Origin of the sequence: Acinetobacter sp. TG2027 (genome assembly GCF_000302435.1) — a bacterium.
In the GTDB taxonomy this organism is placed as follows: domain Bacteria; phylum Pseudomonadota; class Gammaproteobacteria; order Pseudomonadales; family Moraxellaceae; genus Acinetobacter; species Acinetobacter pittii.
Window position 1 is genome coordinate 1 of sequence record NZ_AMJN01000024.1, and the last position, 57671, is coordinate 57671.

The 57671-nt window shown below is 39.4% G+C and carries 57 protein-coding genes (1 of these 57 running past the window's edge); 28 read left to right on the top strand and 29 right to left on the bottom strand.

What is annotated here, in order from left to right:
- Window positions 1-133 precede the first annotated feature (133 nt).
- Window positions 134-1132: a cysteine synthase A gene (cysK, locus tag B806_RS0105700; RefSeq protein ID WP_017385836.1), complete on the top strand. Its 999-nt coding sequence runs from the start codon at window positions 134-136 to the stop codon at window positions 1130-1132.
- A gap of 56 nt (window positions 1133-1188) precedes the next feature.
- Here cysK and B806_RS0105705 read toward each other — a convergent pair whose 3' ends face one another.
- The 4 genes from B806_RS0105705 to B806_RS0105720 all read right to left on the bottom strand — a co-directional run bounded on the left by B806_RS0105705 (window position 1189) and on the right by B806_RS0105720 (window position 3386).
- Window positions 1189-1797 (bottom strand): transglycosylase SLT domain-containing protein, encoded by a 609-nt coding sequence (locus tag B806_RS0105705; RefSeq protein WP_079381008.1) that lies wholly within the window; start codon window positions 1795-1797, stop codon window positions 1189-1191.
- A gap of 280 nt (window positions 1798-2077) precedes the next feature.
- The gene (locus tag B806_RS0105710; RefSeq protein ID WP_005065652.1) at window positions 2078-2311 is read right to left on the bottom strand and encodes a DUF2798 domain-containing protein; all 234 of its coding nucleotides are present in this window, start codon (window positions 2309-2311) and stop codon (window positions 2078-2080) included.
- A gap of 4 nt (window positions 2312-2315) precedes the next feature.
- Window positions 2316-2882 (bottom strand): NAD(P)H-dependent oxidoreductase, encoded by a 567-nt coding sequence (locus B806_RS0105715; RefSeq protein ID WP_017385839.1) that lies wholly within the window; start codon window positions 2880-2882, stop codon window positions 2316-2318.
- Window positions 2883-2900: 18 nt separating this feature from the next.
- Window positions 2901-3386 (bottom strand): DUF2938 domain-containing protein, encoded by a 486-nt coding sequence (locus tag B806_RS0105720; RefSeq protein ID WP_017402753.1) that lies wholly within the window; start codon window positions 3384-3386, stop codon window positions 2901-2903.
- Window positions 3387-3467: 81 nt separating this feature from the next.
- Here B806_RS0105720 and B806_RS0105725 point away from each other — a divergent pair, with 81 nt between their 5' ends.
- The 4 genes from B806_RS0105725 to B806_RS0105740 all read left to right on the top strand — a co-directional run bounded on the left by B806_RS0105725 (window position 3468) and on the right by B806_RS0105740 (window position 8686).
- Window positions 3468-3872 (top strand): helix-turn-helix domain-containing protein, encoded by a 405-nt coding sequence (locus B806_RS0105725; RefSeq protein WP_014208141.1) that lies wholly within the window; start codon window positions 3468-3470, stop codon window positions 3870-3872.
- 147 nt (window positions 3873-4019) lie between these two features.
- Window positions 4020-5279, top strand: a complete 1260-nt coding sequence (locus B806_RS0105730; RefSeq protein ID WP_017385841.1) for an esterase-like activity of phytase family protein — start codon at window positions 4020-4022, stop codon at window positions 5277-5279.
- 212 nt (window positions 5280-5491) lie between these two features.
- The gene (locus B806_RS0105735) at window positions 5492-7870 is read left to right on the top strand and encodes a YgiQ family radical SAM protein (protein ID WP_017385842.1); all 2379 of its coding nucleotides are present in this window, start codon (window positions 5492-5494) and stop codon (window positions 7868-7870) included.
- Window positions 7871-8185: 315 nt separating this feature from the next.
- The gene (locus B806_RS0105740) at window positions 8186-8686 is read left to right on the top strand and encodes a DUF2726 domain-containing protein (RefSeq protein WP_017385843.1); all 501 of its coding nucleotides are present in this window, start codon (window positions 8186-8188) and stop codon (window positions 8684-8686) included.
- Window positions 8687-8833: 147 nt separating this feature from the next.
- On the opposite strand, the gene B806_RS0105745 is transcribed toward B806_RS0105740, so the two are convergent.
- The 5 genes from B806_RS0105745 to creB form a co-directional block, all read right to left on the bottom strand.
- Window positions 8834-9187 carry a RidA family protein gene (locus tag B806_RS0105745; protein WP_017385844.1) on the bottom strand — a complete coding sequence of 118 codons (354 nt, stop codon included), beginning with the start codon at window positions 9185-9187 and terminating at the stop codon, window positions 8834-8836.
- A 75-nt stretch (window positions 9188-9262) separates the two neighbouring features.
- Window positions 9263-9466, bottom strand: coding sequence for a hypothetical protein (locus B806_RS0105750; protein ID WP_014208145.1), 204 nt, complete (start codon window positions 9464-9466; stop codon window positions 9263-9265).
- Window positions 9467-9513: 47 nt separating this feature from the next.
- Entirely contained in the window at window positions 9514-10917 is a 1404-nt protein-coding gene (gene creD, locus B806_RS0105755; protein ID WP_017385845.1) for a cell envelope integrity protein CreD, read from the bottom strand.
- 75 nt (window positions 10918-10992) lie between these two features.
- Window positions 10993-12459: a two-component system sensor histidine kinase CreC gene (creC, locus tag B806_RS0105760; protein WP_017385846.1), complete on the bottom strand. Its 1467-nt coding sequence runs from the start codon at window positions 12457-12459 to the stop codon at window positions 10993-10995.
- Window positions 12460-12462: 3 nt separating this feature from the next.
- Entirely contained in the window at window positions 12463-13185 is a 723-nt protein-coding gene (gene creB / locus B806_RS0105765; RefSeq protein ID WP_002009395.1) for a two-component system response regulator CreB, read from the bottom strand.
- Window positions 13186-13362: 177 nt separating this feature from the next.
- On the opposite strand from creB, the gene B806_RS19275 reads away from it, so the two are divergent.
- Window positions 13363-13479: a hypothetical protein gene (locus tag B806_RS19275; RefSeq protein ID WP_079381007.1), complete on the top strand. Its 117-nt coding sequence runs from the start codon at window positions 13363-13365 to the stop codon at window positions 13477-13479.
- A 4-nt stretch (window positions 13480-13483) separates the two neighbouring features.
- On the opposite strand, the gene dinB is transcribed toward B806_RS19275, so the two are convergent.
- The 4 genes from dinB to B806_RS0105785 all read right to left on the bottom strand — a co-directional run bounded on the left by dinB (window position 13484) and on the right by B806_RS0105785 (window position 17562).
- Window positions 13484-14539 (bottom strand): DNA polymerase IV, encoded by a 1056-nt coding sequence (dinB, locus tag B806_RS0105770; protein WP_017385847.1) that lies wholly within the window; start codon window positions 14537-14539, stop codon window positions 13484-13486.
- Window position 14540: 1 nt separating this feature from the next.
- Entirely contained in the window at window positions 14541-15299 is a 759-nt protein-coding gene (locus tag B806_RS0105775) for a GH25 family lysozyme (protein ID WP_017385848.1), read from the bottom strand.
- Between the two features lie 76 nt (window positions 15300-15375).
- Window positions 15376-16767, bottom strand: coding sequence for a multidrug transporter subunit MdtD (gene mdtD, locus B806_RS0105780; RefSeq protein ID WP_017385849.1), 1392 nt, complete (start codon window positions 16765-16767; stop codon window positions 15376-15378).
- A gap of 171 nt (window positions 16768-16938) precedes the next feature.
- Window positions 16939-17562 carry a TIGR00730 family Rossman fold protein gene (locus B806_RS0105785; RefSeq protein ID WP_002062375.1) on the bottom strand — a complete coding sequence of 208 codons (624 nt, stop codon included), beginning with the start codon at window positions 17560-17562 and terminating at the stop codon, window positions 16939-16941.
- A gap of 326 nt (window positions 17563-17888) precedes the next feature.
- Between B806_RS0105785 and B806_RS0105790 the strand changes: the two genes are divergently transcribed.
- The 6 genes from B806_RS0105790 to B806_RS0105815 all read left to right on the top strand — a co-directional run bounded on the left by B806_RS0105790 (window position 17889) and on the right by B806_RS0105815 (window position 26460).
- Window positions 17889-19478 (top strand): TerC family protein, encoded by a 1590-nt coding sequence (locus B806_RS0105790; RefSeq protein ID WP_017385850.1) that lies wholly within the window; start codon window positions 17889-17891, stop codon window positions 19476-19478.
- A gap of 73 nt (window positions 19479-19551) precedes the next feature.
- A complete protein-coding gene (locus tag B806_RS0105795; RefSeq protein ID WP_017385851.1) occupies window positions 19552-20019 on the top strand; it encodes a YchJ family protein in 468 nt (155 codons plus the stop codon).
- A gap of 45 nt (window positions 20020-20064) precedes the next feature.
- Window positions 20065-20709, top strand: coding sequence for a trimeric intracellular cation channel family protein (locus tag B806_RS0105800; protein ID WP_002121256.1), 645 nt, complete (start codon window positions 20065-20067; stop codon window positions 20707-20709).
- An 82-nt stretch (window positions 20710-20791) separates the two neighbouring features.
- A complete protein-coding gene (locus B806_RS0105805) occupies window positions 20792-22111 on the top strand; it encodes an MFS transporter (RefSeq protein ID WP_005804015.1) in 1320 nt (439 codons plus the stop codon).
- A 152-nt stretch (window positions 22112-22263) separates the two neighbouring features.
- Complete coding sequence (parC, locus tag B806_RS0105810) at window positions 22264-24483, top strand: DNA topoisomerase IV subunit A (RefSeq protein WP_017385852.1); 2220 nt, start codon at window positions 22264-22266, stop codon at window positions 24481-24483.
- Between the two features lie 297 nt (window positions 24484-24780).
- Window positions 24781-26460 carry a long-chain-fatty-acid--CoA ligase gene (locus tag B806_RS0105815; RefSeq protein ID WP_002121274.1) on the top strand — a complete coding sequence of 560 codons (1680 nt, stop codon included), beginning with the start codon at window positions 24781-24783 and terminating at the stop codon, window positions 26458-26460.
- Window positions 26461-26501: 41 nt separating this feature from the next.
- Here B806_RS0105815 and B806_RS0105820 read toward each other — a convergent pair whose 3' ends face one another.
- Entirely contained in the window at window positions 26502-26894 is a 393-nt protein-coding gene (locus B806_RS0105820; protein WP_014208156.1) for a hypothetical protein, read from the bottom strand.
- Between the two features lie 106 nt (window positions 26895-27000).
- Here B806_RS0105820 and B806_RS0105825 point away from each other — a divergent pair, with 106 nt between their 5' ends.
- Both B806_RS0105825 and ppa read left to right on the top strand, forming a co-directional pair.
- Entirely contained in the window at window positions 27001-27399 is a 399-nt protein-coding gene (locus tag B806_RS0105825) for an MAPEG family protein (protein ID WP_002121258.1), read from the top strand.
- 127 nt (window positions 27400-27526) lie between these two features.
- Entirely contained in the window at window positions 27527-28051 is a 525-nt protein-coding gene (gene ppa, locus B806_RS0105830) for an inorganic diphosphatase (protein WP_002121243.1), read from the top strand.
- 106 nt (window positions 28052-28157) lie between these two features.
- On the opposite strand, the gene B806_RS0105835 is transcribed toward ppa, so the two are convergent.
- On the bottom strand, window positions 28158-29447 hold the full coding sequence (locus B806_RS0105835) for an OprD family outer membrane porin (protein ID WP_017385853.1): 1290 nt from the start codon (window positions 29445-29447) through the stop codon (window positions 28158-28160).
- A 736-nt stretch (window positions 29448-30183) separates the two neighbouring features.
- On the opposite strand from B806_RS0105835, the gene B806_RS0105840 reads away from it, so the two are divergent.
- Together B806_RS0105840 and B806_RS0105845 are read left to right on the top strand one after the other, a co-directional pair.
- The gene (locus B806_RS0105840) at window positions 30184-30372 is read left to right on the top strand and encodes a hypothetical protein (protein WP_017385854.1); all 189 of its coding nucleotides are present in this window, start codon (window positions 30184-30186) and stop codon (window positions 30370-30372) included.
- Between the two features lie 38 nt (window positions 30373-30410).
- On the top strand, window positions 30411-31223 hold the full coding sequence (locus B806_RS0105845; protein WP_017385855.1) for a TorF family putative porin: 813 nt from the start codon (window positions 30411-30413) through the stop codon (window positions 31221-31223).
- A gap of 41 nt (window positions 31224-31264) precedes the next feature.
- On the opposite strand, the gene B806_RS0105850 is transcribed toward B806_RS0105845, so the two are convergent.
- Together B806_RS0105850 and B806_RS0105855 are read right to left on the bottom strand one after the other, a co-directional pair.
- A complete protein-coding gene (locus tag B806_RS0105850; protein WP_017385856.1) occupies window positions 31265-32143 on the bottom strand; it encodes a dihydrodipicolinate synthase family protein in 879 nt (292 codons plus the stop codon).
- A gap of 15 nt (window positions 32144-32158) precedes the next feature.
- Complete coding sequence (locus B806_RS0105855) at window positions 32159-32935, bottom strand: aldolase (protein WP_017385857.1); 777 nt, start codon at window positions 32933-32935, stop codon at window positions 32159-32161.
- A gap of 111 nt (window positions 32936-33046) precedes the next feature.
- On the opposite strand from B806_RS0105855, the gene B806_RS0105860 reads away from it, so the two are divergent.
- The gene (locus B806_RS0105860; RefSeq protein ID WP_017385858.1) at window positions 33047-34480 is read left to right on the top strand and encodes a PLP-dependent aminotransferase family protein; all 1434 of its coding nucleotides are present in this window, start codon (window positions 33047-33049) and stop codon (window positions 34478-34480) included.
- A gap of 24 nt (window positions 34481-34504) precedes the next feature.
- Here B806_RS0105860 and B806_RS0105865 read toward each other — a convergent pair whose 3' ends face one another.
- The 3 genes from B806_RS0105865 to B806_RS0105875 form a co-directional block, all read right to left on the bottom strand.
- Window positions 34505-35050 (bottom strand): NADPH-dependent FMN reductase, encoded by a 546-nt coding sequence (locus B806_RS0105865; protein WP_017385859.1) that lies wholly within the window; start codon window positions 35048-35050, stop codon window positions 34505-34507.
- Between the two features lie 103 nt (window positions 35051-35153).
- On the bottom strand, window positions 35154-36641 hold the full coding sequence (locus B806_RS0105870) for a YifB family Mg chelatase-like AAA ATPase (RefSeq protein WP_017385860.1): 1488 nt from the start codon (window positions 36639-36641) through the stop codon (window positions 35154-35156).
- A 65-nt stretch (window positions 36642-36706) separates the two neighbouring features.
- Window positions 36707-36934 carry an accessory factor UbiK family protein gene (locus B806_RS0105875; protein WP_002121136.1) on the bottom strand — a complete coding sequence of 76 codons (228 nt, stop codon included), beginning with the start codon at window positions 36932-36934 and terminating at the stop codon, window positions 36707-36709.
- Between the two features lie 278 nt (window positions 36935-37212).
- Between B806_RS0105875 and glnK the strand changes: the two genes are divergently transcribed.
- The 6 genes from glnK (at window position 37213) to B806_RS0105905 (ending at window position 42681) form a co-directional block, all read left to right on the top strand.
- Window positions 37213-37551, top strand: a complete 339-nt coding sequence (gene glnK / locus B806_RS0105880) for a P-II family nitrogen regulator (RefSeq protein ID WP_000780326.1) — start codon at window positions 37213-37215, stop codon at window positions 37549-37551.
- Window positions 37552-37608: 57 nt separating this feature from the next.
- Window positions 37609-39006, top strand: coding sequence for an ammonium transporter (locus B806_RS0105885; RefSeq protein ID WP_017385861.1), 1398 nt, complete (start codon window positions 37609-37611; stop codon window positions 39004-39006).
- 123 nt (window positions 39007-39129) lie between these two features.
- Window positions 39130-39588: a transcriptional regulator NrdR gene (gene nrdR, locus B806_RS0105890; protein WP_000543541.1), complete on the top strand. Its 459-nt coding sequence runs from the start codon at window positions 39130-39132 to the stop codon at window positions 39586-39588.
- A gap of 15 nt (window positions 39589-39603) precedes the next feature.
- Window positions 39604-40689: a bifunctional diaminohydroxyphosphoribosylaminopyrimidine deaminase/5-amino-6-(5-phosphoribosylamino)uracil reductase RibD gene (gene ribD / locus B806_RS0105895; protein WP_017385862.1), complete on the top strand. Its 1086-nt coding sequence runs from the start codon at window positions 39604-39606 to the stop codon at window positions 40687-40689.
- On the top strand, window positions 40686-41978 hold the full coding sequence (locus tag B806_RS0105900; RefSeq protein ID WP_002121221.1) for a DNA adenine methylase: 1293 nt from the start codon (window positions 40686-40688) through the stop codon (window positions 41976-41978). Before ribD ends, B806_RS0105900 begins: the two co-directional genes overlap by 4 nt.
- Before the next feature lie 43 nt (window positions 41979-42021).
- Window positions 42022-42681 (top strand): riboflavin synthase, encoded by a 660-nt coding sequence (locus B806_RS0105905; RefSeq protein WP_017385863.1) that lies wholly within the window; start codon window positions 42022-42024, stop codon window positions 42679-42681.
- Between the two features lie 60 nt (window positions 42682-42741).
- Here the strand turns inward: B806_RS0105905 and B806_RS0105910 are convergent, their stop codons facing one another.
- The 4 genes from B806_RS0105910 to B806_RS0105925 all read right to left on the bottom strand — a co-directional run bounded on the left by B806_RS0105910 (window position 42742) and on the right by B806_RS0105925 (window position 45617).
- Window positions 42742-42960 carry a hypothetical protein gene (locus B806_RS0105910; protein WP_002121224.1) on the bottom strand — a complete coding sequence of 73 codons (219 nt, stop codon included), beginning with the start codon at window positions 42958-42960 and terminating at the stop codon, window positions 42742-42744.
- Window positions 42961-43091: 131 nt separating this feature from the next.
- Entirely contained in the window at window positions 43092-43730 is a 639-nt protein-coding gene (locus B806_RS0105915) for a hypothetical protein (protein ID WP_002121184.1), read from the bottom strand.
- A 38-nt stretch (window positions 43731-43768) separates the two neighbouring features.
- Window positions 43769-44176, bottom strand: a complete 408-nt coding sequence (locus B806_RS0105920) for a DNA polymerase III subunit chi (RefSeq protein ID WP_017385864.1) — start codon at window positions 44174-44176, stop codon at window positions 43769-43771.
- Entirely contained in the window at window positions 44169-45617 is a 1449-nt protein-coding gene (locus tag B806_RS0105925; RefSeq protein ID WP_005079478.1) for a leucyl aminopeptidase, read from the bottom strand. The genes B806_RS0105920 and B806_RS0105925 overlap by 8 nt, the downstream gene beginning before the upstream one ends.
- A gap of 143 nt (window positions 45618-45760) precedes the next feature.
- On the opposite strand from B806_RS0105925, the gene lptF reads away from it, so the two are divergent.
- From lptF to B806_RS0105945, 4 genes are all read left to right on the top strand, one after another.
- Window positions 45761-46861, top strand: a complete 1101-nt coding sequence (lptF, locus tag B806_RS0105930; RefSeq protein WP_017402754.1) for an LPS export ABC transporter permease LptF — start codon at window positions 45761-45763, stop codon at window positions 46859-46861.
- Window positions 46861-47931, top strand: a complete 1071-nt coding sequence (gene lptG, locus B806_RS0105935; protein WP_002121203.1) for an LPS export ABC transporter permease LptG — start codon at window positions 46861-46863, stop codon at window positions 47929-47931. Before lptF ends, lptG begins: the two co-directional genes overlap by 1 nt.
- Window positions 47932-48057: 126 nt before the next feature.
- Window positions 48058-49605 (top strand): 2,3-bisphosphoglycerate-independent phosphoglycerate mutase, encoded by a 1548-nt coding sequence (gene gpmI, locus B806_RS0105940; protein WP_017385866.1) that lies wholly within the window; start codon window positions 48058-48060, stop codon window positions 49603-49605.
- 15 nt (window positions 49606-49620) lie between these two features.
- Window positions 49621-50805: a S41 family peptidase gene (locus B806_RS0105945; RefSeq protein WP_014208171.1), complete on the top strand. Its 1185-nt coding sequence runs from the start codon at window positions 49621-49623 to the stop codon at window positions 50803-50805.
- Window positions 50806-50808: 3 nt separating this feature from the next.
- On the opposite strand, the gene B806_RS0105950 is transcribed toward B806_RS0105945, so the two are convergent.
- The 3 genes from B806_RS0105950 to B806_RS0105960 are packed head-to-tail and all read right to left on the bottom strand — an operon-like array spanning window position 50809 to window position 54459.
- On the bottom strand, window positions 50809-52221 hold the full coding sequence (locus B806_RS0105950) for a sigma-54 dependent transcriptional regulator (RefSeq protein WP_017385867.1): 1413 nt from the start codon (window positions 52219-52221) through the stop codon (window positions 50809-50811).
- A 23-nt stretch (window positions 52222-52244) separates the two neighbouring features.
- On the bottom strand, window positions 52245-53813 hold the full coding sequence (locus B806_RS0105955; RefSeq protein ID WP_017385868.1) for a PAS domain-containing sensor histidine kinase: 1569 nt from the start codon (window positions 53811-53813) through the stop codon (window positions 52245-52247).
- Window positions 53814-53823: 10 nt separating this feature from the next.
- Window positions 53824-54459 carry a response regulator gene (locus B806_RS0105960; RefSeq protein ID WP_002121174.1) on the bottom strand — a complete coding sequence of 212 codons (636 nt, stop codon included), beginning with the start codon at window positions 54457-54459 and terminating at the stop codon, window positions 53824-53826.
- Window positions 54460-54671: 212 nt separating this feature from the next.
- Here B806_RS0105960 and pbpG point away from each other — a divergent pair, with 212 nt between their 5' ends.
- Window positions 54672-55718: a D-alanyl-D-alanine endopeptidase PBP7/8 gene (gene pbpG, locus B806_RS0105965; RefSeq protein WP_005065720.1), complete on the top strand. Its 1047-nt coding sequence runs from the start codon at window positions 54672-54674 to the stop codon at window positions 55716-55718.
- Between the two features lie 104 nt (window positions 55719-55822).
- Here pbpG and thrC read toward each other — a convergent pair whose 3' ends face one another.
- Window positions 55823-56962, bottom strand: coding sequence for a threonine synthase (thrC, locus tag B806_RS0105970; protein ID WP_002048893.1), 1140 nt, complete (start codon window positions 56960-56962; stop codon window positions 55823-55825).
- A gap of 54 nt (window positions 56963-57016) precedes the next feature.
- On the bottom strand, window positions 57017-57671 hold the 3' portion of the coding sequence (locus tag B806_RS0105975; RefSeq protein ID WP_002121263.1) for a homoserine dehydrogenase. 647 nt of this gene lie beyond the right edge of the window; only the last 655 of its 1302 coding nucleotides appear in the window; its start codon lies off the right edge, out of view — the gene reads right to left on this strand; it ends in the stop codon at window positions 57017-57019.

Here is a 57671-nt window from a genome sequence, read left to right on the forward strand (position 1 = left end):
ATCGCCAGCTCATTATTCTAAACACCCCCGTTCTAATGAATGGGGGTGTTTTTTATTGCGTGGAATTTGTATCCTCAATTCTTTATATGATTATAATGGAAGAAATTCATATCAAGTCTAATAAGGATATAACATGTCTACTGATCAACAATTCCCAACACCCAATAATTTAGGTATCGCAGTTTATTCAAATAATGCAGAAGCTATTGGTAATACTCCTTTAGTTCGTATCAACCGTTTAATTAAAACTGGTGCAACTGTATTAGCGAAAGTGGAAAGTCGTAATCCTGCCTTTTCTGTGAAATGCCGTATTGGGGCTGCACTTATTGCAGATGCAGAAAAAAGAGGTGTGTTGAAAGAAGGCATGCATATAGTTGAACCAACTAGTGGTAATACAGGGATTGCATTGGCTTTTGTTGCGGCGGCGAAGGGTTATCCAATTACTTTGACTATGCCAGCCAGTATGAGTCTTGAACGCAGAAAAGTATTAAAAGCTTTAGGTGCTAATTTAGTTCTAACTGAACCGGCGAAAGGGATGAAAGGTGCGGTTGATGAAGCGGTACGATTAGCAACTGAGCAGCCAGATGTTTATTTTTTACCTCAACAATTCGAAAACCCAGCCAATCCACAAATTCATGTGGACACAACTGGCCCAGAAATTTGGCAAGCAACAGGTGGGCAGGTTGATATTTTAGTTGCTGGCGTAGGTACTGGAGGTACGATAACGGGTATTTCTCGTTATTTTGAACAGGTCCAAAATAAGCCATTGTACTCAGTAGTAGTTGAACCTGCTGAGTCTCCAATTATTACTCAAATTAAAAATGGTGAAAGTATTACGCCTGCACCTCATAAAATTCAGGGAATTGGTGCAAACTTTATTCCAAAAAATCTTGATTTGGATTTGGTTGATGAAGTCTTACCAGTGAGTAGTGAAGAAGCAATTCAATGGGCGAGAAACTGTGCAACTCAAGAAGGTATTTTGGTAGGTATCTCAAGTGGAGCTGCCTTGGCTGCTGCAGCTAAAATTGCAGAGCGTCCTGAAAATGCTGGTAAAACAATAGTTGTTATTCTTCCTGATAGCGGAGAACGTTATTTATCTTCTGTTTTATTTGAAGGTTTATTTGACGAATAAAATTAACTATGTAAAAAAGCCCATTAATAGATGGGCTTTTTTTATTTGATCTGAATTTATAATGCACTTTTTAAAGTTTTCTGATGACGTTTCACAGATCGAGCATATTTTTTTGCTTTGTGTCGTGTCCAGAAGCTTCGCTCATATCCAGTTGGTCCCACATTATAATAAGCTGTTGCCTTGAACCAACTATCAGCTGACTGATAATAGTGATTTAAGATATAAGCACCACATTGAATATTAGTGGTTTCATCATATAAATTCCCCGCACAAGTTTGTTGCCAATAACTTGGAATAATTTGAGTTAAACCGACGGCGCCAGTAGGAGAGCGAGCATTACTATTGTAACTAGACTCTTGCCTGATGACTGCTGCGAGTAAAAGAGGGGGGACATTATATTGGTCAGCACTTTGAATAATCATTGGCGATAGCCGATTGGCTGTGCTCGCTGGAACAGAATACGCTTTTTGTAAGCCAGACGAGAGTTTATTTGAGCGCCAAGAAAATGAACCACTGTTAGGTCCTAAGCTTGTACACCCTGTCATTATTGTCATCAATGCAATAATAAAAAATTTGAGGCTAAGGCGGTGTAATTGTGATGGTTCAAAATGATCTTGAGCTAAAGATGAGGTAAGCAAAATACAAAACCAATAATCAAATTTCAAATGAAATGATGGTATTCAGCCGTACTTATCGGATCAATATAAGTTCTGTTGCTCAGCACATCTATAAAGTAAGAATTTTGTATAATTAAAATGAAAAAACCCCGACATCCTGTCGAGGTTTCTTCGTATTCAGCTTTATGTAGTTAACTCCTGTCAATTACCGCTTCCTGCGTTCTTATTCTTCTTCAATGAGACATCCTGTCTCTCTATGATTTATATACTAAGAAAAAATACTAAAGCTGAATATCCGCAAATCACCGCAAGTTTTGTACGTTTTAACTTACAGTCGTTTTTTTTCAACTTTCTTAGATATGATGTCGACTAATTTCTGGGCTATAGGAGCACAAATCAATACACTTGGGAAAGCTAATATCCATGCAATGATCCAAGCCGATAACCATAATGAAACGAAGTGATGATTTAGCCCTACAGCCTTGAAAGTTGAAATACCTGAAACTATAAAAGACATCATTCCTGATAAAATTAAGAGGAATAAAAGTTTCTGTGCTTTCATGGCCTTATATTCCTTGATAAGCATTTAAGGTCAATGCAAAATTTTCTCCAAATTGTTGAGCAGTTTTAATATCTCCTTCATCAAAACCATCTGCATTACTGCCATGTTCAGTCTGAGCCATTAAGCCTGACCATGAACCGAGACGATTGGCTGCTTGCGTATAAGGAATGCCTTGGTGCTGTTCAGGCATGATTGGATTACCGACCCATAACATGCCGTGTTGCATACAAAAGGTGAAAATCGAAATTAGCGTGGATTGTTTATCACCAGCAGGAAGAGATGAAACGGTAAATCCAGCCGCTAATTTTCCTTTAAAACTTTGTTTTTTCCATAATGGACCAGTTGCGTCCATGAGTTGTTTTAACTTGGAAGACACACCACCTAAATAAGTGGGGGATCCCCAAATTAAGCCGTTATATTGGATGAGAATTTCTGGGCTGTTGATAATATCTTCAGTATTGAGTAAATCTCCTTTCATATTTTTATGGCTCAAAATACCAGTTTGAATTTGCTGAGCAATAAATTGGGTGTGACCTTGGCGGCTATGGTAAATGATGGCAACAGTCTTCATGAGCAGTCTCCTTTTTCTTTAAATTTGAAATAGTTTTGCAGTGAGATATAAGCCACAACCAAAAACACTATGGTTCATCAAACTTTTTAGACAGTTCAAAAAAGGATGCGGTGTTTTTGATGAAGCAAAGCCACTACCCATCGCAGGTTGCATAATAAAAAATGGAATGAGAACGGTGACTACACCAAACATTAGAGCTGAGTAAAACTGAGGATGGCTAAGCCAAGTTGAACCAATAATGAAAAGAAAACTCAATGCAAAGATAATCCCAACACTATAGTGAGCAATCCAACCCAATAAATATTCACCCTTAATTTGAGGGCTTTTTGCAATAGATTGATGGATAAGTTTCCCTTGAAATATCCAACCAACCCAGCGGCCGAGGAAGGCAAAATTTAAGGTCGGAATTTTGAATATCTTTAATATGAACAGCCAGATATCCATAAATATAGTTGCACCAATACCAAGACATAAAGCTTGAAAGAACAACGTGGAGGTATTCATTTTTACACCTTGCTTTTATACGTATGAAATGTGATAAATTTATTGTGCAAGTTCAAGTTCACTTGAAGTCAAGAGGTTATTATGGATATTGGTGAAGTTGCTAAAAAGGCAAAAGTCACAACGGCTACACTACGTTTTTATGAAGAGAAGGGATTAATTAAATCGATAGGGCGGCAAGGTTTACGTCGACAATATGGTAAGCAGATCATTGATCAATTGGCATTAATCTCTTTGGGTCGTGCTGCGGGTTTTTCTTTAAATGAGATTGCTGCAATGTTTGGACAAGATGGTAAGCCTGAACTTGATCGGCAAAAATTAAAAGATAAAGCTGAACAGTTGGAGCAAATGGCAAAACGATTGCATTTTATCAGCCAAGGATTAGAACATGCTGCTGTATGTCCTGCCGAAAATCATATGGAATGTCCAACTTTCCAAAAATTTTTAAAAGCAGCAATTGCTGGAGAATATCAGCCAACGAAACTTTAATTCGTTTTGATGAAGTTATTTAGTTTGTGTTTGTATTGCACAGTTGGGTTTGTCATATTTTCGCCATAAAGATTTCATCTTTTTGAAGTAAAAACTTCATATAAGCTTGATTAAATTTGCTTAATTTTTTACCAACTGTATAAAACTATGAGCAAAAAAAAATTAGCGGCATTATTATGCTGCGCAAGTTTAGGATTGACGGCATGTAATGATGATAACGATCAAGAACAAACTTCACCTACTGAAAAAGTTACTGAACCAACTTTAATTTCTTTTGCCAAATTACCTGTAGAAACTTATGCTGCTGGTCCAAAATCTGGTGCCTATGTAAAAGGTGCAAATGGAATTTATCCTCCATTTAAAGGTCAACCTGTACAGGGGTTTTCTGCTGCATTAAAAAATGAAGATGGCAGTTATATGGCAATGGCCGATAATGGTTTTGGCACTCAAGATAATTCATCAGACTTTTTACTTCGTATTTATAAAATAAAGCCTGATTTCAAAACTAAAACTAAAGGCACCGGTCAAGTTACTGTACAAAGTTTTATCCAATTGCGTGATCCGAATAAATTAATTCCATTTAATATCATCAATGGTAATACACCTGAGCGTTTATTAACGGGCGCTGATTTTGATCCAGAGTCAATGCAACGCACTAGCGATGGAACCTATTGGATTGGAGATGAGTTTGGGCCTTATTTACTTCATTTTTCAGCAGATGGTGTGTTATTAGATGCACCGATTGCTCTGCCAAATCCGTTACATCCGACTCAAGAATTACGTTCACCACAAAATCAGTTTAATAAAGCACAAATTAATTTTGTAGAACCTCTAGTTCAACAAAGTGGTGGTTTTGAAGGAATGGCGATTTCGCCAGATGGGCAGTATCTTTACCCTCTTATAGAAAAGCCAATTAAATCAATTCGAGAAACGGAAAGACAGTTGCTGATTTCTCAATTCGACATTAAGAAGAAAGCGTATACAGGGAAATATTATTGGTTTCAATTAGACAGCAAGGCAACCAATATTGGTGACTTCCAACTCTTTAATGATAAAGAAGGAATTATTATTGAACGTGATGCGACTCAGAACAATTTAGGTGGATATAAAAAATTAATCCGTATTAAATTGAATGAGTCAGGTCAGCTAGTCAGCCGTGAAGATTTAGTCGATTTAATTAAAATTGCTAACCCGAATTTGTTGTATGGCACAGCTAGAGCAGGGGATATTGGTACGGGGGAGGTTTTTGCTTTTCCATTTGAAACCATTGAAGATGTAATTATTGAAAATGGCACAACGCTGACGGTTTTCAATGATAATAATTTCCCTGGTTCGACAGGACGTAACGCAAAACTGGCTGACGATAACGAGATTATTCAAATTCGTTTGCCAAAAGCTTTGTTCTAAGCTCTATAAATAAAAATTAAAACTGCGGCGGATTTTGGTCCGCCGTATTTATTACAAGAATAAAATATTGAGTAAAGTTTAATCAAATTAATTTCTATATCGTTGTTTTCGCATGTTTTATAAACAGGGAAAATGAATGAAATTCATGTTAAAATGATCGGCTTTCATCTTTAGATGTCTCTCCTTCATCTGCTAGCCGAGATTCGCAAGCCATGTCTACCGCTTATACCATGCAAACTGCGCCAAAAGCGCTGTTTGATTACGACAAATATTGGGCGTCGTGTTTTGAACCAGCGCCATTTTTGCCGATGTCACGAGAAGAAATGGACCAACTCGGCTGGGATGCGTGTGACTTTATTTTAGTCTGTGGTGATGCTTATATTGACCACCCATCATTTGTATCAGGTGTGATTGGACGTGTGCTTGAGGCACAAGGTTTCCGTGTCGGAATTATTGCGCAGCCAGACTGGACCAATGTTGAAAGCTTCCGAGTTTTAGGTAAGCCAACAATTGCTTGGGGTGTAACCGCAGGTAATATGGATTCGATGATTAACCGTTATACGGCAGATCGTAAAATCCGTTCGGATGATGCATATTCTCCAAATAATGAACCAAATAAACGTCCAGACCGCGCAGCAACAGTTTATTGCCAACGTTGTCGAGAAGCATTCCCTGATGTACCTGTGTTATTAGGTGGTATTGAAGGCAGTTTACGCCGTATCGCACACTACGATTATTGGTCAGATAAAGTCCGTCGTTCGATTTTGATGGACTCAAAAGCCGATTTGCTGATGTATGGTAATGGTGAGCGTGCCATTATTGATGTGATGCATCGTTTGGCTAAAGGTGAGAAAATCCACGAGATTACAGATGTTCGTGGTACGGCATTTATTATTAATAAACATAATAAAGCATCAAAAGCAAAGTTTGTTGAAGTTGCGAGTAATGATGTAGATACGGTTGGGCGTGTTGATCCAATTATTAACCCATATGTCATGACAGAAGATATTGATGGCTGTGAGGTTGAAAAAGAAAAGGGTAACTCTTTAGCTCAGTATCAAAATTTCCAAAAAGAGATTGTTGCAAATCCGATTGTGCGTGAAGGCGACAAACTTGATGACGACACTCAAATCGTTCAATTAAAGCCGGCACCGTCAAAAGCGATTAAACACAAATTGCCACCACGAGAGTTGGCGGTTATTCGCTTGCCTTCTTTTGAAGAAGTGGCAAATGATCAAGTGCTTTACGCACATGCAAACCGTATTTTACACCTTGAAACTAATCCAGGTAATGCTCGTGCGTTGGTGCAACGCCATGGTGAACGTGATGTGTGGATTAACCCGCCTCCAATTCCTCTAACTACAGAGGAAATGGATTATGTGTTTGATTTACCTTATGCACGTTTGCCACATCCTACTTATGGTGATGCTCGTTTCCCTGCATTTGATATGATCAAATTCTCGGTCAACATTATGCGTGGCTGTTTTGGCGGCTGTACATTCTGTTCAATTACAGAACATGAAGGGCGTATTATTCAAAACCGTTCGGAAGATTCGATCTTACGTGAGATTGAAAAAATCCGTGATACTGCACCAAACTTCACTGGTATTATTTCAGATTTAGGTGGCCCAACAGCAAACATGTACCGTTTGCACTGTAAAGACCCAGAAATTGAGAAGAACTGTCGTAAACCTTCTTGTGTTTATCCGGGTGTTTGTCAAAACTTACATACCGATCACGCGCCATTAGTGCAGCTTTATCGTAAAGCGCGCGCTATTAAAGGTGTGAAGAAAATTCTGATTGGTTCAGGTCTGCGCTATGACCTTGCTGTACTCAACCCTGAATATGTCAAAGAGCTGGTACAGCACCACGTAGGTGGTTATTTAAAAATTGCTCCTGAACATACCGAGCAAGGCCCGTTATCTAAGATGATGAAACCGGGTATTGGTACGTATGATCGTTTCAAACAAATGTTTGACCGTTTTAGTAAAGAAGCAGGAAAAGAGCAATATTTAATTCCTTACTTTATTGCTGCGCATCCGGGTACTTCAGATTATGATATGATGCATCTTGCAATTTGGTTGAAAAAGAATGGTTTCCGTGCCGATCAGGTACAGACTTTCTATCCATCGCCAATGGCAACTGCAACAACCATGTATTATTCGGGTAAAAACCCACTTGCTAAAGTAGCTCGCTATACTGAAAAAGTTGATATTGTAAAAGGTGAAAAACGCCGTCGTCTGCATAAAGCATTCTTGCGTTATCATGATCCAAACAACTGGCCATTACTTCGTGAAGCCTTAAAAGAGATGGGTCGTGCAGATTTAATTGGTAATTCGAAGCAGCATTTAATTCCGACTTATCAGCCAAAAGGTACAGAAGGGGAATATAAGTCTGCTCGTAAGAAAAATTCGTCTACAGCAGGTGATTCGGTTAAACGAAATAACCAGCAAACGAATCATCATTCGAATCAAAAGCGTCCACAAAAAGGACAGGTTCTAACGCAACATAATGGTTTACCTCCCCGTGAAACAGGAGAAAAAAGACCGTTTGGCGGGAAAAGTAAACCTAAATCTAAAGTTCGTGGATAATGATAAAACAGGCTCTTAAATAGAGCCTGTTTTGTTTTTTATGACTCTATTTAAATCGTATAATGAGATTTTTGAGGATTTAAAGTACAAAAAACGTAACGAATAATGATAAATAGCCAAAATCTGACGAGCTGCACTTGATTGTTATTGATTCTATGATTATAAATAATGTTGAGGGTGGCTAAATTTAAGCCAAGCTTGATAACTACAAGTGAAATTACTAAGTGAACCTTTTAAAAAACGGCTGTGTCGTTATCAATTAAAACAAAGTGTGATCTAGCAAAATCATTATAAAAAACTTAAAGGATTAGGCCCATGTATTATTTAATCACGATCTTATTATTATTTTTGGTTGTTGTTATGGCAGTGAAAAGTCTGTCACGAAGGCATCAACATGATAGTGCTTTAAAGCGCCGTGCAGTGTTAACTAGCCATGAGCAAATGACCTTAACCAGACTACAAACTGTTTTGCCCAAATTTACAGTATTAGCGCATGTATCTTTTGATGCACTTTTAACTACAAAATACGCGCATACACGTCGTAAATATCAAAATATGTCAGCTGATTTTGTTGTGCTTGATCAAAATTATCAGGTAGTTGTAGTTGTTGTTCTAGGGGAAAACGGTTTACGCCGAGCGCATCAACAATACGAGCGTCGCCTATTACAATTGGCTGGCTATCGTGTTCTTCATTATAGCAGTGTGCCTGATTATCATGACTTAAGAAGAGACTTATTGAGTCCTGAATCAGAATTAGCAACTTTACATGCGACACCTCAGCTAGAAAGAATGTCAAATGCTTTTGTGAAGCCTTAAAAATTCGACATTAGCAGAATTGATCTGAGAGCTCATTTAAGAAGATCTTAATAAAATGTTGAAATTCAAAATTTTAAAATTACTAAAAAACTGAGCAATATCACCCAAGATATTGCTCAATTTTACATGGATTTATAATTATAAAAATTATGGAAGTACCGCAACAACCGTCATTTCTACAAGTACATCTGGCGCATAGAGTTTTGATTCTACACATGTACGTGCTGGTGGGTTCCCTTCGCTAATCCATGCATCCCAAACAGCATTCATTGCTGCATAATCTTTTTCGATATCTTTTAGGAAAATCATGACAGAAAGAATATGGGTTTTATCTGTTCCAGCTTCTGCCAATAGACGGTCAATATTATCTAAAGTTTGTTGAGTCTGCCCTGTGACATCTGCGCTTGTATCATCTGCGAGTTGCCCAGCTAGGTGTACCAAATTACCTGAAATCGCAACTTCGCAGTAGCGTGAAGTAACGTGTAAACGCTGCACAGACATAAGTTTTACCTGATATAAAAACGATAGAAAAGATTGTACTTGATACAATTCTAATGCAGTGTAAATTTCTTTAAATTAGGCTGAAAAAGTTTCTATTTCCATTAATTTACGCTGTTTGAAAATAAGAATAGAGCGGTATTGTGGGCAAACAATAATATTACCTAAATTTAAAAATTGGATTTTGGCGCGCCGAAGCTGATTCAAGCAAGCTGCAACGGAGCTTTGATTTGGACACAATTGTTTGAGTTGATTTAAAGCTGATTTGGTCGTTTGATACATGGTAAGATCCTAATTTTAATATAAAAATTTAACTTCGTCCGATAGATTTAGATGCGCTGTTGTTCGGACTGATACCAATTAACATGGCGTGTGATGTACATGACACATGCAATTAGTATGAACGAAAGAATAGAGCCAAAAAGGAAGGTCTTGCCGCTGGATTGTAGTAATAGATACATCATGCCGTATAAAGCACTGAGCAAAACACCGAAGAGTATGGCGGCTTTAAAACCTTGAACGACAAAGTATAAATACCAAGTAATCAAACCAATACATGCAACTGCCGCAACGAGGTAGGCTAGGCCAAAAGCATAATATTCACTTATAGATAAAAGCAAAACAAAGAATACACCTTGTGCCATAGCCACCAGAGCGTACTGAATAGGATGAATTTTAAGACTTTTCAATACTTCAAATAAGAAGAAGCAACCAAAGGTAATAATGATCACCATAATGCCATATTTGATGGCACGATCAGTTTGGGTATAAATATTAACGGGTTCTAAAAACTGCGTTGAAATACCAGAAATGTTGTTTGAAGATGTATTTGAAGCAGCATAAGCAGCGTCAACATTACTGATCAGATTGCTTTGAGTATTTACAGCTTGGTAAAAACACTGACTATTTGCACAGGTTGAGAGACGATCTAAATTACGTTTACCTAAAGCAATATTTTTCCAGTCAGCTTCAAAGAATTGTTTTTTGCTCAGTTTCTTAAAAGGCAAACTTTGACCATCGTATTTGACATCTCCCCAATTGCCTTTAGCTTGATAGGTCATCTCGTAACTGGTTGGAACAAAGGCAAATTCGCTTAAACCTTCTAAATCAAATTGCAGACTAAAGCTAAAACCTTTTTGCAATTTTAGGATCAGTTCAGGATATTGCTTGCTGGTGAGATGAAGAAGATCAAAGCCATGTTGACCTTGGCTTTGCGCAGAAAAGTCAAATTTATAATTTTTTCCATCAATATTAAATGTTGGCTTGGCGCTTAGACCGCGAGCATCTTGGATAGGAAAAATGATTTCAGCTTGATCCCAAAGATAGTTGCGTTGTGATTCAAGCATTGTGCCTTTAAATACACCTTTACCTAACATGTGATTTTGATAGCTAATTGCTTTATACATATTGCGTTTGTAAGTGTTATCAGAAACTTTAAACTGAGCTTTCCAGTCCGTTGATTCTGCCCCTAGGGTGACAAATAATGTTTGGATACAAGCGTAAGTTTTCTTTTGCTCATCGGTACATATGGTTTGAACTTGATAAGGGATTTTTAAATATGGTGCGATCACTTGTTGGGGGCGAATTTGTTCTTTTGCAATGTCTTGAATTACTTGTTGTTGATAGCTTTGGCGTTCATCTACCAAGTTTGAAATAAAAAAGAGGCCAATATAAAAAATCAAAATTAGGAATAAAACCGCTCCTATTTTAAGATTGATAAAGTTTCTACGCATAGTGGATTCCATTGTCATTCTGATATGACCAGTGTCTCGAATCGATATGCGTTTTAAATGAGTTGCAGTTGAAGCTTATGTGAAGTTTTGATGAAGTAAAATTTTTACCAATACTCCCGATTTGTGTTGCTTTAAAAAATCCAAATAATTTTCAGGGATATTTTGAATAGTGATATGACCTTGATGCTGTTGGATAATCTGCTGCACGATACTTAGTCCGATACCTGTACTTCTTTGCTGGTTATGCGGACGTGGTAATGAAAAATAGGTTTCAAAGACACGATTTAAGGCATATTCAGGAATGGCTTCACCTTCATTGAATAACAGAATTTCAATGCCATCAGTGACAGTATTTTTCCTGACTTGAATGGTGAGAAGACCTTGTTCAGAGCAAAAGTCTCTTGCATTATCTAATAGATTATTGATGGCTTGTTTAAGCCAAAAGGGATCAGCATAAATTGTACAATCTTCAGGAAGATTCAGCTTTATTTGAATTTGTTTAATTTGAAAAATACTGTGTTGTTGAGTCAAACAATCTCGAATTAGTTTTAATAAATCAACATTTTGGAATTCTAAAACATGCTGATTCTTCTCTAGGCGTGTCAGCAACAGCATTCGTTCAATGAGAGATTGCAAGCGATGACTTTGCTCAACAATATGTGCAGCAAATTGTTGTTGATCTTCTAAGGGCAGATCATCTTGTAATAGTTCTGCACTGGCTTGAATCGCCGTGAGTGGACTTTTCAATTCATGGGTCAGAGTATTTACATAATTTTCGACATAAGCACGATCTTCTAGTTTCTCTCGCATTTCACTGAGCGCTTGAGTCACTTGGTTCAGCTCTTTTGCAGAATAGAAAAATGGAGCTTGATTGACAGGTGCTAGTGCTTGAGCATAACGACGTACTTTATCAATACTGTGTCTTAACCAATATGCCACCATGCTTGCAAGTAATAAGCTGAGTGCAGCGATCCACAGCGCTTGATAAATCAGTTGACGTTCTGCACGTGTAATATAAGGTTGCACGGATTGATTTGGCTTACCAATACTGACCACACCTATTAATTGGTGTTTGTAGGTAATCGGCGCAGCGATATACATTACACTGCTGTTTCGGTCATAAGGTGTGGTTGCAGTAGAACGTGCACCGTACTTACCTTGTAGGGTTAAATAAACATCATTCCATTTTGAATAATCTTGCCCAATGGCTTGATCTTCTGAGTCATAGATTACTATGCCGTGCTGATCTGTTATATAAAGTTGTTGATTAATTTCATCTTTTTTATGCTGCCAAATTGTAGCATTCAGTTGGCGAGATAATGCTGCTTGAATTTTTTGATCAAATTTGGGCGTAATAACTTGTTTTTGTGCTACATCTTCTGCAATCAGTTGGGCAATAATATTGGCATTTTCAGCAAGTGTATCTTCGACCACTTGGCGGACATTTGGTTTGACCTGTTGGTTTAATGTATAAGCAATAAAGCTTAGGCTCAGTACCACCACTAAGCTAAAGAAAAACCAAATGCGGATAAAGATGGACATTGATTAACCTAACTTCACTAGACTGTATCCGAACCCTCGATGCGTCCGAATAGGATCATTATCAGGGGTAATTTGTTTTAGTTTTTGCCTTAAACTTTTGATATGCGTATCGACTGTGCGTTCTAAGCTATGCTCAGGATGTTCCCAAATATGATCCATTAATTGCTGACGGCTAAAGACTTGTTCAGGATGTTGAATCAACAAAAATAACAATCGATATTCATAACGCGTCAGTTGTAATGATTTTCCATGATATTGAATTTGCAAAGATTGTGGATTGCATGACCATATCGAGCATGGAGCAACTATTGCAGCCTGAGAGATTGGATTTTGACTTGAATTACTTTGTATTTGTACTTCCATTCTACGCCAAATGGCTTTAATTCTAGCCACAATTTCCCTTGCACTAAAAGGCTTTGTACAATAATCATCTGCGCCAATTTCCAAACCGACAACTCTATCAATTTCATCATCTCGTGCCGTAAGAAATAATAAAGGTGTTTGAGATTTTTGGCGTAGTTGTTTGCAGACTTCAAAGCCGTTAAGATCAGGTAAACCGATATCTAAAATAATAAAATCAAAAGCTTGTTCTGAAAGATATTGTAATGCTTGAGTCCCCGTATTTGCCCAACTGACATTCCAGCCTTCACGTTCAAGCGCATAACGTAGAGGAAGGACAATAGCAGCTTCATCTTCAATACATAAAATTTGTTTAGGGCTCATCATGGTTAACTAATTAATATGTTGTAATTTTATTGAGTTAGTTTAACGGAAGATGCGGTAGAGAAATGCTGTAATATTAATTTTTTATAATTCTTTATAAGATAAAGGGCACATTTGTGCCCTGCAATATTCGGATTTGGTCGTCACGCCAATCACAGGACGATATGCCGAAAGTAAAGGTTGCTTTGGCATGTTGCAAATACATGGGTAATGAATATGCGTGGATTAGGTTACTCTAAAGTTTTAGTAAAAGGGAGTCTATTTTGTTTAAAAGTTGCTCTTTTGAGTGGAAAGTAGTCAATTACCAGAGGTTAAGCTGGAAGTCATCAGCTTGCGTTTGTAATTGATAAACGCCTATACCAATCAAGCGAAACTGGAAATGTTCGGGTATCTGCATTTCATTTAACAATAAAAATAAAACTTGGATTAAGTCCTGTAGCGACTGGATCGGTCTTTTAAAGCTTTTACTATGTTGTAGAGTCTGAAAATTCTTGAGTTTAAGTTTGATATTCACACCACGTGCATTGAGTTTTTTTTTCTCTAGTGTTTGCCAGACTTTTTCAGCTAATCCATGCCAATAGGGCTGGCATTGAGCCAAAGTAAAATCACTGTCAAAAGTGGTCTCTTTCGAAATTTGTTGGCGAGCTCTTTCAGCTTGAACAGGTCTATGGTCAATGCCCTGAGCATATAGATAGAGTTGTTGTCCATATTTACCGAAGTGGTGAACCAAAATAGCTTCTTCAATTTTCTGTAAATCACCTAAGGTATGTAGCTGAAGCTGTTGTAATTTTTCCTGAGTGACTTTACCCACGCCTGGAATCTTTTTAAGCGGAAGGTCTTGAATAAAAGTAGCAACTTGTGAAGGTTTGATTACACATAAGCCATTAGGTTTGTTCCAATCCGAAGCAATTTTTGCCAAAAACTTATTTGGTGCTACACCTGCTGATGCGGTCAATCCGGTTAATCTAAAAATATCTTCTCGAATATGCATGGCAACTTCAGTTGCACTCGCAATCTGTTTTAGGTTTTCAGTGACATCTAAATAAGCTTCATCTAAAGATAAAGGCTCAATAAGTAGCGTATATTTCTGAAAGATCGAGTGAATTTGAGCGGAAACCGTACGGTATTTTTCAAAATTTGGTTCAATAATGACAACTTGAGGACATAGTTTTCTTGCCTGACTCATCGACATGGCAGAACGCAAACCAAATTCACGGGCAGGGTAGGAGGCAGCAGCAATCACAGCTCGCGGATGATGCGAAGAAATAACGACGGGAAGATGCTTTAGATCAGGACGCTCTCGCAATTCGACCGATGCATAGAAGGCATCCATATCGATATGAATGATTTTGCGCATATTATTGTGCTTTCACGATGCCTTGCTGCTGTAAAAAATGATGCCATTCTTTGACTGAACCCTCATAAACATTTAAGTCTACTGGTTTTGTCATGCCTTCAATTTTACCTTGATTACTATGCTGCCAAAAGAGCCATTTTCTTTTGTCTTTTAGCTCAGGTTTTCCTTCGTAATCTCTGACCCAAAGCGGTGTATCAGGGAAACTTCCTATTAATACAATGTGGTAAAAAGTTTTGGAAATATAAAAGATAGGCTGTTTGCCATAATGCTGTTTTAGGCGGTCATGCATGATGCCTATTTCTTTAAGTAATTGTTCTTTGGTGTGCGCATTAATACAGTTACCGTCATATTCTAGATCGATAACAGGAGGAAGGGCATCGGCTTTGTTGGGTACAGTCGCAATAAAGTTATCTGCTTGCGTCTTACCATCACGGCATAGACGATAAAAGTGATAAGCGCCTACATGAAACCCATGTTCACGTGCTTTGAGCCAGTTTTCCTGAAATTTTGAATCTTTGTAATCGCCGCCTTCAGTCGCTTTTAAATAGACGAATTGGAATTTTTCCGGTGATATTTTTTTCCAGTTAATATCACCTTGATGATGAGAAACATCGAACCCTTGCACTGGATAATCCTGCGCAACAGCTTTTTGTTGATAGAACAGACCAAAATAAGCTAAGACTCCCATAACACAAGCTAAGCCAATTCCGATTAGGGTATCGTGCCGTGATGTGAAAAAAGTTTTAGCCAGTTTGCTCATTCAAAACTCGTTAAAATTTGAAGTCGACATCATAGCGTGATTCGCGAGCGAGAAACCATGTTAAAAATGCAACCGCTTATACAGACGTATCCTTTGGAATTTGCCAGAAAATAAAAGCAGTAATGACATTGATACAACCGAGACAAATGAGAGTGACATGGAATGCAGTGGTTACATGAGCTGGGCCATAATAATTGGTAAATACGTTAATGAGGGTACCTGCCAGTGCAACACCAATACTCATTGATAGCATCATGATCATCGACAAGAAACTATTACCGCTACTCGCATCTTGTTGAGGCAAGTCTTTCAAGGTTAATGTATTCATGCCAACAAATTGCAGTGAATTTAATGTGCCAAACAAGAAAAAGTGCAAGGCTCTAAACCAAGTTGGAGTATCGACGGTCATGATTGCAAAAGAGGCAATACATAATCCAACGAGTGTTGTGTTGATGAGTAAAAAACGTCGGTAGCCAATTTTTTGAATAATAGGTCTGACAATTGGCTTTGAAAATAATGAGCCCAAGACCAAGGGAATCATCATTAAACCAGCAATGAAAGGTTCAAAACCAAAAGCAACTTGTAGCATGAGTGGTAAAACAAAAGGTAAAGCATTACCACCAAAGCGAGCAAAGAAATTACCTAAAATACCAATCGCATAAATTTTGTTTCTAAAGAGTCGGCTACGAAATAATGCATTTTGATGAGTATGTGAATGATAGGCATACCATAGTGTTGCTATTATTCCGACGACTAATAATGAAATGCTAAACCATTTTGAATATTCAGGTGAGGCTAGGTGTTCGATCCCTAAAGACCATCCAATCATGGCCACGACTAATAAGATAAAGCCACCCAAATCGAATGTTTTGACTGAGGGTTCTTTTACATTTGGCATGACTTTTAGTGTCATTAATATGCCAAGTATACCCATAGGAATATTGATGAGAAAAATCCAGTGCCAAGTTACAACTTCAACCAACCATCCGCCCAAAGTTGGCCCAGCCAAAGGCCCGAGTAAACCTGCAAGACTCATTAAGCTCATCGCAGCTAAGAACTGGGTTCGAGGAATAATTTTTAAAAGTGATAATCGGCCAACAGGAAGTAGTAAGGCGCCACCTATGCCTTGGATGACTCGGAAAAATAACAGCTGATTGAGACTTTGTGAAAGTCCACATCCTAAAGAAGCCAGAGTAAAAATGACGATTGCCGACAAGAAAATATTTCTGACACCAAAGCGGTCTGCCAACCAGCCACTTAGAGGAATACAGGCAGCAACCGATAATACATAGGCCACCACTACGCTGTGCATGCGTAAAGGATCTTCATTTAGATGATGAGCCATCGCAGGAATAGCAGTATTTACAATGGTTGTGTCCAAGGCCTGCATAAAAAAGCCAATAGAAACCAAAAGAACGAGTAGTCGATATTCGGGTTGCAAAGCTTGGTGTGTCGGCGTGGCATTCATAACATTTGAAAATTAACGTTTTGGTCTAGTGTAAAACAAATTGAATTTAAAAGAAGTAAGCCAATGTTGAATACCCCTTTACTAAATCTAAGTTCTTTTGAAGGCAGAGGTGAAAATAGTTAAAACAAAAAAAGCGGCAGAACCGCTTTTTTAAATAGAGTAGGTGGACAACTAGACAACAAATCTTTTTGGCATTTTTAAGTTTTTAATGACGTTATAAATTTGATCAACATCATCACATACAATTAATTTAGCTCGATGTTGAAGGGGAAGGAAACCTTCTTGAACTGCATGGTCTAATTGGGCAATAAGTGCGTTATAAAAGCCATTTACGTTATATAAAATCATGGGCTTTTGATGTTGGTTGAGTTGGCCCCAAGTGGCTATTTCCAATATTTCTTCAAATGTTCCTAAACCACCTGGTAACGCAATAAATGCACTTGCACGTTCAGCCATCATGGCTTTACGTTCATGCATGGTTTCTACGACATGTAATTCAGTTAGGCCTGCATGTGCGACTTCATAATCAAGCATAAATTCAGGGATCACACCCACAGCTTCTCCGCCGTTTGCAAGAACGCTCTCTGCGACTTGTCCCATTAAACCGATACTGGCACCGCCATAGACTAATCCAAAGCCTTGTTCAGCGATTCCATGAGCAAGTTCAATTGCTTTTTCTCGGTAGATTGGGTTATTTCCTGCACGTGAACCACAATATAATGCAATAAGAGGTTGTTTTGTTTTTACAGCTGTTATTGGTGAATCATTTACTGCCATTGTTAATACGCTATTCATTGTTTTATTTTTACCTTATCACGTTCATATTTCTTGTCTACAGTAAGCAAAAGATATGACAACTTTATAAGCAGATTTATAAGAAAGATTCATGTTTTGTATGGGTTTGGTGAATGCTGGTTATGTACAAATAAAAATGATGAATTTATGTTAAATCTTGCCTATACTAAAAAATCGTTTAACAACATATGAACAAATATGGGTAGTGGTTGTAGTCGCTCCGTTTTAATTTCTTGTCTTAAAAAAACATTTTCCCCCCTTTGTATAGGCGCGCCTGTTGTGTTGCCAAATAAAGATAAAATCCAAACAACACAGGAGCAGGATCAATGATCTTTGAATGGATGTCTGATCCCTCTGCTTGGGTGGGTTTAGCAACTTTAATCGTTCTTGAAATTGTATTGGGGATCGATAACCTCGTTTTTATCGCGATTTTGGCTGAGAAATTGCCGCCAGAGCAACGAGCTAAAGCACGTATAGTTGGTTTGGTGCTCGCGTTAGGAATGCGCCTTGTACTCTTGGCCTCGATTGCTTGGGTCGTGACGCTGACTGAACCACTCTTCCATATTTTTGATCATCCATTCTCTGGTCGTGATTTGATTTTGTTATTCGGTGGTGTGTTCTTATTATTTAAAGGCACCATGGAATTGCATGAACGGATGGAAGGAAAACAACTTCATAAAGAAGATAATCCGGTTCACGCTGCATTCTGGATGGTCATTGTCCAGATTGTTGTGCTTGATGCTGTATTCTCGTTAGACAGTGTGATTACAGCTGTAGGTATGGTGAAAGAGCTGTCAGTCATGATGGTTGCGGTTGTGATTGCTGTCGGAATCATGTTGTGGGCATCAAAACCACTCATGGACTTCGTCAATAAACATCCAACAGTTGTCATTCTGTGTCTTGGCTTCTTGATGATGATCGGTTTCTCTTTGGTGGTGGAAGGCTTTGGTTTCCATATTCCGAAGGGCTATTTATATGCTGCAATTGGCTTCTCGGTTTTGGTAGAAGTTATCAATCAGAGCATGCGTCGCAATCAGGAAAAGCTAGTTACCACTACAGACTTGCGTTATCGTACTGCCTCTGCGGTTTTACGTATGTTAGGCAGTAAAAATAATAGTTCTTCAGATACTCAATCTTCTGATAAAGAGGATGTATTAGCGACGCAAGCTTTTGCAGATGAAGTTTTTGACGAAAAAAATGGCGCTTATCACAGTGTGCTTGTACAAGGTGTACTGGGTTTATCAGAGCGCCCTGTAAAATCTGTTATGACTCCACGCCCTGAACTTGAGTGGATTGACTTAGACGATGAACCTGAAGTTTTAAAAGAACGTTTAATGTCGATGACACACTCTCGTTTGATCGTTGCACGCGGTGAACTTGATAATATTGAGGGTATTGCACTTACGCATAAAGTTTTAAACAATTTTATTGAAACAGGTGTAATTGATTTCCAAAAGCATCTACGTGAACCTGTGATTGTGCATGAAAATGCTCAAGTGCTTATGGTGATGGAGCAATTGCGTCAAGCACCTTTACAAATGGCTATCGTATTAAATGAATATGGTTCCATCGAAGGTATCGCAACACCAATTGATATCTTAGAAGCGATTGCTGGTGAATTCCCTGATGAAGATGAGTTAGACGCTGCTGCTGAAAGCTTGGCAGACGGTTCATTAATGCTTGAAGGTTCAACTGATATTCGCCATGTATCACTTTTATTAGGCCGTGATCTCGTTGACGAAAGTGAGCAGTATTCAACTTTATCGGGCTACCTGTTATTCCATTTAGGCCGTTTACCGGAAAATGGTGAAGCTGTTGAGGCAGATGGTTATCGCTTTGAAGTGATTACGATGGAAGGCCATAAAATTGAGAAAGTTCATATTGTTTCTATCGAACAAGATGAATCAAAAGATTAAATGACGTTTTAAGTCTAGAAACATCATAAAATAGCTCAACTCTGAGCTATTTTTTTTATTTGAGAAGCACTAAATGACCCAACAAACTTGTCCATGTGGAAAAGGCAGCTATACCCAATGTTGTGAGCCTTTACATTTAGGCACAGCCAAAGCACTAACGGCAGAGCAGCTTATGCGTTCACGTTATAGCGCTTTTGCATTACAGCAAATTGATTATATTGTGCAAACGACTGCTTTAGGTCAGCAAACAGCACTTGATAAAGATAGCATTGCAGAGTGGAGCAAACAAAATCAGTGGTTGGGTTTAGAGGTGGTTAACGCCAACGAAAAGTTAGATAAAACCCATGCACAGGTTGAGTTCAGGGCTCACTATCATGATCGACAAAAAGCCCAAATTCATCATGAGGTTTCACATTTTGTTTATCATCAGCAAAAATGGTTTTTCCTCGACCCAACGGTCGATATGCAGGTCACAATGAAACAACCTTGTATATGTGGTTCAGGAAAAAAATTTAAGCAATGCTGTGCACAATTTCTGTAAGTTTATCTTAAAATACGCCCACTGTTTGGCCTGAGGGAAAGGGCGATGTTACTCACCGTTATTTATATTATTGCGATTACTGCGGAAGCCATGACAGGTGCATTGTCTGCTGGTCGACGGAGTATGGACTGGTTCGGTGTCGTACTGATTGCCTGTGTGACTGCTTTAGGTGGTGGTTCGGTGCGAGATGTATTGCTTGGCCACTATCCTTTAACTTGGGTAAAACATCCGGAATACTTAGTTCTGACCTGTTGTGCTGCATTTGTCACGATTATTATTGCCAAATGGATGCGTCATTTACATAACATCTTTTTGGTGCTCGATGCATTAGGCTTGATTGGTTTTACGATCATTGGTTGTCAGATTGCCCTACAAATGGGACATGGTTTTGTCGTGTCGGCAGTAGCAGGGGTGTTGACTGGAGTATCTGGTGGTATTTTACGTGATATTTTATGTAACGATGTTCCATTCGTTTTCCGCCGTGAACTCTATGCGAGTATCTCTTTTGTGGCAGTCATCTGTTACTGGGTTTGTCAGGATTTAGGATTAAGCCTAGAGTTAACCGTTATTTCAACTTTAATTTTTGGCTTTACCTTACGTCTGATTGCAATCTATTTTGGCTTAGAAATGCCTAAATTTATTTATAAAGATGATGATGCAGAATCGGCTTCTTCAACCGATGAACATTAAACATGCAGAATTCGATGTGAGCATGATATAACAATTAAATATATTGTCTTGCTCACTTATTTTTTCCAGTAGAGTTTTTCCTATGGATCTGGTTTCACGTATACAAAATCTTCCAATTGGCAAATTTCACTACACATTACTGTGGGTGGTTGGTTTAGGTTGGATGTTTGATGCGATGGACACCGGTATCATTGCTTTTATCATGACAACGCTTGTTAAAGACTGGGCATTAACACCAGCCGAAAGCGGTTGGATTGTGAGTATCGGTTTTGTAGGAATGGCTATTGGAGCTGTTTGCTCAGGAGCTTTAGCAGACCGCTTTGGCCGAAAGACAATATTTGCTATAACCATGGCGATCTATAGCATTGCGACTGCATTATGTGCTTTTGCTCCAGATTTGAAGTGGTTATTAATTTTCCGTTTTATTGTTGGTCTTGGGCTTGGTGGTCAGTTACCCGTTGCAGTGACATTGGTGAGTGAATATATACCTGCACATGTACGTGGTCGTTTTATCGTCCTACTCGAAAGTTTTTGGGGTTTGGGTTGGTTAGTTGCTGCACTCATTTCTTATTTTATTATTCCTAAATTTGGTTGGCACATTGCATTTCTTATGGGCGGCCTCCCACTAATTTATATTTTAGTGATTTGGAAAAAACTCCCTGAATCGATACCTTACCTGATTAATCGTGGACGTGTTGAAGAAGCACACGCATTAGTTCAAAAATTAGAAGCTCAAGCAGGCGTTCAAATTGTTCATCATATTGAAGTCGTGCCTGTAGCCATGCGACAAAAAGTCTCTTTTAAACAACTTTGGAGTGGTCAATTTGCTCGCAGAAGCTTAATGCTTTGGCTCATCTGGTTTGGAATTGTGTATTCCTACTACGGAATCTTTACGTGGCTGCCAAGTTTATTAGTGAAACAGGGCTATGACATCGTTAAATCTTTTGAATATGTTTTGCTTATGATTTTGGCGCAGCTACCAGGCTACTTGGCAGCGGCATGGTTTGTAGAGCGATTGGGTAGAAAAATTACACTCGCTGCATTTATCGGTTTTTGTGCGTTGTCTGCATATTTCTTTGGACAAGCCGATAGTGTAAATAGCATTATGTTTTGGGGTTGTCTCATGTCCTTCTTTAATTTGGGTGCATGGGGAGTGTTATATACCTATACGCCAGAGCAATATCCAGCCAACATTCGGGCTTTTGGTTCGGGCTGGGCATCGGCAATGGGCCGTTTAGGTGGAATTTTGGCGCCGATAGTCGTCACTCATATGATGGTTTCCAAAAATGGGTTTAGCCATGTTTTTATGATGTTTACTATTGTTTTACTTTTGGTTGCAGCTGTAATTTTAATATTAGGTGAAGAAACCCAAGGTAAAAGACTTGAGTCGATAGGTCTCTAGTTTTGCCTAAGTTTATAGCAAGTAACTAAAAATATAGAGAGATGAGACATAATTTGACGCTCAGGTGACAGAGTCCCTCTTGTGTCTGTAACATAGCCCACTTAGCATAAGACTCACTTAAAATAACGACTGATTTGGAAGATAAGCTGACTATGACCAGCCTTGCGCATCAAGCGACAGAAAACCGCTCTGTAGCCGAATTTACTGAACAGGCTTACCTAAATTATGCCATGTACGTCATCATGGACCGTGCATTGCCACATATCAGTGACGGCTTAAAACCTGTACAGCGCCGTATTGTCTATGCCATGAGCGAGTTGGGCTTAAAAAGCAGTGGTAAGCCAAAAAAATCGGCCCGTACTGTGGGTGACGTACTAGGTAAATATCATCCGCATGGTGATTCGGCATGTTATGAAGCCATGGTGTTGATGGCTCAGCCATTTAGTTATCGTTATCCTTTAATTGAAGGTCAAGGGAACTGGGGTTCACCAGATGATCCTAAATCGTTTGCTGCGATGCGTTATACCGAGGCAAAACTTTCTGCCTACAGCGAGTTATTACTAAGTGAGTTAGGGCAAGGCACGAGTGAATGGCAAGATAACTTTGACGGTTCATTAAAAGAACCGATTACCTTGCCAGCAAGAGTTCCTAATATTCTGCTGAATGGTACAACTGGTATTGCGGTTGGTATGGCGACTGATATTCCGCCACATAATTTGCGTGAAGTGATTAAAGGAACAATTGCCTTAATTCGTAATCCGCAAACATCAGACGAGAAATTGGCTGAATATATTCCAGCGCCAGATTTACCAACCAAAGCTGAAATTATTACTCCGCCTGAAGAATTACTCAAAATCCAGACGACTGGACGTGGTAGTTACCGCATGCGAGCGGTTTATACCATCGAAAAAAATGAAATCGTGATTACCGAATTGCCGTATCAAGTATCGGGTTCTAAGGTGATCACTCAAATTGCCGACCAAATGCAGGCTAAGAAGCTACCATTAGTGGTGGATGTGCGTGACGAGTCGGATCATGAAAACCCAACACGACTCGTGATTGTACTTCGTTCTAACCGTATTGATGCTGAAGCGGTGATGAGCCACTTATTTGCGACTACCGATTTAGAATCAAGCTATCGCGTTAATTTAAACATGATTGGTGAGGATGGTCGTCCTCAGGTTAAGTCAATTCGTCGTATCTTACTTGAGTGGATTGAGATCCGTAAAAAAACGGTTACTCGCCGTTTGGAATATCATTTAAACCGAATTGAAAAACGCCTACATATTTTGGCAGGCCTTTTAATTGCTTATCTCGATATTGATACAGTTATTCGTATTATTCGTGAAGAAGATCAGCCTAAACCTGTATTGATGGATCATTTCAAAATTGATGAGATACAAGCAGAAGCAATTTTAGAACTCAAGTTACGCCATTTAGCAAAACTTGAAGAGATGGAAATCCGTCAAGAACAGGATGAACTCTCAGCAAAAGCAGCGATTATTCGTGAACAATTAGAAAACCCAGAATCTTTAAAAAACCTGATTATTGGTGAATTAAAAGAAGACGCGAAAAAGTTTGGTGACGAACGCCGTTCTCCAATTGTCGCACGTGCTGAAGCTGTTCAGATTAGAGAACAAGATTTAATGCCGGCTGAAGCAGTAACGGTGGTTTTATCTGAAGCGGGATGGATTCGTGCTGCAAAAGGTGCGGATGTTGATGCAGAGAATTTAAACTATCGTGTTGGTGACCAATATTTAAGTCATGCGGTGGGCAAAACCAATCAACGAATTTATTTCCTTGATGAGACAGGGCGTAGTTATGCCTTGCCTATTAGCAGTTTGCCATCAGCAAGAGGTTTAGGCGAGCCATTAAGTTCGAAGCTTGCTCCTGCAAGTGGAGTCGCGTTTATTCAGGTCTATTTAGATGATGAAGAGTCAGAACTTATTGCTGCTAGCTCATCAGGTTATGGTTTTAAAACTCAAGTCAAACAGTTAGATACTAATGCCAAGGCAGGAAAAAGCTTCTTGTCGGTACCTGAAAAGTCAAAAGCGCTACCGTTAATATCTGCCCAAAACATGACACATTTGGCTGTACTCAGCTCAGCAGGTCGACTCTTGATTATTGATTTATCAGAACTGCCAAATTTAAATAAGGGTAAAGGTAATAAGTTGATACAACTTGAAGCGAAAGAGCAGATTTTATCCATGACAACCCTGAACTTAGATGAAATAATTCAGGTGGTTGCAGGTCAACAACATCTAAAACTAAAAGGTGATGATCTACAGAAATACATGGGTAAACGAGCTTCAAAAGGTCACCTCTTACCACGTGGATATCAAAAAGCAAATAAACTGTTGATTCAGAGATAAAGCTAGCGTCGGGCAACATAAATACGCTATATATGGCAATAAGTTCAAGCAATGAACTGAACTTATTGGTATTGGATAACGATTAAAAGGACAGCAATTTGGAGTACGCAATTTGTACTCCATGCAAAAAATTTGGCAGGGTCAAATTGTCAAAACTTCTGTCTCATAATCTTGTTCGAAAGTGTCATGAATGTGCCAATAAGTTTTAAATATGTTCTGGCACCAAGAAGCTAAAGAATAGCTGGGGCATTGAATAACAGTTATTACTAAGGATTACGAATCGGAGATAATGGCATTATGGAAAAGATTTGGTTTGCAGAATACCAAAAAACAGGGATTCCAGAAACAGTAGCATTGCCTGCGGAAAATACCTCTCTTGTTGATATTTTTGAGAGTAATTTCCAAAAATTTGGTTCTCGTGATGCCTTTATCTTTATGGATAAAGCGATGTCATTTAACGAGTTGGAACTTGCAAGCCGTAAGTTCGCGACCTATTTGCAAAATTTGGGGTTAGCAAAGGGAACTCGTGTGGCAGTGATGATGCCAAACGTATTGCAATATCCTGTAGTTGCATTAGCTGTGTTACGTGCAGGCTTAGTATTAGTGAATGTAAACCCACTTTATACTGCGCGTGAGCTTGAGCATCAATTAAATGACTCGGGTTCAGAAGTACTCGTGATTATCGAAAACTTTGCCAGTGTTTACCAAAGCATTTTAGGTAAAACTCCTGTGAAGCATGTTGTAGTTGCGACAGTAGGAGATATGCTTGGTACGCTTAAAGGTACATTAGTAAATTTTGTATTACGTAAAGTACGTAAGCAAATTCCTGCTTGGAATATTCCAGGGTACGTTAAATTTAATACAGCATTAAATAAAGTAAGTCCGAGTAATTATAAGCGTCCAAATTTAACTTTAAGTGATACTGCCGTGCTTCAATATACGGGTGGTACTACAGGTGTTTCAAAAGGTGCGGAATTAACACATCTTAATTTGGTTGCCAATCTTTTACAGTGTGATGGTATCTTCCAAAGTAAATTTGGTGCAAATGATGGTGCTAAAGGCGACCGTATTGTTTGCGCATTACCGCTTTATCATATTTTTGCGTTCATGGTTTGCGCGATGTACGGTATGTATAAAGGTCAGGCAAATATCTTGATTCCGAACCCACGTGATTTACCAGCGGTAATTAATGAATTACGTAAATATCAGCCATCATTCTTCCCAGCAGTAAATACATTATTTAATGCTTTAGTAAACAATGAAGAATTTAAACAACTTGACCATAGCAATTTAAAAATGGCGATGGGCGGTGGTATGGCAGTTCTACCTTCTACAGCAGAAGCGTGGAAGAAGATTACTGGTACAACCATTATTGAAGGTTATGGTTTGTCTGAGACTTCTCCGGTAGCGACTGCAAACCCTCCTGCATCTACTGAATTTAGCGGCACAATTGGTATTCCATTACCTTTAACAGAAGTTGCTATTTTAGATGATGACGGTAAAGAAGTTGCCTTAGGTGAGCAAGGTGAAATCTCTATTCGTGGTCCTCAAGTCATGAAAGGCTATTGGAAGCGTCCTGATGAGACTGCGAAAGTCATGACTGCAGACGGTTTCTTCCGTACTGGTGATATCGGCGTTATGGATAGCCGTGGATATACTAAAATTGTAGACCGTAAAAAAGATATGATTTTGGTTTCTGGCTTTAACGTTTATCCAAGCGAAATCGAAGAAGTTATTGCTAAACATCCAAAAGTATTGGAAGTTGCAGCAATTGGTGTTCCTGATGAAAAATCAGGTGAAGTGCCAAAACTCTTTATCGTGAAAAAAGACCAAAGCTTAACAACTGAAGAAATTTTGAACTTTGCTAAAGAAAACTTAACAGGTTATAAACGCCCTCGTTATGTTGAGTTTATGGATGAATTACCTAAATCAAACGTAGGCAAAATCTTACGTAAAGATTTACGTAAACCAGCTTAAAGAAGTCAATAAAAAAGCGCCTTAGGGCGCTTTTTTTGTTTTTACATTTTATTGTGGCTCTTCATAAACCAGCGGTCTATGTAAGGACGACCAATTCCTACCATCCCAACAAAAACTAGCATTGTGCCCAATTGTAAACGCAGATGAGTTAAATCGAGCTGACCATAACTTAAATAATTATCTGCTAGGCAATATAGGGTAATCACAATTAACCAATGCCATAAAGGAAGTCGTTTAATACCGACTGCAATAAAAGTAATTGTTAAAATAACAAAGGTGCCCAATGTCGATTGCCAATTTAGATTTGCACAAATCACACTCAATAAAAAAGCGACAATAGGAAGTACGATTTTTAATATACGGTCTACCTGAAGTTGATTTTGTTTTTGCTTCTCTAAGACTTCAAACAATTCTTTTTGATCAGGTTGTTGCATACATGGCCCTATTAATCAGTGATGACAAGTGATTGCATAAAATTTCAGGTAAAAACGCAATGTTATGATAGCATGATCAACAGTATTTTCAGTGATGGATGGCACTATGCAGGGCATCAGCGGCATTATCTATATTATTTTAGTGGCATGTTTGCTGCCATACGCATTTACCGTAATTGCAAAATTTACAGGTGGTTTTCAGCCCGTTGATAATCAAAACCCGAGAGCTTTTTTGGCTAAAACAACAGGCCTTGCTGCTCGCGCTAATGCCGTACAACAAAATAGCTTTGAAAGCCTACCTTTATTCTTAACTGCTATTTTAATGGCTGAATATATGGTTGTTCCGGAATATTTTATTCTGAGATTAGGTTGGGCATATATTATTTTAAGAGTTATTTATGGCATTTGCTATTTAAGTAACTGGGCAACTTTACGCTCGATTGTTTGGTTCTTATCGATATTGTGTCCAATCTTTCTATTAGTGGTCACGATTAAACTGACTTGAGTGTCATTCTGTCATCATTCATATCAACTTTCGCGTGTGCCCATTGTATAATCGGCATCATTTTGATGATATCCACGCTATAATCGAGTGGATTTTACATCTGACTTCATAACGAAAGAGTATTGATATGAGTTACAGCAATATCCCAGCAGGTAAAGATGCGCCAAATGACATCTATGTCATCATTGAAATTCCTGCAAATGCAGCACCAATTAAATATGAAATCGATAAAGATTCTGATGCATTGTTTGTAGACCGTTTCATGGGTACAGCAATGTTCTATCCAGCGAACTATGGCTATGTTCCAAATACTTTGTCTGAAGATGGCGACCCATTAGACGTACTTGTTGTAACTCCACATCCTGTTGCTGCTGGTTCTGTAATTCGTTGCCGTCCAGTGGGCAAATTAAACATGGAAGATGACGGTGGTATTGATGCGAAATTAATCGCTGTTCCACACGAAAAATTATCTCCACTTTACAAAGACGTGAAGGAATATACAGATCTTCCTCCGTTATTGATTAGCCAAGTTGAGCATTTCTTCAGTCACTATAAAGATTTAGAACCAGGTAAGTGGGTAAAAATCAGTGGTTGGGAAGGTGCTGATGTTGCTAAAGCAGAAGTATTAAAAGCAATTGAAGCTGCTAAATAAGCTTTAATTTATAAGCTCAGAATTTCTGAATTGATATTTTGAGCTTAATAAAAAACCTACATCTGTTGCCAGACGTAGGTTTTTTTATACTTGATAGATTTGTGAATTAGAATAATTTCACAGGAATATCAAGGAAGATACGCCATTCATTCGTATCGCCAATATAGGCTTTCGATTGGTAAGCATCACTCGCACGGTAGTAAGAGTTACGAATACGAAGGCTTGCATCTTTAGCAAAACCACTTTGAACTGTGTATTTCACTTGGTTAAAGAACTCACGTTCTTCAGCATCATCAGTTAAGCCTTTAACTTTGATGTCCCAACCGTATACAAATGCAGTTGTCCAGTTCAGACCAGGTAATACGCCTAACTTACCAAAATCAACATTGTACTGAATTTGTGCAGATTTTTCATCGTTACCGATGAAGTCTGACATGTAAGAGTTCGGTAAATAGATACTTTGGAAGCCATCAGCATTTTGACCATAGTCATAACCGACATTACCACTGTTTTGTTGGTATGCTAACATCACACTATGTGGGCCAGTTGCATAAGTTCCTGAAATTGCCCAAATATTGTTTTTACGGTTAGATTTGTCATCAGTAGTTTCTGAATATGTAATAGCATTTTCATCAAACTTAGTATGATAACCACTGAAATCATAAGTTAATGAACTGTCATTAGCCAATGGCTGTTTAAAGTTCACATTTATATAATGACGTTCAAGTGCATTTTTGCTGTCTAAACCATAGTAAGATGCATTTAAATTATCATCAAACTTGTATTTAGCACCCCAAACAATTGCACGATCAAGACCATTACCATTTACGTCAGCATCGGTATTGATTTGATCAGACATTTGGTCTTTAGTAAATTTACCAGCAACCAATTCAAGATTTTTGATTTCATGGCTAGTTAATAAAGTACCTGTAAAGTATTCAGGAACCATACGTCCAGTATTACTTGCAAGAACAGGTAGGTCGAGTACTTGAGTACCGTAACGTACTGTTGTATTCGAGAAACGTGCTTTAACGCTACCACCACCACGAGCCCAGTGATCATAAGCGGAGCCATCATTATGTAATGGGATCATTTGGTTACCGGCATTTTTATTTTCACCGATCTTAAATGAACCATCACCCACAGCGCCAACACCGAAACCAACAATACCAGGGGTAAAGCCAGATTCAATACTTACAATTGCTGATTGAGCAAATGAGCTAGTATCTTTTGCGCCCTGTTTTTTGTCACGGTTGATGTAACCTGTACGGAAGAGAATAGAACCGTTCGCATCTTCAACAAATCCTTTTGCCTCACTTTGCTCGCTTGCCTGAGCTGAGGAAATTATTGCCGCAGAAATGAGAACTGCTAATGTAAGTTTTTGTGCTTTTAGCATATTTAAAGAACCTCATAAAAACGATAAATCCTGTGCCTTGTTATTGTTCAGGGCCTAGGATTTCCATCAATTGTATAAGTAATCTGTAAAAAAGATATATTTTTGTTCATTTTATTTTATATATGCTATGCAGGATTTGATTAATGTGGTAGGGGTTGTTTAATAAATTTATAATTCGTCTTTTATACTTAATCTATTGTTTAAAATAAAAAAAGTAATTTAATTTTTAGTGGATTTTTATCATTTATTTTGTATTTAAAGTTCAAAAAATAGTTGATTCTTGTGTTCATTTTTTACTCTTTTTTGTTGGATATGTTCACTTTTTAATCTTATTTTAAGTTTCTTTTTTCATCACTTTTATTTTTATACCCTTTAAATTGTTACTATATAACTTTATTTTAAAAATGGAATGTACAAAAATAGATCACTACAGGCAGCCAACAAAATATGTTTAGGTTGATCAAATTTAGTGCAATATATTGCTTGTATTTTGTGCACTACTCTTTTTGTTCATATTATTGCTTAAAAAAGACCCAAAATAGTACATCTACTTTAAACAAGTAATAAATAAACAAATCCAATGAGTAGAAATGCGCAATTACAGATCATTACAAGCACTGTCCTCCAGAAATTTACATACTTTTTATATCTCGCCTTTAAGATTAAATAGAAAATTTATGTGCAACAAATGAATACTTCTCACCTCGCTCATTAATTTCCGACAAGGGGTTTTCGTATGTTTAGTATTTTTTCTTGTATAAGAATTTTATTTTATCACTATGTTTTTTATAGATATATTTTTATAAAAATTACACAGCAATTTTATAATAAAGTGAGTTTGATCTCAAAATTAATGAAGAGCACTGATAGCAAATTTGTACTTGGCACAGCAATTGCTAAAGCTCAAGTAACACAATTTGTTTAATTCCTATAAATCGTGCGTTCATTGTGGGGGAGATCAAAATGATGAAATTTGCACTTAAGGCAGTAACTCTTGGTATCTTTGCAGCAGGGTCAACTATGGCTATGGCTGAAGATGCTCCATCTTTTTATGGAATCACGGCAACAGGTAGTGTGGCAGCGACCACAGACTACCGTTTCCGTGGTGTTACCCAATCGTCAAATAACCCAGCTATTCAAGGTGGGTTCACTTTTTCTCATAAGTCAGGCGCTTATGTTGCGCTTTGGGGCTCAAGCGTAGACTTTAATACACCTGGTGTTTCAACTGAAACCGATATCTCTTTAGGTTATACAAATACATTAAAATTGTCTGATACGCTTGCACCAACTTATGATGTGGGTGTAATTCATTATGGATACATTGGTTCTGACTCAAAATTTACTAACCCATACAATGGTGATACTGGCTTCGACTTCACCGAATTTTACGGAAAATTAACGTTTGCAGACTCTTTATTTAAAGGTGATGCACTTAGCGTGGGCGTAAGCTATTCAGATGATTACTGGGGCCACTCTGATGAGTTCTGGTATTTCAACGTCGGTTATTCAGCACCAATTGCAGACACAGGATTTACTGGACTTGCTTCAGTTGGTTATAACAAACTCAAAAACAAAGACTCTTTACTTGTAGTTGCGGGTGGGCCAGGTGAAGACGATAGCTATATCGATTATAAAGTTGGTGTGAATTATAACATCTTGGGTATTGTTGCTGAGCTAGATGTTGTTGGTACAGACATTAGTACTTCTGGTATGACTGATGCTGGTAAGAAACCTTATGACACGGGCTTGGTGTTTAGTTTAACTAAAACATTCTAAGTTTGAGTTTTAAAAAAGCGGGTGAGTAACCCGCTTTTTTATTAGTTTTCTATTTCAGAAAGTAGCTGTTTTAACTGGTTAAGCTCAATATCCGTAGCTTTAGATAATGGCTTGCGTGGTAAGCCCGCAGAGACACCTTTTAGTTGTAAACCAGCTTTAATCGTTTTAGGTAAACCACCATTTACAATAAAGCGTAGTAGAGGAAGTTGCTGATAAAATGAATTCTGGGCCTGTTCCAATTCACCATTTTTCACATGTTCAATAAGCTGTTGAGGTCGCTGACCTAACAGGTTCGGTGCTGCTGTACACCAACCGCTTGCTCCCGCACATAAAGCTTCTAAAGCTAGAGGGTTACACCCGTTATAAAAAGGGAGTTCTCCTTTTGATAGCTCATAAATTTTATGCATGCGCTGAATATCACCGCTACTTTCTTTCACCATCGTAATATTTGCAATGCTATTAAACATACGCACAATTAACTCTGGAGACATATCAACACCGCTAGTCGCGGGGTTGTTATAAATCATAATTGGTAGTGTGGTTTCTTGGGCAATTGATTGATAATATTCAAAAATCTCTTGGTCTGTTAGCTTCCAATAAGATATAGGAATCACCATGAGTGCATCTGCACCGTAGCTTTGAGCGATTTGGGCTTTTTTAATGGCTTGATCAGTCGTGAGTTCTGAAATTCCAATAATGACAGGCACGCGTTTATTAATACTTTCAATTGAAGTTCTTGCGACTAAGCACCATTCATCCCATTCAAGATAAGCGCTTTCGCCTGTACTGCCTAAAGGCGCAATCGCATCGCAGCCATTTGCAATCAGCAAATCCAGTATTTGTTTCAAAACAGGAAGATTAATGGTGTTGTCATCAGAAAATGGGGTAACAGGGTAGCCAATAATGCCGTTTAGTTTCATGGTCGAAATCTCTTTTTAAATACAGTCAGAATGTTTTTTCAAAGCTTTACGTGCGTAGTAGGCAAAGTTCACTTTGTTACGTTTATCGGTAGAAACCCAGTCATGAGCTTCTGTTGCTAAATCATGTGGGATCGGCTGGATTTGTCCGGCAGACATCGCTAGCAGTTGCAGTTGAGCTGCTCGTTCAATTAAAAGAGCCAAGTTGCAGGCTTCTTCAATGGTTTTTCCTGTAACCAGTTGGCCATGATGAGACAATAAAACAGCGCGGTTTTTACCCAGAGCAGAAGAAATCAAAATACCTTCTTCATTACCTACAGGGACACCTGGCCAATGACCTACAAATGAGCAGTCTTCGTAAAGTGCGCAAACGTCCATTTGGGAAACCATAAGTGGAACCTGTAGCATCGATAGAGCCGCTACATGAGTTGGATGCGTATGGATAATGCAATTCACCTCTGGGTGTTCTCTATAAATCCATGTGTGAAAACGATTGGCTGGGTTTGCCATTCCTTCTTGATTGATGGGTTCTAAATCTTGATTCACCTCAAGTAAATTTGAGGCAGTAATTTCATCAAAACCTAAACCAAAACGTTGGGTAATAAAGGAGTCTTTATTTTCACTACGGCAGGTAATTTGGCCTGCTAAACCAGCATCATGGCCATGGTCAAATAAAATACGACAAGTGAGTGCAAGCTTTTGACGATCAGTTAAATCTGAGTCGCTAATCCACTTTTGCATGTCTTGCTGTGCATGTTGCATCAGGTCTTGTTTGTTTACAGCAGCAGTCTTCATCTCTTCTCCAGTCCAGTTGACCAAATTAAGTAGGTGAAGGCAGAATAGAAAATAGCTGGATGAATCAATACATCCAGTTTTTATAAGTTGTATGGTCCAGATGGGGTGGATATGCTAAGACCTTGGCAAGTACATTTTCGTATCGATGAAAGAGAAGAAAAAACGGTTTTTCTAAAACTGACTAACTTGATTAGTCAGGAAATTTTAAGTGGGCGTTTAGTGCAGGGGACTATGCTGCCAGGGTCTCGTAGCCTGTCAAAAGAACTAGGAATTAATCGAAAAACCGTACAAGCAGTCTATGAAGAATTAGAAGCACAAGGATGGCTTGTGACCCTTCCCCGAAAAGGCACATTTGTGGCGGATGTTTTGCCAGAAAAACAGTTTCAAATAGAGCCAGTATCTGAGCGAAAAGTTAATGATAAACCAATCACTCAAGAAGTGATTCAACGCCCACATAACGATGGTGTGCCAGATCCGAGGCTTATTCCCTACGAACTATTTTCGCGGGCATACCGGCATGCACTGATTAAAATTACGCAAAACCAGTACATGGGATATGGTGACCCACGAGGGATGGTTGAGCTAAGACAGGCTTTACAACAAATGCTATCGATGGAACGTTTTATGAATGTTGCCGAAGATGAGATTTGTATTGTACGTGGTAGCCAGATGGGAATTTTTCTTGCCTCTCGAGCATTACCCAATCGGCAGGGCATTATCGTTGTTGAGGAATTATATTATCCATCTGCTTTTAAAGCATTTCAGTCAAATGGCTTTCAAGTGGTTTCTGTTAAATTAGATGAACAAGGTATTGTCATTGAAGATTTAGAACGGATTTTACAAGAGCATTCTGTAGCTGCCATTTATACAACTCCGCATCATCAATATCCTACAACTGTCACCATGACCATGTCTCGCCGTCTTCAACTCTTAGAGCTTTCAAAAAAATGGGGCTTTTATATTATTGAAGATGATTATGACCACGAATTCCACTATGACAGTCGGCCTATGCCACCCTTAGCGAGTTTGCCTCATTCTGAATTGGTTATTCATATTGGCTCATTGTCTAAGGTCTTTGCACCCGGCGTCCGATTGGGATACGTCGTGGCATCCTCAACAATCATTCAATCCATTACTGAAGATATTCTATTGATTGATCGGCAAGGCAATAACATTACGGAACTTGCTTTAGCAGATTTAATGCATCGAGGGGAAATCAAGCGGCATATCCGTAAAATGAAAAAAATATATCAACTACGCCGTGACCATGCCTTAGCTGAGTTCCATCGAGTTTTTGCTGAGACTGTTCAGATACAACCACCTGCAGGTGGAATGGCCTTATGGGCGAAATTCCAGAAAGCATTTACTCAAGATCAGCTTATAAAATTAAAAGAACTTAACATTGATACAGAGCATAAGTTTAAACAGGAAGAATGTACTAATCATTGTATCCGTTTTGGCTTTGCGGCTTTATCAGAGAAAGAAATTACTTGCTTAATTGAGACTTTAAATGGAGCTTTTAATAAAAGAACAGCGGACTCATAATCCGCTGTTTTATTTTAAGAAAGTTCACTCTAATTCATTTCTACATTTTTGAATCTCTGAGACAAAGGTAAGCAGAAAGGGAGTAATTTGTGACTTATATTTTTCGGTTTGTAGCATCTCGCTAATTTGTTCAGGAGATTTGCCGATGAGAGAAATCCTTAAAAATAAATCTTCAAAGAAATTGCTACTAACAGTCGACAATACTCTTCTTAAAGAAATCAGCATATCGTCGCCGCGGCTAGATGCATGAACTAGAACGATAGGCTTGTCTATGATTTCAGTACGGGAAACCATCCAATCAATTGCATTTTTAAGGCCACCTGGAATACAACGGATATATTCTGGACTTGAGATGATAATGCCATCTGCATCAGAAACAGATTTGATGAAATCTTCCACTACAGTAGGCGTTTTTTCTCCTTCATTATCTGGAGAAAAGACAGGCAGATTATTAATATGATCAAAAACTGTCAATTCAATGTCGGACGGTGCTATATCCTTCATTGCTCTTAATAGAGCAGTATTTGTAGATTCTTTTCTTGTACTACCTGAGATAGCCAAAATTTTCATAGCATCCTCTTTACTTCTATTAATACATAGGGAGTAATAAATTCTCTTATTAATAACTTCTATAAATATTAAAAAAGCGGACTCATAATCCGCTGTTTTTATTTTAAGAATGATTGCCTCGATAAGAGAGCGCTTCTGTAAGATGAGGACTTTGGATCATCTCACTTTGCGCCAAATCGGCAATGGTACGAGCGACCCGTAAAACACGATGATAAGCACGAGCCGACAGATTCAAACGTTGTTGAGCCATTTCAAACATTCGTTGAGAAGTACTATCAAGTACAGCATATTGCTCAAGTTGTTTCGGTGAAAGTGCTTGATTTAAACAATCTTGTCTTTGCATTTGTTGTTTATAAGCATAAATCACACGCTGTCTTACAGCCGTAGAGTCTTCAGCAGGCGTTGGATCTTGCAGTTCTTGAGCTTTTAAAGGCGGTACATCAATATGTAAATCGATACGGTCAAGTAATGGTCCTGATATACGGTTTTGATAGCGCTTAATACTCTCTGGCGAACATTGGCAACGGCTGTCTTGATTAAACGCATAACCACATGGACAAGGGTTCATTGCTGCAATGAGCTGAAAGTTTGCAGGATAGGTAATTTGCCGAGCTGCACGTGAAATAATGATTTCTTTTGATTCAAGTGGCTGACGTAAGACTTCTAGAACTTTTCTGTCAAACTCAGGGAGTTCATCTAAAAACAAAACGCCTAAATGAGATAAGGTAATTTCACCCGGTTTAGGATGCGAGCCGCCCCCAACTAGTGCAATGGCTGATGCCGTATGGTGGGGCGCCCGAAATGGACGCTGTCCAAAGGTATGTGGTGTATTTGAAATAGAATAAATACTCGCGACTTCAAGCGTTTCCTGATTAGAAAGCGGTGGCAAAATTGAAGGAAGACGTGAAGCGAGTAAAGTCTTACCTGTACCTGGTGGTCCTTTAAAGAGCAGCGAGTGGCCGCCTGCGGCGGCAATTTCTAGTGCGCGACGTGGACGTAGCTGACCTTTTACATCTGCCAGATCAAATTTATAAGGCATTTGGTTTGAGGTCGTTGCAGGTTCAATCGAAGATAGTGATTTTATGCCCAAGAAATGATCACAAACTTCTTTTAAATGGCTCACTGGATAACATTCAAGATTCGGTAAATGGCTAATATCCTGACTGTTATCGAGAGGTAAAAGCATTTTATGCTTGGCCTGTTGACACGCCATTGCCAAAGTTAAAGTGCCTGATACTGGTCTTACATGGCCATCTAAAGCTAATTCACCAATTAATTCAAAATCTTCGGCACAGTTTTCTGGGAGCTGGCCAGAAGCAATTAAAATACCTATAGCAATAGGTAAATCTAGACGTGATCCATCTTTGGGCAAATCTGCTGGTGCAAGATTAATGGTCAGCCGTTTTGTTGGAAATTGAAATCCACTATTAATAATGGCTGAGCGAACTCGGTCTTTACTTTCTCTTACCGCCGCCTCTGCTAGGCCGACAATAGTAAGAGAAGGTAAACCTTGACTCACATGTACCTCGACCTCAATCAAAGGTGCATGTAAACCTAAAAGTCCCCGTGTATAAATTTTAGAAAAGGACATCTTATTGTTCCATTATGGTGCTTCATTTTTAATCGTTGTAAAGTATAAATGCGCTACGTTGGTGCTTATTTTTTATTCTTTAAAGTTTCTTCTAACAAACTTACTTGTTTTTGTAGCTCTTCTAAACGTTGATTGGCTGATTGAAGTGCAGTCTTTTGACGGTCGATCTCTTGTTTGGAAACAAGATCCAACTTTTCGACCGCTTCATTTAATAATGCACGTAAATTTTTTTCCAAATCTTTTTTAGGCTCATCAATTTGTTCCAGAATGGCCTGTAGCAAAGTTTCTAGCATGAAATATCCAAAGTGTTGTATTACCTTATGCTTTACAGTTTAACACTGCTTAAGCGCGGGATATAGGTTTCAATTTTTTTAGTGCAAATAGATCATTAAATCAGCACATAACACTACTGAAAATTCATTTTATTTTTGATAGCTCATCTACATCTTGCTCACTAAATAGGTTATAAAGAAAGTTCATGCAAAAGATTCATTTCCCTCAACCTTTGAAATATTGGCATGAAAATTGAACATAAAACCTTACTGGTGAAAAGAAGCCGAAGGAAACAAACATGAAGCTTGTAACTGCAATTGTAAAACCGTTTAAATTGGATGACGTGCGTGAAGCACTCTCTGACATTGGTGTACAAGGGATTACCGTAACTGAAGTTAAAGGTTTTGGTCGTCAAAAAGGGCATACTGAACTCTACCGTGGCGCGGAGTATGTGGTTGATTTCTTACCTAAAGTAAAAATCGAGATTGCGATTAGTGATGAAATGGTCGACGCAGTAATTGAATCAATTACACGTGTCGCAAGCACTGGAAAAATCGGCGATGGTAAGATTTTTGTGACTAACCTGGAACAAGTAATCCGTATCCGTACGGGTGAAACTGGACCGGATGCTGTCTAAATTGGCACAAAGCTTGCTGAGTAGAAAATAACTCGCAAATGAGGTTGGGGGACACGAATGAAAAAAATGCTTATGGCGCTCAGTCTATCAGGCGCTCTTTTGGGTGGTACTGCCGTTTGGGCAGAAGAAGCTGTAACAACGCCAACATCGGAAGTTGCGGCTGCATCAACATCTCCAGCTACTGCAACTACTACTGCAGAAGCACCAGTTGCTGAAACTCCAGCAGCTCCAGCACCGACACCTACGCTTGATACGGGTGATACCTCTTGGATTCTAGTTTCAACCGCATTGGTTCTATTAATGACCATTCCGGGATTGGCATTATTCTACGGCGGTATGGTACGTAAAAAAAATGTACTCAGTACGATGATGTTCAGCCTTTCAGCTGCAATCTTGGTAAGTTTGCTGTGGGTGATTGCTGGTTACTCAATCGCGTTCTCTGGCACAGGTGCATTTTTTGGTGATTTGTCTAAAGCAATGCTAAACGGGGTAGCGTTTGATGCATTAAGTGGGACAATTCCTGAAAGTCTCTTTGTTATTTTCCAAATGACTTTTGCCATTATTACAGTGGCGATCCTTAGCGGTTCTATTGCAGACCGTATGAAATATTCAGCTTTCATGGTGTTTATTGCAGTTTGGGTGCTCGTTGTTTACGCACCAATTACCCACTGGGTGTGGGCTGCAGATGGCTGGTTATTTAAAGCAGGCGCATTAGATTTTGCTGGTGGTACAGTTGTACATATCAACTCAGGTGTTGCAGGTCTAGTTGCTGCTTACATGCTTGGAAAACGTATTGGCCTTGGCCGCGAATCTATGGCTCCGCATAACCTGACTTTAACTGTAGTGGGTGCAAGCTTACTTTGGGTGGGTTGGTTCGGCTTTAACGGTGGTAGTGCTCTAGGCGCTGGTGCTCGTGCAAGTATGGCAATTTTAGTGACTCAAGTTGCCGCTGCCGCTGCTGCATTCTCTTGGTTAGTTGTTGAACGTATGATCCGTGGTAAAGCATCTGTATTAGGCGGTGCTTCTGGTGCGGTAGCTGGCTTAGTTGTGATTACACCAGCAGCAGGTTTTGTTGGGGTAGGCGGTGCTTTAGTCATGGGCCTTATTGGTGGCGTAGTGTGCTTCTGGGGTATTACAGCACTTAAACGCTTACTTAAAGCCGATGATGCTTTGGATGCGTTTGGTTTGCATGCGGTAGGTGGTATTGTCGGTGCGATTTTAACTGGCGTATTCTACAGTGACGAAATTATTAAAGCAGCCAATGTTGCATTAGCTCCAACATTCGCTGGCCAATTATGGGTACAAGTTGAAGGCGTATTGGCAACAATGGTTTACAGCGGTATCGCGACTTTCGTTATTCTTAAAGTGATTGATCTTGTGATTGGTATCCGTGTTAATGCTGATGATGAACGCATGGGTCTGGATTTAAGCCAACATGGCGAACGTATCGAATAATTCGTAATATATTCCAATCAAAAAACAGTCTTCGGACTGTTTTTTTGTCTTGAAGAATGCTGGTTCTGTAAGTGTAGAAATTTTGCTACACTAGGTCAAAGTAATCGACCCTATAAATCCGCTATGCATTGTCCATTTTGCAACGCCGCAGATAGTAAAGTCATCGATTCACGTTTAGCCGCCGAAGGCTGTCAGATTCGTCGACGTCGTGAGTGTGTAAGTTGCGGTGAACGTTTTACCACTTTTGAAAGCTATGAAGTGGTAATGCCCCGTGTGATCAAATCGAATGGAAAAAATGAACCTTTCGATGAGGCCAAATTACGCCGTTCGTTAATGCATGCTTTGCAAAAACGTCCGGTCACACAAGAGCAGATCGAAACAGTTTTAAGTGATATTCAGTTGCAGATTCGCCGTTTAGGTGAGCGTGATGTGAAATCTAGAACAATTGGCGAAATTGTCATGCAATCTTTATTTGCCCTTGACCATGTTGCTTACGTCCGATTTGCTTCTGTCTATCAAGATTTTCAGGATGTTGAAGCGTTTCGCCGTCAAATAGAGCAAATGCAACAACGTGAACACTAATCATTTGAGATTTTTATGTCTGAGTTGAAACAAGATCAGTATTGGATGCAGCAAGCTATTGAACTTGCCAAACGAGGACTATATTCGACCAAGCCTAATCCAAATGTTGGTTGTGTGATTGTCAAAGATGATCAGTTAATTGGACAAGGCTTTCATCCTAAAGCAGGTCAGCCACACGCTGAAGTTTTTGCCTTACGTGAGGCGGGTGAACATGCAGAAGGGGCAACGGCTTATGTCACGCTTGAACCATGTGCGCATTATGGCAGAACCCCTCCTTGTGCCGAAGCATTGGTGAAAGCTCAAGTTAAAAAAGTAGTGGTCGCTTGTCCTGATCCAAATCCATTGGTGGCAGGTAAGGGTGTTCAGATTTTGAAAAATGCCGGAATTGAAGTAGAAGTTGGCATTTGTGAAGATTTAGCATCAAAACTTAATCAAGGTTTTTTAAAGACAATGTCTACAGGCATGCCTTATGTACGTTTAAAGGTAGCCTCAAGTTTAGATGGGCGTACTGCAATGGCATCAGGTGAGTCGAAGTGGATTACTGGTTCGGCTGCACGCCAAGATGTCCAGCATTGGCGTGCCATTTCTGGAGCAGTGATTACAGGTATTGAAAGTGTGATTGCAGATGATTGTCAGCTTAATGTGCGTTCACTCAATAATTTTGATATCGAGATGGTTGCTCAGCCAAAACGTGTCGTTTTAGATCGCCAAGGGCGTTTACCACTTAACGCTAAGATCTTAGAGAATCCTGAAACTGTGATGGTAATGGGGCCGTATCGTCAAGAACTTGCTGATTTAGGCGTGATACAATTAGAAATTCAGCCTTTAAAAATGCTGTTACAGACCCTATCTAAGCAACATCAAATTTATGATGTGTTGGTTGAAGCTGGCGCAACATTGTCTACTGCCTTTTTGCAAGAAGGTTTGGTGGACGAATTGATCAGTTATATTGCCCCGACCTTATTGGGGAAAAGTGCAAGGGCCATGTTCAATGCAGAGTTTGAATATATGGCAGAGCAACTTCGTTTTACACTTCTTGATGTGACACAAATTGATCAAGATATACGCTTAAGGTTAATCCCTACGCAAGAGAAAGTATGAATTCAGAGCCTTCGGTTTATCACAAACGTCGTCATGCAGCCCGTACGACAGACGAATATCTTTTCCATCAGCTTGTGCCGTACTTGGGTAACAAGCGCCGATTGCTCCATCTAATTTTAGAAGCCCTTGAAATTACAGGGACACTGAATAGCAAGAAAAAGAATCCACCGATTTTTGCCGATTTCTTTGCCGGCAGTGGCGTTGTATCTCGTTTAGCACGTCAAAATGGTTACCGTGTGATTGCGAATGACTGGGAACCTTATAGTCATGCTTTAAATCATGCGATTTTAGCCTGTGTAGATGCACCTGCTTTTAAAGAACTGGGGGGCTATCAAAAGGCAATCGATTATTTAAATCGCTTACCTGAAGTTAAAGGTTGGGTAACGCATAACCTTTGTCCACGTAACGATGATGTATACGATCCAACTCGTGACCGTTTATTCTTTAAACGCCGTAACGGTATGCGTATCGATGCAATTCGTCAGCAGATTGCAACATGGCAGGCACAAGGTGCAATTAATGATGTAGAGATGAGTGCTTTGCTTGCGCCATTGCTCTATTCAGCTAGTTTTGTCAGTAACACGAGTGGTGTATTTAAAAGCTTCCACCAAGGGTGGGGCGGACGTACTCAAACTGCGTTAGAACGAATTGAATCATTACTTTGGTTAACACCGAGCCGTTTTTGTGAGATTGGTGATCGCAAACGTCCGGCTGCTGAAATGTGGTGTGTAGATTCACAACATCTAGCAAATCAAATGAGTGGTTTTGAGGTTGATGTTGCCTATCTCGATCCACCATATAACCAGCACGCATATAGTAGTAATTACCATGTTTTAAATGCACTAACTTTATGGGATCAGGTGGATTTACCTTCACCGGATACCAAAGGTTATAAGAGTGGTATTGATAGAGCATGGCGTAAAGAACGCCCAAGTCCATATAACTCTTCTAAACATGCAAAAGATGCGTATGAGAAATTACTTTCAACGATCAATGCACGCTATATTCTGACCAGCTATTCAACTGATGGTAATATCGAGCCGAAAGATTTACTTATGGCCAATCTGGAACGAGGCAAAGTGACCTTGTTAACACAAGATGTTCCGCGCTATCGAGTGAGTAAACAACGACAGTCTGAACGTGCACGCGTGCTTGAGTTTATTGTGATTACGGATACTCATGCCAAGTCAGGACCACCATTACGTCAGTTATTAGGCCAGCTTTACCACTTCGCCGAGCTAGGTGGTGTAGATACCTCAGGCAATAGTACACAGCTCGCACTTTGGTAAGCGCTGCAATTTAAGCAGTGTAAAAAGATTTGGAGATTGAGCCATGTTTACAGGCATTATTGAAAGTTTAGCTAAAGTTGAAAGCCTGCAAAGTGTAGGTGGTGATGTGCGTCTACGTATTCAGACTGATCTGGATATGTCTGATGTACATTTGGGTGATTCGATTGCAACCAATGGTATTTGTCTTACAGTGATTGAATGGGGCGATAACTGGTACGCAGCAGATGTTTCCCGTGAAAGTTTAAATCGAACGACTTTGGGTAACTGGAAAGTTGGACAACGTGTCAATGTTGAAAAGGCAATGTTACCGACAACGCGCTTTGGCGGGCACATTGTAAGTGGTCACGTTGATGGCGTAGGTGAAATTACCGTAGTGCGTGAAGATGCTCGTTCAATCTATTATGAAGTTACAGCACCGACAGAACTTGCTAAATATTTGGCGGAAAAAGGTTCGATAACTGTTGACGGAATTAGCTTAACGATTAACCACTTACGTGGAAATATTTTAAGCTTGAATTTGATTCCGCATACGGCAGAACGTACCAATATTGGAACATGGCAAGTAGGCAGTAAGGTCAACCTTGAAGTCGATGTGTTGGCACGTTATATCGAGCGTTTATTGCTCGGTGATAAAGCTGCTGAGCAAAAAACTGAGTCAAATATTAGTATGGCTTTTTTAGCTGAAAATGGTTTTTTAAAATAAAAGCCAGATCATCAAAATAAAAAAACCGGAACATATGTCCGGTTTTTTTATTTTTAAAAATTAATGCTTGGTGAGTGTAACCGAATGTGTGCCGACCCATGGTTTAGTATGCTGAGTACGTGTAATTGAAAACTCACCTTTTTCTGACGCTCGTGTCAGCAAGATTGAAAGTGAATTAAAGTCGTTATGACTCATATAAAGTTCTTGTGCTGAAAATGTCCATTGCTCACCCTGATTAAGCTGCTCAAGTTGCTTTGAAATCTGATGCGGAATGTCCATTTCTTACCCTCATTAATTATCTTAAAATCGCTACTTTCTATTCTCATAATCAATTGATCTACAAGAATAATATTTATGTCTATTTTGTGACATATAGGTGTCAGTTTTATGACACAAGAAGTTTTACAACATTACTTCTCTATTTTTTCATCAGAAAACTTAGAGTTCTTTAAAATGTATTCAATTTCTTCTTGAGCTGCCGAATGTAATTTGGCTCGGAAAGCCGTTACAGACTCTTCAATTAAGTTTTCAGCTTCAAGTTCTAAACGAATGCGTAAACTTTCAAGCTCAGATAAGATTTGATCATCGGTGATACTAAGTTTTACGCCAGCAGAGTAATTGACGGCTGGGGTTTCAGGGTTTTTCTGATAACGTGCAGTTTGTTCTGCAACTTCTTGTTCTAAATGACTACGTAATGTCTGTAATGTTTCAGTTTGTTCATTAAACTTGCGAATTTCGTCTGCTTGCAACTCCGCAGCATAAGCAGCTTCTGATGCACGTTTATCAGCAAGTGCTTTTTCTAAAGCGAGTTGACGACGGATACGTGCTTGCTCAATCAGCTCTGCCTTAAGGTCCGCGTAAGCTTGTTCAATTTTTTGCTGTGATTCTAACTGCGCTTTTTCGTCATTTAAAACCCAAAGCTGAATAGGGGTTTGTGGTTCTAATAAGTCACAAATACGTGCCAGATCCTGTTGATAGGCATGACGGACAGCTTCAGGCGCATTTAACCATCTTTTTTTAAAATCTTGCCCGACATTTAATGCCACCATGCTTCTCCTTTGTTCAACAGTATTTACATTTTAGCGCGTTATAATTTAAAGGTCCGCGGTTCTATACCCAAACGGCGATACATTTTAAATTTTTCTCGGCCAATTTGCTTGGCTGTTTCATTATTTTCAACAATTTCTATAATGTGGCTAAAATGATCAACTTGTTCAAGTGCATGATTGTTAAAATTAAATACTAACAAGCCTTGTTCAAGCGGTTGTTTAGCCGAAATACATACAGCAGCCTCAGGTTGATCAACTCCATGTGGAATGAAACTGACAGGGTCGAAATCCCATAATCTTTCATCAAGAGTTTGTTGTAGCTGCACATCTGGGCAATACCACCAGATTTTAGGATGCTTCTGTAAAATCTTTCGGCATAAACGGCAAGCACTATCGACTTGCCGTTCTTCACTGGTTTCAAACAGATAAAAACTAACTTTAGCCATTCGTATTTACACGATTCGCTAAAAATTGCATGAGTAATGGTACTGGACGACCTGTTGCACCTTTAGCTGGACCAGATAACCACGCTGTTCCTGCTACATCTAAATGAGCCCAACGGTACTCACGTGTAAAGCGCTCAAGGAAACATGCTGCCGTAATCGCACCGCCGTATGGACCTCCGATGTTTGCAATATCAGCAAATGGTGAATCAAGTAATTCTTGATAATCTTCAATGACTGGCATACGCCATACACGGTCAAATGATTGCTCACCCGCTTGTTGAAGTTCAGCTGCTAAAGCATCATCTGGTGAGAACAAACCACTCAGTACTTTACCTAAAGCGACTACACATGCACCAGTTAATGTTGCGATATCAACCACGACTGCTGGGTTGAAGCGTTTGATATAGGTCAATGTGTCGCACAGTACCAAACGACCTTCAGCATCGGTATTTAAAATTTCAACAGTTTGTCCGCTCATGGTTGTCACAATATCACCTGGGCGAGTTGCTTTACCTGAAGGCATGTTTTCCGCAGCTGCAATTGCTCCAACGACATGAATAGGAAGTCTTGCCTCGCATAGCGCGCGAATAGTACCTAGTACAGAGGCTGCACCGCACATATCGAACTTCATTTCATCCATGCCTAGGCCTGGTTTTAAAGAAATACCGCCTGTATCAAAAGTAACGCCTTTACCAACAAGCACAACAGGCGCTTGATCGATTCCAGCTTGGTATTCGAGTGTTACGATACGACCCGGACGTTCAGATCCTTTGCTGACTGCAAGAAAAGCATACATACCTAAATCAGCCATTTGCTGTTCATTTAAGACAGTTACTTTGAGTAAGTCAGGGAATTCTGCAGCTAAAGCTAATGCTTGTTCTGCCAAATATTCAGGGAAGCAAATGTTGCCTGGACGGTTGCCAAGGTCACGTGCATACGACTGACCAGACTGTACGGCATGCACTAAAGCCAGTTGTTTTTCATCGAGGCTCGTCGTTGAACTAATTAAATCAACCTGTTGTAACACAAATTCATTTTTTTTCGATTTAAACTCATCATAACCATAAGCTGCTTGAGTTAAGCTTAAAGCGAATAAATAATGGTATTCGACAGGTAACGCAGCAATATCAATCGCGATATGCTTAAATTTATTTTGTGTCGATTTGATAATGGTTTGGGCAAGTTTAGCGAGCTTAACCGCCTGAAGTTCGGCTGTTTTTCCTAGGCCAAGTAATTGGCTATGAGGTTGATTTGAAATCTGACCGAATAAAGGCAGAGTTTCATTGAAGTTGCCTTTGAATTGGGTAGCAGTAAGAACGCTTTCTAGGTTATTGATTTGATATGTGTTGATGTTGCTTTGTAGCTGTTCTGAATCAACTAAAACCCACAAAGATTCATTAGATGTCTGTTCGGGAAAAGTTGTATAAGTTGTAAATTTCATGGCTGCCGTGATTGCCTATAGAAAGTTATGTTGGATTAAAACATTGAAACACTTTCAAGCATAGCGTTGCAATGTGCGGTTTTATATTTTTAACATTCGGGTAAACTAGCACACGTCCCGATTAGCCTTTTGGAAGTATTACTTTGATTATTCGGCGTTATCTCGTCAAGCAAGTTGTCTCTACCTCATTGGTGGTCATTTCTTTACTGACCTTAATCATGATGGGTGGTCGTCTGATCAAATACTTTGGTGTGGCGGCGCAGGGACGTTTAGATGCCAGTATCTTATTTAGCATCATTGGATATCGTTTACCTGAATTTCTAACACTCATTTTACCATTGGGTTTCTTCATTGGTTTAATGTTGGTGTTTGGTCGTTTATATGTTGACCATGAAATGGCTGTCTTAAATGGTAGTGGTGTAAGCCGTCATCAATTAGCACGATTACTCATTCCAATGACGCTTGTTTATATGGTGTTTCAGTCTGTGCTTATGCTCTGGATGACGCCATGGGGACTACGTGAGTTTGAAAAACTGACAACGACACAAGCTGTCCGGACAGGTTTCGATTTGGTTCGACCAAGAGAGTTTATTTCCTCTGGGCCATATACGATCTATGCAGGTTCATTGTCAGAAGACCGAAAGAATTTGAAGGATATTTTCTTTTATCAGCGCGCTGCTAAAGAAGATAAGCCAGATGTTATGATTTTGGCAAAAGAAGCGACTCGTGTAGAAGTTGCAAATGACACCGCCAATGTCGTTGATCTGGTACAAGGTCGTCGCTATGAAATATTCCCGGGACAACCAAAATATACACAAGCGGAGTTTCAGTCTTATCGTCTACGTTTAGAAAATGACAAAGATGTTAAGTTTGAGAGTGGCGATGTAGAAGCACTATCAACAACAAAACTCTTTTCAAAAACGAATGATTCAGTCATCAGAAGTGAGTTGGGATGGCGTTTATTTGGGCCATTCACCATTGTTATTGCGTTAATGCTATCAGTGGCATTGTCTGAAGTGAGTCCACGACAAGGCCGTTATTACCGTCTTATTCCGGCGATTTTTATTTTTTCCAGTCTGATCGTATTAATGATTGCAATCAAGACTCGTATTAGTAAAGAAGAACTCGATATTTGGGCTTATCCTGCCGTGTTAGTTGTGTATGGCGTTGCTGCCGCCTTATTCTCACGTAAGCAGAAGTTAGGACCAAAAATCAAGAAACAGATCAAGCGAGTGAAATTATAATGTTAGCACGTCGAATAGTCGCCAAATATGTGACGAAAACCACTGCGCTTGCGATGTTTGGCACCACAGTTGTTTTGTCCATTCTTCAGGTCTTATTTACATATCTTGGCGAGTTGGGTGAGCTCAAACCAGACTATAACGCATGGCAAGCTCTCGTCTATGTCTTGTGGGGAGCTCCTCGCTATCTCTATGAAATTTTACCTATCTCTGCCTTGATTGGTGCTGTGATTGGACTGGGCTCATTGGCAACGAGTAGTGAACTCATTGTTATGCGTTCAGTGGGTGTTAGCTTATGGCGTATTGTCGGTTGGGTTATGCGCTCAGCTTTACTGCTTATTATTTTGTCGTTTGCTTTAAGTGAATGGGTTATCCCTTACACGAATGAAAAAGCACAAAGTGTTAAAAGCCATCGTTCAGTAGCTGCTTTAGGTGAAGTTAAAGGTTATTGGTCACGTGAAGGGCAGCGATTTATCTATATCGACTATGCTAACTCTCAAGGCAATTTAAGAGACATTCAAGTGGTCGACTTTGACCAGAATTATTACTTGCAATCATTAATTAATGCTCAGCAAGGACAGTTTATTAAAAATGGTCAATGGGCTTTGAAAAAAGCTGAACAAATGGACATTTTGGCGGCAGGCAATGCCATCAAAACTGACCATGAAGAACAATCGCTTGCTTTAGCATTACAGCCTAAATATGTGCACATGGTGACTTTAGATCCTGAAGATTTATCACCAAGTCAACTGATTAGCTTTATGCGTTATATGGATGAATATAGTCAGGTACCAAAGACGTACCAATTGGCTTTCTGGCAAAAAGTTGCTTCGCCGTTTTCACTCATTGCATTAGTTCTCGTGGCGTGTTCTTTTATTTTTGGACCATTACGCCAACAATCGATGGGTTTCCGTTTGGTGATCGCATTGTTTATTGGTTTGAGTTTCTATTATTTGCAAGATTTCTTGGGCTATGCGAGCTTGGTTTATTCCCCATCTCCAGCATGGTTCGTACTTGTACCTATCTTGCTAATGTTTGGTGCCGGAAGTTATTTGCTTTACCGCGCTCGCTAGAAATAAGTGATATTTATGGTTTTCATCAATCGCGGATATTGGTGAAAGCCATAGGAATAAATAGAGTCTTGACCGAAAATTCGGTAAGATATTGTGACGAAATTGTAGACAAAAGAGAAATTGATTATGACGGATGCAACTGCTGGCAAGATCCCTCACGTTCTGGTCATTATGGATGGTGTTGGACACCGTGAAGCGATTGAAGATAATGCTTTTCTTGCAGCAAAAACACCAAATTTGGCGGCAATGAAAGCCAAGCATCCGAATAGTCTAATTTCTGGTTCAGGTGAAGATGTTGGATTGCCTGATGGGCAAATGGGGAACTCTGAAGTTGGCCATATGAATCTTGGCGCTGGCCGTGTGTTATATCAAGACTTTACCCGTATTACTAAAGATATCCGTACTGGTGACTTCTTTAAACATGAAGTGTTGATCGACGCTGTTGAAAAAGCCAAAGCTGCTGGCGGTGCTGTCCATATCATGGGGCTACTTTCAGAAGGTGGCGTCCATTCACATGAAGACCATATTGTGGCGATGTGTGAGCTTGCATTAAAACGCGGTGCAAAAGTTTATTTACATGCTTTCCTCGATGGCCGTGATACACCTCCACGTAGTGCTCAGCCATCTTTAGAAAAATTAGATGCATTATTTGCTCAATATCCAGGTCAAGGCCGTATCGCAACCATGATTGGTCGCTACTTTGCAATGGACCGCGACAATCGTTGGGATCGCGTTGAACAAGCTTATCGCTTATTAACTGAAGGCGAGGCACTTCGTACTGCACAAACAGCAGTGGAAGGATTAGAGTTAGCTTATGCAGCCAATGAAAATGATGAGTTTGTAAAAGCGACTCGTATTGGTGATGTTGCTAAAGTCCAAGACGGTGATAGCGTTGTATTTATGAATTTCCGTGCTGACCGAGCTCGTGAAATTACTCGCGCATTTGTAGAGAAAGATTTTGCTGGCTTTGAGCGTAAAGTTGTACCAAATCTTTCTAAATTTGTGATGTTAACGCGTTATCAGGCAAGCATTGATGCACCAGTTGCATATATGCCAGAAGACCTTAAAAATTCATTGGGTGAGTATTTATCTTCTTTAGGTAAAACCCAGTTACGTATTGCTGAAACTGAAAAGTATGCACATGTAACATTCTTCTTTAGTGGTGGTCGTGAAGATGAATATCCGGGTGAAAAACGTATTTTAATTCCATCTCCAAACGTTGCGACATATGACCTTAAGCCAGAAATGAGTGCTTATGAAGTCACTGATGAGTTGGTTAAGGCAATTAATTCAGGTGAATACGACTTATTGGTTGTGAACTATGCAAATGGTGATATGGTCGGTCATACAGGTGTATTTGATGCTGCGGTTAAAGCAGTTGAAGCGGTTGATACTTGTTTAGGTCGTGTCTATGAGGCAGTTATGGCGAAAAAAGGCCATATGCTCATTACTGCTGACCATGGTAACGTTGAACAAATGCAAGACTACGAAAGTGGGCAAGTGCATACTCAACATACAACTGAGCTTGTGCCGTTTATCTATGTTGGCCCAACACAAGCAACAATTGCAGAAGGTGGTGTGCTTGCAGACGTAGCACCGACAATTCTCAATTTAATGAAGATTCCTGTTCCTGCTGAAATGCAAGGACGTAATCTGATTACACTATCTGCATAAGTTAAAGGTGATTGGATGCTGCAACACATTAAATATAAAAAACTTATTGTAAGTATGTTACTGTGTTGCAGCCAATTTGCCTTTGCAGCGCCAGTTGTAAAAGAAAAAATGTCACCTTTGCATTCGGATTCGGAAGAACCGGAACATAGCTATGCAGAGGTGCCGATCGAGTCGATTCAACAGTTTGTGCAAATCTATGGAATCGTTCGAGATAATTACGTTGATGTGAAGTCCGATGATGCCTTATTTCAGCAAGCCATAAAAGGGTTAGTGAGCGGGTTAGATCGTTATTCGCGTTATTTGTCGGCAGAAGAATATCGTCAACTGATTCAATACACAGAGGGTGACCTTGCATCAGTTGATTTTGCATTAAGCCCTGAATCACATGCTCATAAATGGATGATTCGTGATCTTAAAACCGGTTCTGATTCCTATAAATTAGGTTTGAGAAATGGTCAGACGATTCTCAAAATTGATAACCAAGATTTAAAAAATTTAAACCAAGATCAGGTATTTGGCCTACTTTACGGTTCTATAGGAAGTACACTTCAAGTACAAGCAGAAGAGCTAAACGGAAATATCAACTTAGTTCGTAATAAAAAAATAGAAACCGATATAGAACCTGTAATGCTACATAATCAGGTGCTTGTACTCAAAATTAGAGTGTTCCAACAAGACACTGCTAATGAAATTAAAAGATTAATTGAAGAAAATAGCTCCCCACGTTTAAAGGCTGTTTTAATCGATTTGCGAAACAATCCGGGTGGGTTGTTATCGGCAGCAGTTGAATCAGCAGATTTATTTTTAAATAACGGAATTATTGTTTCGACCAAAAGCCGTTCGGAAGGTAACCAGCAGTTTCAGGCTTTGCCCGGTAATGAATTTCAGAATATAAAACTGGGTATATTAATTAATCACCGCTCTGCATCGGCGGCAGAAGTTTTTACTGCGGCCATGAAAGAACACCAGCGTGCTTGGGTGATGGGTGAAAAAAGTTATGGAAAAGGTGTAGTGCAAAAGCTATTTCCTTTGCCAAGTGGGGCGGCTCTACAAATGACGGTCTCACATTACTACACGCCAAATGGCAATATGATTGAAGGACAGGGTATTCAGCCTAATCAGACCTATCCATTGCCTGCAGAAATGAAAGAAGATGTATATTTAGAGCGCGTTGCAGATTTATTTCTAAAGAGGAAGTAACTTTTATACTTCCTCTCCCATTTCGGTATCTAAGCCAAATTTTTTGAGTCGATAGCGTAAAGAACGGAATGTCATTCCTAGCTTTTTAGCTGCCAAAGTTCGATTCCAATGCGTCATATTTAGCGCATTCAGTAAAATATCTTTTTCGATATTTTCTAAGTAGCGTTCTAAACCTTCCATTGGAAATTTTGGGTGTGCCTGAACAGTCGGTGTTTGATTTAGTTGTTTCGTTACGATTTGCGGGCTCACGCTACTCCCTCTAAGAGGAGGTGCTAAGTGTGTTAAATCAATGGACTCATCATCACTTAAAGTAATAGCTCGCTCAATCATATTTCTTAATTCACGAACATTACCTGGGAAGTCTTGCTGCAATAAGTAAGTTTCAGCGCTCGCCGTTAATTGCTTGCTTGAAATGCCCCATTCCGTACAAACCTTTTGAATAAAATGATTGGCCAATAGCAAAATATCTCCACCACGGTCACGCAGTGGCGGCAGCATAATATCCATAACATGAATACGGAAAAATAAGTCCTGACGGAATTTACCTTGTTGAACTAATAAATCTAAGTCTTGGTGACTCGCACTGATTACTCGAAAATCAACATCAATTTCCTGATCTGAACCTACAGGGCGAATCTTTTTCTCTTGTACTGCCCGAAGCAATTTAACTTGCATACTTAAAGGCAATTCGGCAATTTCATCTAAAAATAAACTGCCGCCGTGTGCCGATAAAATAAGACCTTGTTTGTCTTGGGTTGCTCCAGTAAAACTGCCTTTTTTATGCCCGAAAAGTTCACTTTCCATGAGCTCAGTTGGGATTGCTCCACAGTTAATTGCAATAAATGGTCCTTCACTGCGGTTGCTTAAGCGGTGAATTAGATTAGCAACAACTTCTTTACCCGTACCAGATTCGCCTGTAACAAATACAGGAGCTTGGGAGCGGGCTATTTTTTTAATAGCTGTCCGTAAGTTTTGTATAGGTGGTGAACGCCCAATTAATAAGTCATTCTCTAGAGTTGTTTCACCAAATTCATGCTCTGGTTTTGGCTGATTGAGCGCTTTTTTTAATAGCTGATCTAAATGAATCTGGTTAATCGGTTTGCTGACAAAATCAAAAGCTCCCGCTTTTAATGCTGCAATTGCAATATCCATATTGCCGTATGCAGTTAAGACTGCAATGGGTGTGTGTGGGTAAGTTTGAGAAACATGTTGGACCAATTCTAAACCACTACCGTCAGGTAGATTTAAATCGGTCAAGCACGCATCGTAATGAAACTGAGTAAAGAGCTGTTTGGCCTGTTCAACCCGATAAGCAAGATGTGTCTTAATCCCCATCCGTGCAAGAGTCATTTGCATTAACAGGCACAAATCTTCTTCATCGTCTACAAGCAAAACGAGTGGTTGCTGTTCTGCCATTTCCCCAAAAACCTAATAAAAAATCAATATATTATTGGGCATTCTATTCTGAAGCATGCCCCTTGTTTTTGCTCTACATAAGTGAGCTTTGCATGGTTTGCCTCACAAAAACTATGAGACAAATATAATCCTAAACCAGTTCCATTAATTTCGGTACTAAAAAATGGTTTAAATAATTGAGATATATCACGTTTTGAAACCCCTTCACCGTAATCGATCACATCAATATAAATTTTATTTGTTTGTGAATGGATATTGATCAGAACATAGGGCGAATCGGGAGCATTGTGCCGTAAAGCATTCCTAACAAGGTTAATTAACACTTGTCTGAGTTGCTTTTCATCGAATAAGAGTTTTAAAGATGAATCGGAAATTTTAAGCTGTATCGAACCTTTAACATCAAATAAATCTTCATCTAATAACGTTTTTAAGAAGTCATTTAATTCAATCTGGATGGGATACGTTCTTTCACTGCGGGCAAGTCCTAACGTATCTTGAACAATACTATCAATGCGTTTCGTTTGCCTGCCAATCATATTGCGCAAAGTGTTTTGCTGTTCTGAATCACTATCTTTGAGCAATTCATTTGCTTGAACAATGGCTGCAAGAGGGTTACGGATCTCATGTGCAATACTTGCTGAGAGTTGTCCCAAAGCGGCAAGTTTGAGTTGTTGAGCTTGCTGATTAATCTGCTGCGCATCTTGTAAGATGAGTAGTGTTAATGCTTGCTGTGGCACCAAAAGATGTTGCACTTTAATATTAATAGAATAAGCCGACAGTCGGGACTCAAAAATAAATCGATCACCTTCCTTTAGGTTATCAAACTTAAGAATTTCAAATAAGTCAGCATGCCATTTTGCTAAGGGATATTTTTCACTGGCAAATTGAGGTGGAATTCCTAAAAGAGAGCAGGCGGCTGGATTACTTAAAACAATGTCGTAGTTTTCATCTAGGACTAAATAACCCTCTTCAATTTGTTCCAAGATATAGCGGTTAATATTTTGTAGTTGATAGAGTTCTATTGATTGATGGAAAGTTAGCGCTTCAAGTAATTTAAAGCGCTGGACCGCAATTTGTCCGATTCCATGTACTACAAAAAATAAGAATGCCAATAAGGCGCTATTACCAATCGTATTTAAATTATTGTAGTCAAATAAACTGCCAACGAAGCGTTGGTAAATAACCGCAATGACTGCAAGTAATGTAATGAGCAACGACATTCTTGCGCTAAGTAAAATGGCCGAAGTAAATATGGCAATCACATAGAGCAAGCTGAGTTGAAGATTGGGTTCACCTACAGAAAATGTAAGTAAACTCAGACAGATAATATCAACTACAAAAAATAAAATGAGCTGCCTGGTTGCCTGAGTGGCAATAAACTTAAAACATAAAAGTTGAAGAAGGCTTAAGAGCGAATAGCCGAGTAGTGTGTAAGAATATAGAGCGGGTTGTTGTAGACTATTGTCGATTTGAGCATCGGTTAAAACCAAAATAATATTCAGGCTAACCGCAATAATAAGGCGATATAAACCATACCACGTGCCCAAACGAAATATCGTATGGGACAAGGATGAGTTTACGGGAAATTGCATGTAAGTCTGATTAAGGCTTGATCAGACCGTAACGAATCGCGAGATGAGTTAGTTTAACATCACTATCAATGGCTAGCTTTTCAAAAATACGGTAGCGGTAAGTATTCACTGTTTTAACACTTACAAAAAGTTTGTCTGCAATTTCTTGAGCGCTAATACAATTTACAACCATCATTGCAACTTGCATTTCTCGTTCAGAGAGAGAATCAAAAGGTGATTGCTGCGTATCGGATAAATAAGAACTTGCTAATTGCTCAGCAATATCGGCACTAAAGTATTTGCCGCCTTGCATCACTTTATTGATAGCCCGAACCATTTCGGTAATTGGAGCACCTTTGGTGATGTAACCTTTAGCTCCTGCTTTAAGCAAAAGAGAAGGGTAAGGTTCTTCTGCTAAGCCACTGACTGCAATCACTTTTGTATCTGGTGCGGTTTGCAGTAAACGACGTGTTGTTTCTACGCCGCCGATGCCAGGCATATTGACATCAAGTAGCACAACTTGAGGATGTTTCTGACGAACAATAGCAATTGCTTCTTCACCCGATTCGGCTTGTCCAATGACCTCTACATCGGCATGATCTTCTAACATACGGCAGATACCTGTACGTACAAGTTCATGGTCATCCACAACTAAAACTGTAATCAAGAAGACCTCCTTTCTTTCAAAAAACAAGTTTTTTGTTACATAAAGCAAAATTAGCTTGCAATGGAATGACAAAATTAGCAATCCTATTCTTATATAGTGAGCGAATAGTTGTGCACAATTGTGTCGGTAAAAGCGTTATACCTTATACCTCAAATGTAAGGCATAATTATAGTAAGCGCAAATGTGTATCACCCTGAGTCGAGTATTGTGCCGTGAAAAATTCTAAAAAGTCTTTAATGCATGTGCTAAGCATGTCTATTTTGCTTAGTTTGAGTTCAACAAGCTTTGCAGAACTCGTCAATAACCCGTCCTCAGGGAATAGTGGTACTGCAAGCTTAAATTGGTCTTCAGCTGATGCTAGCCAATTTTTAAATGATGAAGATGACGAACCTACTCCGCAAGGTTCAACATCGGTAACCACAACTTTGCGTGGTGGTAGCGCACCTAAAATTGTAGCATCTGCACCGAAGATTGCTCCAATCCGTGATACGTCTGGTTACAATGCCCAGCCGAGTGTAAGTGCTCGAGCTGCACTTGTGATGGACGCGCAAACTGGTGAAGTGCTCTACAGTAAAAATACTAACGCTTCTGTGCCAATTGCATCTATTACAAAGGTGATGACAGCGGTTGTAACGGCAGATGCCCGTTTAAACATGTCAGAAGAGATTACACTTGAGCAAATTGATTTTGCTGGCGCAGGTGGTAAAAACTCAAGTTCAACCTTACGTGTTGGTGACAAGATGAACCGTGCAGAAGTTCTTCTGTTCGCTCTAATGAAGTCAGAAAACCCAGCAGCAGCAGCTTTAGCACGTACTTATCCGGGTGGGCGTCCTGCATTCGTAGCTGCAATGAATGCTAAAGCTCGTGCCTTGGGTATGAGTTCGACTCACTATTATGAGTCAACTGGTTTAGATCCGCGTAATGTGTCTTCAGCACGTGACTTAGGAATTTTGGTAAGTACGGCTTCTCAATATGGCTTGATTCGTCAATTCTCAACCACACCGACTTATGATTTTAACTTGGGTTATCGCGTGTTGAAATCTAACAATACCAATGCTCTAGTGCGTAATGGTGGCTGGAATATCAACTTGTCTAAAACTGGGTATATTAATGAAGCAGGTCGCTGTGTTGTAATGCACACGACTGTAAATTCACGTCCGGCAGTCATTGTATTACTGGGTGAACCAAGTACACAGGCACGTAATAATGATGCAACTAACTTATTGGGTTGGTTAAGTAATTTACCAAAACGTATTTAATTTCAATATTCTAAAAACGCTTTTATCAAGAAGCGTTTTTTTATGGTTATAAAAAAGACATAAAAAACGGCTGTATTAAACAGCCGTTTTTTGAAAATCAGATCTTACATATTAGATAAAATCGAATCTTTTACTTGGTCCATTGTTGCATCAATTGACAACATCACTGCATCAGCACATTGTTTGATTGCAGTGTCAGGATCTTTCAAGCCATTACCAGTTACTGTACATACAATGACAGAACCTTCAGCAATTTTACCCGCTTTAATATCACGGATCGCACCACCGATAGAAGCTGCAGACGCTGGCTCAACAAATACGCCTTCATACATAGAAAGTAAGCGTTGAGCTTCTAAAATTTCGCTGTCTTGAAGTTCATCAAACCAGCCTTTAGAGTCACGTACTACAGCTTTTGCATGGTTCCAGCTTTGTGGATTACCAATACGGATTGCAGTTGCAACAGTTTCAGGGCTTTCAACTGGAGCGCCACGTAAGAATGGAGCTGCGCCAGAAGCTTGGTAACCCACCATAGTCGGTAAACCTTCTGGTTTTGGACCAGTGAATTGATCAGTCGCAGCATCATAAATCACTTGTTCAAACTGATCAGCAGGCTGGTTTGCTACAGCTTCGGTATAACCCATCCAGTGAGCGGTGATGTTGCCTGCGTTACCTACAGGTAAGCAGTGGTAATCAGGTGCACGGCCTAGAGCTTCAACGATTTCATAAGCAATCGTCTTTTGACCTTGCAAACGGTAAGGGTTGATTGAGTTTACAATCGTTACAGGCGCTTGATCAGCGACTTCTTTTACAAGACGCATACCATCATCGAAGTTACCACGAATTTGCATAGTGATCGCACCATACATCATCGCTTGCGCCATTTTACCCATCGCAATCTTGCCTTCTGGAATCAAAACAAATGCTTTGATGCCTGCACGTGCAGCATAGGCAGCAGCAGCAGCAGAAGTGTTACCAGTAGATGCACAGATAATCGCTTTAGAGCCTTCTTCAACCGCTTTGGTTACAGCCATGGTCATACCACGGTCTTTAAATGAACCAGTTGGGTTTAAACCCTCGTATTTCACATAAATTTCAACATCTTTACCAATAATACGTGGAATATTCTCAAGTTTAATGAGTGGGGTGTTGCCTTCACCCAAAGAGATAGCACGAGTAGTTGCCGAAACTGGCAAACGGTCACGATAACGATCTACAAGACCAGTATAACGATTGGCATTAGACATGATGGTGTTCCAATTAGAGGTGAAGCGGGAGAGGGAATCTTTCCCTCAACCTGATTAACTATCGAGCGATTCTAAACGAATTCTTACGATTTCGCCACGAATTGCAGGTAATGCTTGAATTTGTGCAAGAGCATCATCCATTTTAGATTCAACGATTGGATCGGTCAGAATCACGATTGGAATAAGGTCTTTTAAACGAGATTGTTGCATGATTGCATCAATACTAATTCCAGCGCGACTTAAGATGGTCGTCACATCTGCAAGTACGCCAGTTTGGTCTTCTGCATTTAAGCGAATGTAATAACCTGTGGTCATTTCTTCACGGCTTAAAATTGGCACATTTGTTAATGCTTCAAAAGCCAACTGAGGAATTGTTCCTGCGCCATCTTCGGTATAAGAGATGTCACGAACAATATCAATAACGTCGGCAACAACTGCAGAAGCTGTAGGACCTGCGCCTGCACCCGCGCCGTAATAAAGTGTTGGACCTACGGCATTTGCCTGAACTAAAACAGCATTTTTAACGCCGTTTACATTCGCAATAAGTTGTTCATCTGGAATGAGCGTTGGGTGAACACGTAACTCAATACCTTTTTCAGCACGACGTGCAATACCAAGATGTTTAATACGGAAACCAAGATCTTCTGCATATTTCACATCTTGCGCAGTGATTTTGCTGATACCTTCGGTATAAACCTTATCAAACTGA

What these genes read in the sequence shown, in the direction of transcription:
- cysK (WP_017385836.1), top strand. Translation starts at nt 134, where the DNA reads ATGTCTACTGATCAACAATTCCCAACACCCAATAATTTAGGTATCGCA.
- B806_RS0105710 (WP_005065652.1), bottom strand. Translation starts at nt 2,311, where the DNA reads ATGAAAGCACAGAAACTTTTATTCCTCTTAATTTTATCAGGAATGATG.
- B806_RS0105715 (WP_017385839.1), bottom strand. Translation starts at nt 2,882, where the DNA reads ATGAAGACTGTTGCCATCATTTACCATAGCCGCCAAGGTCACACCCAA.
- B806_RS0105720 (WP_017402753.1), bottom strand. Translation starts at nt 3,386, where the DNA reads ATGAATACCTCCACGTTGTTCTTTCAAGCTTTATGTCTTGGTATTGGT.
- B806_RS0105725 (WP_014208141.1), top strand. Translation starts at nt 3,468, where the DNA reads ATGGATATTGGTGAAGTTGCTAAAAAGGCAAAAGTCACAACGGCTACA.
- B806_RS0105730 (WP_017385841.1), top strand. Translation starts at nt 4,020, where the DNA reads ATGAGCAAAAAAAAATTAGCGGCATTATTATGCTGCGCAAGTTTAGGA.
- B806_RS0105735 (WP_017385842.1), top strand. Translation starts at nt 5,492, where the DNA reads ATGTCTACCGCTTATACCATGCAAACTGCGCCAAAAGCGCTGTTTGAT.
- B806_RS0105740 (WP_017385843.1), top strand. Translation starts at nt 8,186, where the DNA reads ATGTATTATTTAATCACGATCTTATTATTATTTTTGGTTGTTGTTATG.
- B806_RS0105745 (WP_017385844.1), bottom strand. Translation starts at nt 9,187, where the DNA reads ATGTCTGTGCAGCGTTTACACGTTACTTCACGCTACTGCGAAGTTGCG.
- B806_RS0105750 (WP_014208145.1), bottom strand. Translation starts at nt 9,466, where the DNA reads ATGTATCAAACGACCAAATCAGCTTTAAATCAACTCAAACAATTGTGT.
- creD (WP_017385845.1), bottom strand. Translation starts at nt 10,917, where the DNA reads ATGCGTAGAAACTTTATCAATCTTAAAATAGGAGCGGTTTTATTCCTA.
- creC (WP_017385846.1), bottom strand. Translation starts at nt 12,459, where the DNA reads ATGTCCATCTTTATCCGCATTTGGTTTTTCTTTAGCTTAGTGGTGGTA.
- creB (WP_002009395.1), bottom strand. Translation starts at nt 13,185, where the DNA reads ATGATGAGCCCTAAACAAATTTTATGTATTGAAGATGAAGCTGCTATT.
- dinB (WP_017385847.1), bottom strand. Translation starts at nt 14,539, where the DNA reads ATGCGCAAAATCATTCATATCGATATGGATGCCTTCTATGCATCGGTC.
- B806_RS0105775 (WP_017385848.1), bottom strand. Translation starts at nt 15,299, where the DNA reads ATGAGCAAACTGGCTAAAACTTTTTTCACATCACGGCACGATACCCTA.
- mdtD (WP_017385849.1), bottom strand. Translation starts at nt 16,767, where the DNA reads ATGAATGCCACGCCGACACACCAAGCTTTGCAACCCGAATATCGACTA.
- B806_RS0105785 (WP_002062375.1), bottom strand. Translation starts at nt 17,562, where the DNA reads ATGAATAGCGTATTAACAATGGCAGTAAATGATTCACCAATAACAGCT.
- B806_RS0105790 (WP_017385850.1), top strand. Translation starts at nt 17,889, where the DNA reads ATGATCTTTGAATGGATGTCTGATCCCTCTGCTTGGGTGGGTTTAGCA.
- B806_RS0105795 (WP_017385851.1), top strand. Translation starts at nt 19,552, where the DNA reads ATGACCCAACAAACTTGTCCATGTGGAAAAGGCAGCTATACCCAATGT.
- B806_RS0105800 (WP_002121256.1), top strand. Translation starts at nt 20,065, where the DNA reads ATGTTACTCACCGTTATTTATATTATTGCGATTACTGCGGAAGCCATG.
- B806_RS0105805 (WP_005804015.1), top strand. Translation starts at nt 20,792, where the DNA reads ATGGATCTGGTTTCACGTATACAAAATCTTCCAATTGGCAAATTTCAC.
- parC (WP_017385852.1), top strand. Translation starts at nt 22,264, where the DNA reads ATGACCAGCCTTGCGCATCAAGCGACAGAAAACCGCTCTGTAGCCGAA.
- B806_RS0105815 (WP_002121274.1), top strand. Translation starts at nt 24,781, where the DNA reads ATGGAAAAGATTTGGTTTGCAGAATACCAAAAAACAGGGATTCCAGAA.
- B806_RS0105820 (WP_014208156.1), bottom strand. Translation starts at nt 26,894, where the DNA reads ATGCAACAACCTGATCAAAAAGAATTGTTTGAAGTCTTAGAGAAGCAA.
- B806_RS0105825 (WP_002121258.1), top strand. Translation starts at nt 27,001, where the DNA reads ATGCAGGGCATCAGCGGCATTATCTATATTATTTTAGTGGCATGTTTG.
- ppa (WP_002121243.1), top strand. Translation starts at nt 27,527, where the DNA reads ATGAGTTACAGCAATATCCCAGCAGGTAAAGATGCGCCAAATGACATC.
- B806_RS0105835 (WP_017385853.1), bottom strand. Translation starts at nt 29,447, where the DNA reads ATGCTAAAAGCACAAAAACTTACATTAGCAGTTCTCATTTCTGCGGCA.
- B806_RS0105840 (WP_017385854.1), top strand. Translation starts at nt 30,184, where the DNA reads ATGTTTAGTATTTTTTCTTGTATAAGAATTTTATTTTATCACTATGTT.
- B806_RS0105845 (WP_017385855.1), top strand. Translation starts at nt 30,411, where the DNA reads ATGATGAAATTTGCACTTAAGGCAGTAACTCTTGGTATCTTTGCAGCA.
- B806_RS0105850 (WP_017385856.1), bottom strand. Translation starts at nt 32,143, where the DNA reads ATGAAACTAAACGGCATTATTGGCTACCCTGTTACCCCATTTTCTGAT.
- B806_RS0105855 (WP_017385857.1), bottom strand. Translation starts at nt 32,935, where the DNA reads ATGAAGACTGCTGCTGTAAACAAACAAGACCTGATGCAACATGCACAG.
- B806_RS0105860 (WP_017385858.1), top strand. Translation starts at nt 33,047, where the DNA reads ATGCTAAGACCTTGGCAAGTACATTTTCGTATCGATGAAAGAGAAGAA.
- B806_RS0105865 (WP_017385859.1), bottom strand. Translation starts at nt 35,050, where the DNA reads ATGAAAATTTTGGCTATCTCAGGTAGTACAAGAAAAGAATCTACAAAT.
- B806_RS0105870 (WP_017385860.1), bottom strand. Translation starts at nt 36,641, where the DNA reads ATGTCCTTTTCTAAAATTTATACACGGGGACTTTTAGGTTTACATGCA.
- B806_RS0105875 (WP_002121136.1), bottom strand. Translation starts at nt 36,934, where the DNA reads ATGCTAGAAACTTTGCTACAGGCCATTCTGGAACAAATTGATGAGCCT.
- glnK (WP_000780326.1), top strand. Translation starts at nt 37,213, where the DNA reads ATGAAGCTTGTAACTGCAATTGTAAAACCGTTTAAATTGGATGACGTG.
- B806_RS0105885 (WP_017385861.1), top strand. Translation starts at nt 37,609, where the DNA reads ATGAAAAAAATGCTTATGGCGCTCAGTCTATCAGGCGCTCTTTTGGGT.
- nrdR (WP_000543541.1), top strand. Translation starts at nt 39,130, where the DNA reads ATGCATTGTCCATTTTGCAACGCCGCAGATAGTAAAGTCATCGATTCA.
- ribD (WP_017385862.1), top strand. Translation starts at nt 39,604, where the DNA reads ATGTCTGAGTTGAAACAAGATCAGTATTGGATGCAGCAAGCTATTGAA.
- B806_RS0105900 (WP_002121221.1), top strand. Translation starts at nt 40,686, where the DNA reads ATGAATTCAGAGCCTTCGGTTTATCACAAACGTCGTCATGCAGCCCGT.
- B806_RS0105905 (WP_017385863.1), top strand. Translation starts at nt 42,022, where the DNA reads ATGTTTACAGGCATTATTGAAAGTTTAGCTAAAGTTGAAAGCCTGCAA.
- B806_RS0105910 (WP_002121224.1), bottom strand. Translation starts at nt 42,960, where the DNA reads ATGGACATTCCGCATCAGATTTCAAAGCAACTTGAGCAGCTTAATCAG.
- B806_RS0105915 (WP_002121184.1), bottom strand. Translation starts at nt 43,730, where the DNA reads ATGGTGGCATTAAATGTCGGGCAAGATTTTAAAAAAAGATGGTTAAAT.
- B806_RS0105920 (WP_017385864.1), bottom strand. Translation starts at nt 44,176, where the DNA reads ATGGCTAAAGTTAGTTTTTATCTGTTTGAAACCAGTGAAGAACGGCAA.
- B806_RS0105925 (WP_005079478.1), bottom strand. Translation starts at nt 45,617, where the DNA reads ATGAAATTTACAACTTATACAACTTTTCCCGAACAGACATCTAATGAA.
- lptG (WP_002121203.1), top strand. Translation starts at nt 46,861, where the DNA reads ATGTTAGCACGTCGAATAGTCGCCAAATATGTGACGAAAACCACTGCG.
- gpmI (WP_017385866.1), top strand. Translation starts at nt 48,058, where the DNA reads ATGACGGATGCAACTGCTGGCAAGATCCCTCACGTTCTGGTCATTATG.
- B806_RS0105945 (WP_014208171.1), top strand. Translation starts at nt 49,621, where the DNA reads ATGCTGCAACACATTAAATATAAAAAACTTATTGTAAGTATGTTACTG.
- B806_RS0105950 (WP_017385867.1), bottom strand. Translation starts at nt 52,221, where the DNA reads ATGGCAGAACAGCAACCACTCGTTTTGCTTGTAGACGATGAAGAAGAT.
- B806_RS0105955 (WP_017385868.1), bottom strand. Translation starts at nt 53,813, where the DNA reads ATGCAATTTCCCGTAAACTCATCCTTGTCCCATACGATATTTCGTTTG.
- thrC (WP_002048893.1), bottom strand. Translation starts at nt 56,962, where the DNA reads ATGTCTAATGCCAATCGTTATACTGGTCTTGTAGATCGTTATCGTGAC.